A 57,671-nucleotide genomic window follows, 5' to 3' on the forward strand; every position below is an offset into this window, starting at 1 on the left:
TTGTTACATCGTGTGAATATCCGAAAGGAGCTACACATCCCGGCGTACAACCAGTTTTGTCTCGCAGTTCATCAGGAGAACAGAGAGATAAGCGTTCTCCTGTTAGCTCTTTCATCTCCCCCCGGTTGAGCCTTGTGCCCTCTAACGTAAAAAATACGTAATAATCTCCAGACTTTGATTTTAAAAATAAGCTTTTACTTGGAGTGCCTTGTAAGCCAAGTCTCTCACGTACGATCCGATCCGTCTCATAATCGAGTACTGGTTCGTGTTCGAATTTTTCATAAGAAACATTTGTTTTATGTAGTAAAGCAAGTACGTCTTCGTACATATGAAATGATACCCCTTTCTATTGTTAGAACAGTCTCTTCTCGTGGCGTCAACTGAATGTTTTGGAAAGGGATATTACTTGGACGATGCTTCCCATAAGCGTTTTATGATACATTGTTCGTCGATTGTAATTTCGTAAATATCAGGATTGGTTAAAGTTCTCCATTCATTAAAGCCAATCGTATGATCAAAATGCTTTAAAATGAGCGTAAGTAAATTGCCATGTGTAACAAGTAGTGTTGTCGTATGGTTTAATTGTAAAACGTCTTGAATAAGCGAAAGGGCACGGTCTGTTGCTTGTTTTGTTGACTCTCCGCCTGAAAAGGCAATATCTATGTTCGTAAAAGTGGATTCTAGTTTTTGCATCCAATCATCCATTGGAACGTTGCTCAATATGCGTTCAGTTAATCGTTCATCTTCTTGGATAGATAAGTTAGCTTGGAGCGCATAGGGCCGAATGGAATCGATAGCTCGGACAAATGGGCTTGAAATAATATGATCGATTTGTAGATGATTTTCTAAGAGGAATGTAGCAAGAGTATTTGCTTGGTCTTTTCCATCGGTCGTTAATTCATCATCACGTTTTTGCCCAGTTGCTGAACAATGTCGTATTACAATAATTTTCTTCATAATTCATCCCCATCTTTCAAGTTGACGCTATATACTTCGACAAATGTGGAAATAATTCCTTTTTCTTGGAAACGGCATATTGATTTAAATATGTGGAAAATTAATGTGGATAATGAACATTTGAGGTGCAATCATGAATAAAATGATATGTATTGTATTTAGTCTTTGTTTTTTTATACACTTGTCCACAACTTATGCAGAGTCGAATCAAAAAGTAAATTATCAAGCAATCGAAATAAGTCATTTGTGAGTGAGGATGTTTTTTATAAACAGTTAGACAAGAAAATCTATAAAGAATACAATAATGCAGCATATAGTGTTCGAAAAAAAATCTTATTTAAAGAAGTGGCTGATGAAGAATTTTCTTTCCTACAAAAAACAGCCATGGGTCGTCGGAGTAGTGTGATGCTTCAAGATTTTTTTGTTCATCCTGATCGCCAAGTTTATTTTTTCGCTTCCTTTTCTCAAAATGAGGTAGAAGAGTTTCATGAATATATCGTTATAGATGCAGAAACAAAGAGGGAGCTGCAAGAGGGCAAAAGTTATTATCAGTGTGGTAATTCATATAAAAAATAAACCACCAATTTTGGTGGTTTATTTTTTACTCCGGCACACTCATTAATTTCGCTTTCATCTTGCGAATAAGAACGACAGCGCCAATTGTACAGAGAAGTGTAATTCCTTCGGCAACGAAGAGATTGATTGTTTTTGTTTGGTAAAGTGCCGCGAAAAAGTCTACAAATGCGTGGAATAGTATAGCGTATACTAGGAAGATATATTTCTTCTGTTTTACTGCGTATAAAACAAGCATTGTAAAGGCGATTTGAAGCACGAGTGCCATAATTCTTTCTAAGCTACCAAGGAAGTATAAGTAGGCAGGTTGCTGAATTAACATGTCCTGTAAAATGCTGAGCTCGGGTTTTTGTTCAATCAGTCGAGCGAAGCTACCATCGTTAATAGAATTAGCAAAGATTAATGCTTGTAATGCAGAAAAACCGCCAATTAAAATAGATTCAATTCCGCCGTGACCTATTCCATAAGCGAAGCCATCTTTATATTCTAGATATTTTTTTAGTAAGAAGAAGAAGGCAACGAAGCATCCTAATTCTTCAAAAATACCAGCAGTCAATCCGCCATAAATTGCGAAGACAAACGGATTTTCTAAAAATGGAGCGATTGTTGGATTACCGCGCATAAATAGGTGGAATGGTGTTTCAAGAATTTGGGTAAATCCGATAAAGATAAGAACACCAATGCCGACCACTTTCCAATTAATATGATATTTTTTACGGAAATAAACGAGTACGATAATTGGGACCAGAATCGAGACAATGAGTTGAAAGATGATGCTGGCAATTACAGTATTTGAAACCATACTTTCACCGCTTTCTAATATATGTACATATCTATTATGCATGAAATAGGGGAGAGATGAAACTTTTAGAAAGAAAATGAATTTACTTATTGACTCTAACGTTGCGTCATACTTTATCGTATGTACTAAGGGGGGATACAAATGACAATGAGAGTAAAAGAAGTAGCTGATTTAGTTGGAATTAGTGTGCGCACACTGCATCATTACGATGAAATTGGGTTGTTAACCCCAGACGAGACGACAGAGTCTGGATATCGTCTGTATTCCAATGAAAATTTAGAGACGTTGCAGCAAATTTTGTTTTTTAAAGAACTAGGCTTCCCTTTGAAGAAAATTAAAGAAATTATCATGAGTCCATCATTTGATCGCGAAGAGGCACTACAGCTTCATAAGAAAATGCTTCTTGAGAAGCGTGCCAGATTAGATAAGGTGATTGCGACGATTGATAAAACAATTCAGCATACAAAAGGAGAGATTGAAATGACGAATAAAGAGAAATTTGAAGGATTCGATTTCAGCCATAACCCATATGAAGAAGAAGCACGTGAAAGATGGGGAGACGCAGCTGTAGATAAAGCGAATGAATATGCGAAAGGTATGTCAAAAGAGAAGCAAGAAGAGTTTAATGCTATTTACAGAAATTTAGCGGCACTTAGACACGGTGCACCTGATTCCAAAGAGGCGCAAGAAGCTATCAAAGTATGGTACGATTACTTGCAAAACTTTAGTCACTATTCATTAGATGCTTTTAAAGGACTCGGCCAAATGTACGTCGCTGATGAGCGCTTTACGAAAAATATCGATAAGTTTGGCGAAGGTTTAGCGCAGTTTATGTGTGATGCAATGGAAGTTTATGCGGATCGTAATAAAAAATAAAAAGTAAAACAGGTGGAGATTTTCTCCACCTGTTTTACTTTTTAATCATATCATTCAAGGTCTGATCTCCCGTATTGTTCAAATGAGGATTTTTACTCATTTCACGTTTTAGCATATCGAGGCTTTGCGTATATTCTGTATCATTTAATGCGCCAGATTGAAGGCCTTGAATTTGGGAAATCAACTTTTGGTCTGTTGATACATATGCTTTATAATAGCGAGGGACGATGGACAAAGCAGCTCTATATACTTGATCCGCTACAAGTTTTGGATCCGTTGTGTTTGCACGATATACAACAAATACTTCATCATCGGTAACGAGTGTAGCAGCGTTTGTAACGTCAGGAAGTTTGACGGTCATGCTTGTAATCATTTCAGCGACTTTCTCGCGATTAATGGCCCCTACTTGTTTGTTAGATACTTCATGCTTTTGTTTAGAAGAATAACCGACTCTTGTGAGTCTTGTATTTGTATTTTCCGTATGATACATGTCATTTTTATTGGAAACAAGAACACGGCTTCCTTCTTCACGTTCCATTTCGGCTTTATTTGCTGGCTGGCAGCCTGCAAATAAGGAAAGAGTGAGGAGAGAGAGCATAATTTGTTTTTTCACGATGTATCACCTCCTTCTCCATAGCATGCACTAATTTTCAATTTTTTGTATTTGAAATTGTTGGTTGGTATGCTTTGTGATACGATAAAAAGAAGAATGCTTAGAGAGGAAGTTAATGATGGAGCAAAAGCAAGAGCAAGAGCAAGAGATGCATGCTACGGTGAGCATTAATAATGTTCAGTACGAAGTAATTAAAAACTTTCGTGATGGTTTTAGTGAAGAAGCATTTAAAGAGCGTTATGCAGAAATTTTAAATAAATATGATTACATCGTTGGAGACTGGGGTTATGAGCAACTTAGATTGCGCGGTTTCTTTGATGATAGTAATCAACGTTCGACATATGATACGAAAATTAGTACGTTATCAGAGTATTTATACGAGTACTGTAACTTCGGTTGTGCACACTTCGTATTACGAAAAGTGAAGAAATAAAAAAATCCTCTTACAATTGTAAGAGGATTTTTTGCATATGCTCGCTTACAAACAAATCGAGATATAATCGCCTTCAGAAAGTATTGTATTTGGCTTCATTTGTTGTCCGTTCAATTGAATATCCCCATTTTTAATTTTATCCACAATGAGTGTACGGCTCCAGTCAGAAATATATGTGGATAAGGCTTTATCGATGCGGTGGGAACCGAAAATGAGGTCTAATACAAGCGTGATTTCGGCTATGCCGTTTTCTTTATGTTGCATAATGGAAATAGTAGTTGTTGTTTCGGCTTGATCTTGCTGGGTCATATCGATCGTTTCAACGTGATCAGTAAATGATTTATAAATACGCAGTTTTTGATTCCACGTATGATCTTTCGGACATTTATAAATAGCAAATCGGTATATGTTTTTTCCATTGGCGTTATGCCTACGAATATTCGTATCAGTAAATAGGGTAGTACGTCCGCAATTTTTACAATATTTTTCGATTGTGTGTTGCTGATTTTCATATAAACTCCAAGAAATTTGTACTTTCTGCATTTTCCTTCACCTCTTATAGTAGTGGCAAAGAAACGTAATACAGCTATTTGGATGTCTTGTAGTATGAAGACATGAGAAAAAGACAAAAATAAAAGGAGGTTCCCCAAAGAGGAACCTCCGTAAACATCATACTACAGATGCAATACGTTCCTTTGTAATGGGAATGGGCAGACTACTCCCTTGAAAAAGCGTGGTGCTTTTTTGAGAGTAATGCTATCCAATTGCTGGTCCATTACAAAGTAAATGTTGGCATACGTAGATAACGTCCTTTCTATCCAAATAGATTTATTCTTCATTATAACATATAATGCTGAAAATTCAAAATAATAAAGGCGAAAAAACACCAGCTAAAATAGCTGGTGCATACGATAAATTATATAAGTTCAAATAAAAATGAGCGTAATTCTTCTGCAATTTCTTCAGTCATAGAAAATGCGTGCTCTAAGTAGCCTGGTTCGTTTAAATCGTCAGCACCGATAATTGCAAATTTATTACTTTGCATATCAAGTACAATTGTTTTACCGTAATGACGATCGGAGTATAAAAGCGCTAAATCATGACGCTCATTTTCTCCCATAAAGCTAACGAAACGAGTTTTTGTAGCGACAGTATCGTCGTACAGAAAGAAACGTTCTTCCATACACATGGCTCCTTTATTAAATATCTAAGTTTAAGTGTGGTTTATGATCTAAATGGTGATGCGTTTTAATGAATCGTACTGTTCTTGTTTTGTAACGCATTACGATAGAGTATGTTTCAGCTAAATCTCCGCCAAGGAATTTAACACCGTCTAATAACTCACCAGCAGATACACCAGTTGCTGAGAAGATTGCATCATCCCCAGATACTAAGTCATCTAACATAAGAAGTTGACGAGGATCTTCTAATCCCATTTCACGACAACGAGCTTCTTCTTCTTCGTTCATTGGAACTAAGCGAGCTTGCATTTCACCTTCAAGACATTTTAATGCTGCTGCAGAAATAACGCCTTCTGGAGCTCCGCCAATACCTACGAATAAGTCAATACCTGTTCCAGGTAGTGCTGTTGCGATTGACGCACCAACATCACCGTCACCAAATAATTTTACACGTGCACCTTTAGCACGAACACGATCGATAATATCTTGATGACGTTCACGTTCTTGAACGATAACTGTTAGATCGCGAATCTTTTTATTGTTAGCTTCTGCTACAATTTCAATTGTTTTTTCAATTGGATCATCTAAGCTAATTTTACCAGCTGCTTTTGGACCAACCGCGATTTTTTCCATGTACATATCAGGAGCATGAAGAAGGTTTCCTTTATCTGCGATTGCGATAACTGCCATTGCATTTGCAAGACCTTTTGCAACGATGTTTGTACCTTCTAGTGGGTCAACGGCGATGTCTACTTCTGGACCGTTACCTGTTCCTAGTTCTTCACCAATATACAGCATCGGTGCTTCATCAAGTTCTCCTTCACCAATTACAACTGTACCTGCCATGTTTACTGAATCAAACATATCACGCATTGCTGTAGTTGCTGCATCATCTGCTTCGTTCTTCTTTCCGCGGCCCATCCACTGTGCGGATGCTAATGCTGCTGCTTCTGTTACACGGACAATTTCTAGTGCGAGTTCACGTTCCAAGATTTCATTCCTCCAATTTCAAAAATCATACAAATATAACTATAACAAATAACAGAGAAAAGGTGAATTCGAAAAATTGTCGATTTTTTCAGAAGAAAGCGTTACAATTAAAATGTAAATGCTTTAATTTCCAGGTAGGTGACATTCATGTATTTTGTAGACAGAAAGAAAATAGAACAAATGCTAGTATGTTTAGAACGAGCAACAAGTACATTTCAAGAGAAAAAGATATATGAAACCGAGTTTGAATTTTATGCATTAGAGCGCATAGCCCATCTTATTATTGATACTGTATTAGATGTAGGAAATGCGATGATTGATGGATTTATTATGCGCGATCCAGGAAGTTATGAAGATATTATTGATATTTTAATGGATGAGCGAGTGATAAGTGAAGAAGATGGACAAGGGATGAAAGAAATTATCCTTCTTCGAAAAATGCTTATGCAAGATTATATTCAAATGAATCATGATGAATTATATAAGACGATTCAAAAACATATTGCAGTGGTAGAAAAATACCCAGCAAATATTCGCAGTTATTTAGAAAAGGAATTAGGACCTGTATCTGCATTTGTACCAGAATAATTATGCTTATAAGATCCCCAGAGAATGCCTTTTGGGGATCTTATATTGTATGTGAGAAAGAAAAGGGAGAAGGGTGAAGTATGGGGGAAGCACGTACTACGAAAGACGAGATTGTACAATTGTTGAAAGTAAAGGGAGAGCACACGGTAGCGGAACTAGCTGACGTTTTAGAGATTACAGAAATGGCAATCCGAAGACATTTAAGTAATCTTGAGAAAGACGGACTCATTTATTCTAAGATGGTAAGGCAACATGTCGGAAGACCAACTTATTTGTATGGATTAAGTGAAAAGGGAGAAGATACATTCCCGAAAGAGTATAAGCAATTTGCGATTGATATGCTAGAAGATTTAGCTCGAATGGGCGATGGAAAAATACTTCGTTATGTTTTAAAAGAGAGAACGAAGCGAATGGAAGAACAGTTACAAAAGCGAGTGAGTGATCAAAAGAATTTAGCATATAAAGTGCAAGAGATAGCAGCGATGCAAGAGAAAAATGGTTATATGGTTCAAATTAAGAGAGACGGAGAGAACTCTTTCGTAATTGAAAAACAAAACTGTCCGTTAAAGGAAATTGCAGAGAGATTTCCGCAAGTATGTGAAGATGAAAAAGAGATGTATAAGCGTTTATTTGCAGGGGCAGATGTAAAGACGTTAGCAAACATGTGCGAGGGGGATTGTAGTTGTTCTTACCAAGTAAAAGAGAAAAAATGAACGTTATGGGGCGCTTTAAGGTAAAGCGTTTTTTTCTTTGTAAAAAGCGGGTAATATAAGAATGGTATGATAAGGTGAGAACGTTAGCATAGAAGGAGAGACATAATCGATGTATAAAGGGTACTTAATTGACTTAGACGGTACGATGTATCGCGGAGAAGAACAAATTGAAGAAGCAAGCGACTTCGTAAAAGCATTAGGAGAGCGCGGCATTCCATATTTATTCGTTACGAATAACTCAACTCGTAAACCAGAACAGGTAGCAGAAAAACTTGTTCGTTTCGATATTCCAGCGAAAGCAGAGCAAGTATTCACAACGAGTATGGCGACTGCGAACTTCATTTATGAACGTAAACAAGACGCAACTGTATATATGATTGGTGAAGAAGGCTTACACGATGCACTTGTGGAAAAAGGATTTGAACTTGTGGATGAAAATCCTGATTTCGTTGTTGTTGGTTTAGATCGTGACATCACATATGAAAAATTAGCAAAAGCTTGTCTTGCTGTGCGTAACGGCGCAACGTTTATTTCTACAAATGGAGACATTGCCATTCCGACTGAGCGCGGATTGTTACCAGGTAACGGCTCATTAACATCAGTTGTAGCAGTGTCAACAGGTGTGGATCCAATCTTTATCGGAAAACCAGAATCAATCATTATGGAACAAGCTTTAAAAGTGCTTGGCATAGAAAAAAATGAAGCATTAATGGTTGGGGATAACTATGATACAGACATTTTAGCAGGAATAAATGCTGGTATGCATACCCTTCTTGTCCACACTGGAGTCACAACTGTGGAGAAGTTAACAGAATATGAAGTACAACCAACGCAAGTTGTGCATAACTTGACGGAGTGGATTGAGAAGATGTAGTGAAGAAAGCTGTTCCAAACTTTGGAACAGCTTTTTTTATTCCTGCTATTTGCAGGCAGCCCGATTGGTGTGGGCTAACATTCAGTTGTGACTAGTGTCGATTTTTGTCGGTAAGTCGATATATTTTAAAAATCGCCGATATAATCTGAGTTGCGCCGATATATTTAGAAAATCGCTGATATAATCTGAGTTGCGCTGATTTAATTTTATTAAAAAGCACGATTCACAACGTCTTTAACCTCTTCAAGATATTGTTTACGCACACTGTTATCCACAGAAGGAACACTTGTATAGAATGTATGCTCAATTGTTTCAATGCCTGTAAATTCAAAAATACCAACATCCGCTGTTTTCTTCATTGCATCAAACATGCCGCCTGCTGTGTATGCTTCTTTCGTATTGCCCATTGTAGATAATAATAACCCTTTTTTACCGCTTAATAACTTCTCGATGCCATTTTCACCGTAAGCATAAGCGAAGCCGTGGCTAAATACACGGTCAACGTATCCTTTTAAAATAGCAGGAAGTCCCGCCCACCAAACTGGATAAATAAATGTAATGCTGTCAGCCCAAGAGATATGCTCTTGCTCTTCTTTAATATCTGCTGGTGTGTTTCCTTGAGAAAATGAGATGAAATCGGAAGCGCCTAATACTGGATTGAAGTTTAATTCATATAGATCGCGAACGCGTACTTCATGGCCTTTTTCTTCTAATTTACTTTTTACCGTTTCTAAAATCGCATGGTTGAAGCTTTCTGTATTTGGGTGTGCATAAACGATTACATGTTTCATTGTTCTTCCTCCTATTTGTGGATATGTGAATAGTTATTTGTATATCTGTAACTATTATGGTTACTGCTTTTGTAGAAGTCAAGTAATACATATGTATGTATAAAAAGACGCCCGAAAATCGCCTTTTTATACCCCGCTCATACAAAGTACAAAAAAGACAAATAAAATAATGACAATACCAATGCCGAAGTTAAATACGAGAGTACTATCCATATATGTAGCCTCCTTGCTTGAAAGTAAAAAGCACTCTAGTTAAGAGTGCTTTTTTATTTTGAATCTACTTTATAATTTTTAGAAAGTGATTCATGCGTGTAATGATTTACATTATTTTATGTATTTATACTTTGAAATGAGTAAGTCCTTGTTGGATATAGAAAAAAAGACACTCGTTGGAGTGTCTTTTAAGATGACAAAATGTGCCAATTGCTTGAGGTTGATAAGACGCTAATTTCCGTGTTAACGCCTTTTCTCTAATCAAGAAGTGTAGCAACAGCGATTCAAATAAATTGTACCACTTGTTTAATGGCTGTGCGTATGTAATTCTGCATATTGCAATTAGAGGGAAATTTAATGTGAAAAATGAATGAGTAAATATATAGAATATTTGATAAGGAGTGAGAAGATTGGATATACATGTGTTAACAAAAGAAGAAGCGATGGAGATAAATACGTGGGCGTACGAGGAACCATATAATTTATATAGTTTTTCAGGCGAGAAAGAAGTAATGGAAGAGCTATTAGATGGAATGTATTATGGCTGTTGTGACGGTCAAGGAGAGTTCATCGGTTATTTTTGTTTTGGAGCAAATGCACAAGTACCAGGTGGAAGAGATGCTAATTTATATGGTGGAGAAGATGTGATTGATATCGGACTTGGCATGAAGCCGGCGTTAACTGGGAAAGGAATGGGGAAAGAATTCTTCCAAGCTGGAATAGCGTTCGCCACGAAAGAGTTTAATGCAAAAATGTTTCGATTAAGCGTAGCGACATTTAATACAAGAGCAATTACGTTATATAAAAATATCGGATTTAGACAAGGGACTATTTTTTTGAGTCGCGGAAGAGAATTTATGCTGATGGAATACGAAAGGCCGTCAGCATGAAACTGACGGCCTAGAAAACATTATTATTCTGAGTGCTCAGCTCGGTGCGCTAAACGGCTTGACGCAGCGGCAGCGATTCCGCCGACGATATCATCAAGGAATGTATGCACCTTTCCAGTTGATTTATCATTTAAGTATTCTAAAATACCAGGTTTTAATTTATCAATATATCCAAAGTTCGTGAAACCGATAGAGCCATACACATTCACGATAGAAAGTGCGATAACTTCATCAATTCCGTATAAGCCTTCATCACGTTTTACAATATCTTGTAACGGCTCACTTAGCATTCCCTTTTCAGCAAGGACATCAAGCTCGATACCAGTAATCAGTGCGTTTTGTACTTCACGTTTTGATAGTACACGTTCTACATTGTAACGGCATTCTGACATCTCTAAATTTGGATGATATTTTTTTTGAAGAAAATGAACAAGCTCAGCAATATCGTCAATTGTTACACCGCGCTCTTGTAATAGTTGTAATGCTCTTTCTTGTAGTTGATTTGATTCTTTCATGTTTATCACCTTTTTTTCTTTTTAGTATTTGTATACGTTTCGTTGCTTTATCATGTGCATAGGAATGAAAGGCGAGCACAAGCTCATATATATAAAGAAAAACCATAGGTGGCGACTGCGATGATTCATCATATTTATGAGCATTATCACATGCATGTTAAAGAATTAATCCCCCTTGGCCCCTATAAAAGCTTTTGGATTCGCAACAAAATTTATGTACTTGTTCCAATTGGAGACATGGAGGAAGAAGTACTTGTAGAGATGAAAAAGCTCAGTGACTATATGAACCAGCAAGGGGATATAACTGTAGCGACTTTCGTTCCGACTATACACGGCTACTATGTAAGTGAGATAGAAGAACAAAATTACTGCTTATTAAAAGGTATGCGTGCATTAGAACGACATGCTACATCATTAGGAAGTGAGCTTTCTATATTCCATAAACGAGGTGCTTTTTTTCCAGAAGAGATCGAGCAATTAAGCCGCATTGGTGAATGGAAAGCGTTATGGGAAAAAAGGCTCGATCAATTAGAAAAGTTTTGGCAATCACAAGTGATGAACCACCCTACAGACGTATTCGATCAATTGTTTATTGAATCCTTCCCGTATTACTTAGGAGTTGCAGAAAATGCAATTCAATATGTTGTCGATACAGAGATGGATGATACGCCCCAACTGACTGATGCAGCAACAATTTGCCAAGAACGATTTACACCTTTATTATGGCATCAAACGAAGCGTCTCAAACTCCCTTTTGATTGGGTGTATGATCACCCAACTCGAGATATAGCAGAATGGATTCGCTATATGATGATTGAAAAAAAGAAAGACTGGGATCAAACAATCGTTCAATTTGTTACAGATTATGAACGGAATTACTCGCTGTCCTCATTTGGTTGGCGCTTATTATTTGCAAGGCTCCTGTTCCCGCTTCACTATTTTGAAACGGTCGAACGATATTACCAAACTGGAAACGAAGAACAAAAAAGCATATATAGAGATCGCTTAGAAGCCATTTTACACGATGTGAACCGCTCAGAGCAATTTATGAAGCACTTTTATGGCTCACTTCGTTTACCAGTAGATAAGCTTGGGATTAGAAAATTAGATTGGTTATCTTAAAAATATAAAAAAGAGACCGAGTGAGGTCTCTTTTTTATATACCACAATTTTATGTAATACATTATGCCCCTACCTGCTGATCTGTACATATATTTAAAACGAATTGATGCTTTTCGAGCTTTTCATTTACTTTATCCAATAATTCTTGCTGGATTTCTTTAAATAAAAATTGGTAGCTCGCATTCCATGTTGGTATAACAGATGAAAGGTCTAATAAATACTCTTTTTTCTTTTCTAGTTCTTGAATTGTTAAAAAAGTGTTCCCCATTCTTGGCATGTGTCGTCCCCCTATGTTTTTTTCTATATATGTGTGAACGATTCTATATTATTAATTATCGCATTTTTTGAGAAGGATTTCCAATTTTGTTTTATGATGTTAACGGATAAATGTAATTTGAATAAAAAAAGGAGACCAAATTTGGTCTCCTTTTAGAAGGCGATTTTGAACGAGCCGCTTCCGCTTTTAGTTATCCAGCTCCAGCGGCTAAAATGTTCGGTGGCTTCGCTTCTTCCGCCGAGGCCAAAAGCGCCTCTATGTCAGAAGCTCCATCCTCCTCACATTTTGAACGAGCCGCTTCTGCTTTTAGTTATCCAGCTCCAGCGGCTAAAATGTTCGGTGGCTTCGCTTCTTCCGCCGAGGCCAAAAGCGCCTCTATGTCAGAAGCTCCATCCTCCTCACATTTTGAACGAGCCGCTTCTGCTTTTAGTTATCCAGCTCCAGCGGCTAAAACAGTCGGCCATTTCGCACCTTCCTGCGAGGCCAAAAGCGCCTCTTCGTCAGGAGCTCCAATGACCTCCTGTTCTGAACGAGCCGCTTCTGCTTTTAATTAAAATACTTGTTCTACTTCAATAACGCCTGGTACTTCTTCAAGTAATGCGCGTTCGATACCAGCTTTTAGTGTGATTGTAGAACTTGGGCAGCTTCCGCATGCACCCATAAGGCGTAATTTTACGATACCTTCTTCAATGTCTACTAATTCAACGTCTCCGCCATCGCGAAGTAAGAATGGACGTAATTTATCTAATACTTCTAGTACTTGTTCTTGCATATGTGGGTTTTCCATTTTTATCGACTCCTTTCATCAGTTTTATTATAATCAAGATAGAGGGGAAAATCTATTTTTTCTGTTCTTGTTTTAATGTTGAAATTTTTTATCATGTTTACAACGTGTTTTTTCAGTATAGGGGTATGGAATAAGTTTGTAAAATGATGTGCTTATGTAATAAGACATCTGAATATACTGTTGAAACAAGAAGTGGGGGAGAAGAAATGGTTAATGTGCAAGTGTATGGGACGAAAGTAATTTGTGCGAGCTGCGTTGGAATGCCATCTTCAACAGAAACGTTTGAGTGGTTACAAGCGGCGATTGGTCGTAAATATGAAGGACAAGAAAATAAATTTAATTTCGAGTATATTGATTTTCAAGAAGAACAAGAAGATGAAGATAAGAGAGCATTCGCTGAGCGCGTAGTGGAGGAAGATCTATTTTATCCGGTCGTTCTTGTAAATGGAGAAATTGTTGGAGAAGGAAATCCTCGTTTGAAGGATGTTTACGAAGAAATCGAGAAATATTTATAAAGCAGGAAGCCTTTGCGAATTTGCAAAGGCTCTTTTTTATTGGAGGGATAGATGTGAAAAATGGAGTGAAGCATGCGTTACCAACGGAAGTACGACAGTTAATGGAGCAGTACACAGTAGAATTAAAAGAAATTTTTTTAGATGAAAAAATAGTCGGCGTATATATTTACGGGTCCATCGCACTAGGCGCATTTCATAAGGAAACGAGCGATGTTGATTTTGTTACAGTGATAAATGATTCCGTGAATGAAGCTGAAAAACAGCAGCTTGTGGAACTACATGAGAAACTTAGTGATAATACGCTAGGTAAAAGAATGGACGGTATGTATATTCCGCTTGCTGATTTAGGGAAATACAATGATGAAATAAACGAGTATGTGTATTGTGCAGATGGTAAAGCTAATGTTGGTCATTGGGACATTAATGCGGTCACATGGTGGACGTTGAAAAATCAAGGCATTACAGTTACCGGAAAAGAAGCAGAAGATCTTCCGCTGCAAATACAATGGAGTGATGTAGTAAATACGATGAAATATAACGTAGAACAGTACTGGAGTGAAAAGGCGAAGAAGCCATATTTATTTTTTATAGAAGAGTGGGTAGAATCAGCTGTCGTTACGATGGGACGTATTTTATATACACTAGATCATAAAACAATCGTTTCAAAAGATAGAGGATTGCAATACTTGTCAGAACGTTCATCGGAAGAATGGGAGCTTTTATTAAAAGAAGTAGAGCGAATACGACACAATCCAAAAGAAAAGCGAATGCTCTCAAGGTGGAGAAGGGCAGATATGACGAAGAGGTACTTACTGCATTTAATTGAAACATGTAAAGAGAAATGGTAGGGAAAAAACCGATGATACAGTAAATTGTATCGTCGGTTTTTGTGTTGGAAATGGTATATAGTGGTTTAAAAGGTTTAATTATACTGGAGGGGATAAGATGAATACAGAATTAGCTACATATGAAAAAAAGAATGTAGTAATGAGTATGCGCGAAGTAATTAGCATGATAATAATTATTTTTGGAGTAATGTATGGAATTGGTTTTTTAAACATTATATATGACTCTTCCTTATATCCATGGTATGTAGATCATCTTATTCCGCCTTTAACATTTCTTACTATTATTTTTATATATTCACCAGCAAGAAATCACTGTGTACAGTTAGTAAAATCAATACAGTTCAATAATTTTAAACATTATGTAACGATAGTAATGACGATGATCGTACTGCTTATATATCTTGCAATATTAAATTTAGTTTTACCACATGGGCTTCGTGTGGATGAACCTAATATAGTAATAGAGCCTACTAAAAATGAAATCATTTTATACGTAGTTGTACTCACGATTTTTGCACCGATTTGGGAAGAACTTTTATTTCGTGGGATATTTTTCACGAAATTATCTCAGCGCTTCTCTATACTTAGTAGTGCCGTTATAAGTGCTTCTATATTTACTTTAGGGCATCCCCTTACAGTAGGGAGCGTTTTATATATTTTGGGTGGCGGTATATGCTTAGCTTATACGTATAAGAAAACAAATAATTTACTCGTCCCATGGGGGATTCATTTATTAAATAACGCATTTTTTATATTAGTAAATTTTCAACTGTAAAAAGACGCCTTTTGAAAAGGGCGTCTTTCGTATTTGGTATTAGGTAGAAAAGGCTTTACAAGTATTATGTAGAGGAAAGATAATAGAAAAAATATGTGTATGGGGGAAGTTGATGAGTAAATATAAATTACATATAAGTAAAGAACAACTATGGAAAGGTTGCATCTTAAAGTCGATTGCAGATGCAATTTTTGCAGCACATGCTCCTGATTTCTCACATGAGAATTCATGGGATGGATGTAACTATAGTATGCAAGATAGTCAAGGCGGAAGAGGAACAATTACGTTTCATCCGGATTATACGATCGTATGTCTTCAAGATGTGAATAGTGAAAGAATTGATGAGTGGATTGATGCGGCAAATTATTTTGAAGGGGCACCTTCGGAAGTAATAGACATTGCGAAAGAAGAAGCTCTTCAATACGTATTAGAAGAATTAGAAGGCGAAACAGTGCCTTTCATTACAGCAGCATTTTGGATTGAGGAGAGCGGTGCATATTCAATTGATTCATTTGAAGAGATAGAAGAGCATGGCGGATCCTTATTAGAAATCCCGCTACTTAATCTGCACTCAGCAATGGAAAGATTAGAAGAAGAATATGAGCTGACAGAAGAGCAAATAGAGCTTTTACAACTCGTGTATGAGAGAAAAATCAAAAATCCAAATGAGGAAATTATGTTGTCTAAAGAAGAAGTAGCGATGATTGGAACGGATGATGACGGAGGACTGGAAGTATGTAAGGACTCATTTGAAGAAATGAATATTACTTGGGAGTTGTAGGAGAGGATATAAAAATGGGATAAATGACTAGTAGAAATGCAATGTGAAGTTATATTGCTTCTTCTATTAGTTTTTTATATAGGACTGATGTTTGCAGCAAATCGAAAATGATAGCAAAATAATACGAAATATGGATAGTTTCATGTGAAACATTTTTAGTATTAAATATATATAAAGTTTAACTTAGTGTATTAAACATATCATTCATAAGTATTTTAATATATTTAAAAGGAAAATGAAATAATTAATGAATAATTGTCGGAATATATTCGATTTCCGTTCATTTTTATAAAATATGTGTACTTTTTGTTAGATTCCTTCATTTTGTACATATACAATAAATGTATATAGAAATAAGAAAAGGATGATGTACGTGAAGGACACTGTTTTACAAGAAACAATTTCTCAGCAAGAATTACATAAAGTTGTTCAAAAAAATACAGCTTATTATGATTTTAAGTGGGGTAAAGTAGAAAATCCTGCGCAAGGGAATACATGGAATTGGGTAGCCTTTTTCTTCCCAACCTTTTGGTTAGCTTATCGTAAAATGTATAAGTTATTTATTATATTTGCGTTATTGGCTATACCTAGTATAGTTATACCCCCTTTTATAGATATTCCAGATGGGATTTATGTAACATTTAGTTTAGCTCTTCAATTAGGAATGATGATATTTACTGGATGGCAAGGAAACCGTTTATATTATAAGCATGCTGTTCGTGTTTTTCGTAAGGGAGAAGATGCGTCTGATCATGAGAAGGCGTATTTCTTACAATCAAAGGGCGGCGTTAGTGTAGCTGGTATGATTGGTTTACAGATTATAGTCGGGATTGTGTTTGGTTTAGCTGCGTTCGGGCTGTCCTTTTTACCAACTGAGCCGAATATTAAAAACGTTGTTCGTTCAAGTGATGAAGGGGTTACTTTAGAAATTATGACAGATAACCCAACTTGGAAGTTTGTGAAGAAAGAAAAAGAGTATGACGTAGTAGAGTTTACTGGTTATGATTATACAGAGAAGAAAAACGTGAAAATAAAATTTGCTGTTTATTTCGATGAAGATTATTTCGAGTGGCAAGAGGTATACGAGAATAATAAGAAGTTAAGTGAAGAAGAGTTAGAAGAGTATCAATTTTATATTGAAGAAAATAGTTGGAGTTTCTAGAGCGAAACTCGTTCATTTTGGAAAGAAGGACCTTGTGAAGGTTCTTCTTTTTTTATTGGAAACACCATACAAATTGAAATTTTGTAAAATACAATAAAAAATGAGAATTTGAGGTAGGCTTGTCAATAACGTGAGACTATGGCACTATAAAGAAATGCTATACAAATTTTATTTATCGAGATGTAAACATCAATTTTGATTTTTACGTATAAATAATGAACGGAGGAAATGAATTTATGGCTACTTTACCAAATTGTCCAAAATGTAATTCAGAATATACGTATGAGGATGGCGTTCTTTTCGTATGTCCTGAGTGTGCTCATGAGTGGGGCCAAGAAGCAGAAGCTGAAAATAATGATGGTGCAAAAGTTGTAAAAGATGCGAACGGAAACGTTCTTCAAGACGGCGATGCTGTTACTGTTATTAAAGATTTAAAAGTAAAAGGAACTTCTTCAGTTGTGAAGATCGGTACGAAAGTAAAGAGTATCCGTCTAGTTGATGGCGATCACGATATTGATTGCAAAATCGACGGTTTCGGAGCTATGAAGTTAAAATCACAATTCGTTAAGAAGGCGTAATAAAAAAGAGGAGGCGGGTAGCCTCCTCTTTTTTATTGTCATTTTTTTTTCGGTAAGTCGATATGATTTCATTTACGATGAACAGAGCATGATTTACCGAGCAAGAAGTATCATTTACCGCGCACTATAGTCAACCTCTTTCAACTGACATCGCTTATTAAAGAACGTTTTATATCCAAGCTGTAAAAAGATAATGACAGCAAAGGCAGTACTTCCAGAAATACCGAGTATGATGGCAATTTGATATTGAATAGCTGTGAACGGTGATACACCAGATAAGATTTGTCCTGTCATCATGCCTGGTAGGCTTATAATCCCCATTCCGACCATAGAATTGATTGTAGGTAAAATGGCAGAGTCAAAAGCGTCGCGTATGAGCGGAGCAGCAGCTTCTTTCGGTGTTGCGCCCAGCATAAGTGCACCTTCAATTTGACCTCTTTGCGATTTCATATTGTTTAAGAACGTATTTGCACCGAGAGAAACACCAGTCATGGCATTCCCAACTAACATTCCTGTAATAGGGACGATATATTGCGGAGCATACCAAGGGTCATGACCGATAATAACAAAGATAAATAGTAGAAGTGGCCCAATTGATCCGGCGACCATGGAAAGGGCGGCTACTCGTTTTAATTCTTTAGACATTGGGATGCTAACTCGTTTATAAATATTAAAAATTGCAAAGGTAGTAATAGAAGTAATGAGAGCAATTGTATAAAATGGATTACTATTTTCAAATACGTATGTAAGGACATATGCAACAAGTACGAGTTGGATGGTCATACGGAATGTTGCGAGCGCGATTTGTTTTTCGCGAGGTATCCCTTTTAATTTCACAATCCCGATTAAAATAAGAATGAAAATATAGGCAGCCGCAAGTTGCCAAATTTGGAGTTCAATAACGCCCTTCAACAGAGAGCACTTCCTTTCTAGTTGCACCGTTTGCCTTACTAATTTCAATAATGTCGTCTGCAATTTCTTCTGGAAGTTGTTGCGAGTGTGTGATGAAGATAACTGTTTTTTTCTTTTTTCGTGCTAGTTCAGTAAATTGTTTCATTACGCGTCGTTCTGTATCACTGTCTAATGCTGAAGTAGGTTCATCTAATAAATAGACAGGTGGATCCATAAGTACAATACGAGCAAAGGCAAGCCTTTGTTTTTCACCGCCGGATAATGAGGAAGCGCTATCTTCTAATTGCTTGTCTAAACTAATGGTTTTTAGTGCACTCCGCAGGGCATCATCATTTGGAAATGGTTTTTCAGAAAGACGAAGTCCCATTAATAGGTTGTCTTTAACGGTTCCATCAAAAATAGGTGGAGTTTGCCCAAGCATAACTACGTCACGACGTAATTGAATAGGTGGATAATTAGAAATTAACTTTCCGTTATATTCAATTGTACCGGATGTTGGAGATTGTAAATCGTTTAACATCCGAAGCAATGTACTTTTTCCGCTTTCACCGATAATGCAAGTAATCTTTTCTTTTTGAATCCGTAAATAAGGAATGTGTAGTATATCTTTATATATAACGTCTTTTAATATAAACATAAATCGCTCCTTTCTGATTCTAGTTATATCGTATCAAAAAAGAGGGGGAAATGGTTATAACGAACAACGTTTTTTCTTCATCTTGAGTTTTATTAATAAGTTAAGTAAACGATCTAATTCTTGGCTGAAAGAAATCACTTTATCATGAGTGAATCCGTATTGTTCAACGAGATAGATTAACTCTTTCTTTTTCGCTTCTATTCGATTGTTTAGTTTCGATAAGTTCATAAGTTGAATGTAATGCCTCCTACAAAAGTATTTATCACATAAAAAATAAGACCGAATGAATTCGGTCTTAAAGGAAATAATAAGACAACTTACAAATAGCATACACTTTTTATCAATAGTTTTTAATATGAAAATGAAAAATAAATCATTATACATATTGAAAAAGATGTGTCTGATAATTATATGTTAACTCATAAAAGAGGCTGCCTACTTAGTAGACAGCCTGTAAAGTATTAACCTTTATGATATTTGTACATCCAAAGAAGACCAGATTTTAATAATCTCGGTACACGTCCCATTAATGGTTGGTTTGCTAGTAAACCAAAGCCGTGCTTCTTACCGAGAGAACCGAGAACACCTTTTAATTTAATTACAGGTAGTTCGTCAGGAAGTGCTTCATTATTCCAACGTTTTAATAATATTTGGACAATTTGTTCTCCTTGACCTTCAGCAAGTTGGGCAGATGGTGCATGTGGAAGTGCTGCGCAATCTCCTACAACGTAAACATGATCGTTATTTGGAATATTATGATATTTAGTTAAGACAACCCGTCCGCTACCATCTTGTTCAACTGGAAGGTTTCGAACAACTTCATTCGCTTGAATACCAGCTGTCCAGACGATTGCATCACATTCAAGTGGTTCATCGTGGTTGTACACAATATTTGGTTCTACTTTTGTAATGTTAGAGTTTCGTATAATGTTAACTTTATGCTTTACAAACCATTCTTCTACGTATCTACTTAATTTCTCTGGATATGGGAATAAAATTCTATCTTTTCGATCAAATAAGTAGATTTTTAAATCAGAACGGCTTTCCCGAAGTTCACTTGCTACTTCAACACCACTTAAGCCAGCACCAACGACAGCTACTGTTGCATTTGGTTCTAGACTATTTAATTGTTCATATGTCTTACGTGTTTGTTCAATTGATTGTAGACTATGTGTATATTCCCTAGCCCCAGGAACGTTATGATATTTATCTTCACAGCCAAGTCCGATAATTAAATCATCATATTGGATCGCTTCGCCGCCATCGAGATGAACAGCTTTTTCTTCGAGGTCAATATTTGTTACTGTGCCGTATTGAATATTGAGGCGTGGGTGTTCAGGAAACGGTATACGAATATGCGTTTCTGAAATAGTACCCGCAACTAATGCATAATATTCAGTTTTGAAGCAATGGTATGGTACTTTGTCGATTAATGTCACTTGTACATCATCTGGAAGTTGGTTGCTTGGAAGTAGCCTTTGCAGAATTCTCATTCCACCGTAGCCGCCACCTAGTATTACGAGGTGTTTCATGATGGATTACCCCTTTTCTGTTGAAATATCCCCTAATCATAAAATTTTATATTAATAAAATATTTTGACTTTACTCAATCAAATTATATCGAATTTGTGAACAAATAACAATGCATGAATGAATACTCTGTTGTACAATAAGAAGAAAAGTAAAGTAAACTGTTTTTCCTTTGTAGTTACTATTTCATTAGAAGTAGCATGTTATATAGAAGAAGTCATCTACTTTGAAGTGAAGTAATGAAGTAACTAAATAGTTTAGACTGTGTAACGAAAACAACAAGAAACAGCTTAGTTTTCTTCTTATAGATAAAGTCAGAAGGTAATTTGTTTTGTAGTACAGGGGGGAGAATTTTGATTAAACCATTAATTGAATTTTGTGTAGGTAACCTTGCAAGTGGTTCGCAAGCAGCTCTAGAAAAATTAGAAAAAGATCCGAATTTAGATGTAATGGAGTATGGTTGTTTAGGATATTGTGGTATTTGTTTTGAGGGACCGTTTGCACTTGTAAATGGTGAAGTTGTACAAGGTGCAACAGTAGAAGAGCTTGTTAATAATGTATATGAGTATTTGGATGAAAATCCAATGTTTTAAGGTGTTGCGAATCAGCAGCACCTTTTTCATTAGATAAAACTTTATTTCGTGGGGAAGGCTAATACTGATTATTAGCCTTCCCCAATCGAAAATAGTGGGATAAATAAAAAAAGGCCCTTTTTAGAAGGGCTTTTTTCTTACACAAATTGTGTAAGAGTGGCTCATCGCCAAACGTTGTCAAATATGAGAAACGGGGGACATTCATATTGTGTTCTAAAAGCATGCATTTTATACTTAACATAACAAATTATTTTTGGAGTGAATATAAATGAGCCAATTTTCTTTTACAAAAATGCATGGTCTTGGCAATAGTTATATATATGTAAATATGTTTGAAGAGCAAATTTCTGAAGAAGATTTAGCCCTTGTGGCGGAAAAGGTTTCAAATATTAATACTGGTATTGGAGCAGATGGGATGATTTTAATTTGCCCTTCAGACGTAGCTCCGGTGAAAATGCGTATGTTTAATAATGATGGTTCTGAAGGAAAGAGCTGTGGTAACGGTTTACGCTGCGTAGCGAAATATGCGTATGAGCATAAACTAGTAGAAGAAACAGTTTTCACAATTGAAACGTTAGCTGGCATTGTAACGGCGGAAGTAACAGTAGAAGAAGGGAAAGTTACATTAGCGAAAATCGATATGGGGGCACCGCGTCTAACACGTGCAGAAATACCGATGCTTGGTGAAGATGAAACACCATTTATTCGTGAAAACTTCTTATATAATAATCATCGTTATGCATTTACAGCTGTTTCAATGGGAAATCCGCATGCGATTATTTTTGTTGATGATGTAGAAAAAGCACCTCTTACAACACTTGGACCCGTCCTTGAGACACATGAAATGTTTCCAGAGCGAGTAAATGTTGAGTTTATCGAAATTTTGAATGATGAAGAGATGAACTTCCGCGTTTGGGAACGTGGATCTGGTGTAACGCAAGCTTGCGGAACAGGGGCGTGTGCTGCAGTTGTAGCTGCTATTTTGAATGGAAAGATGGAACGTGGTAAGGAAATTACAGTTCATTTAGCTGGCGGCGATTTAATGATTGCGTGGACTGAAGAGGGAAGCGTGTTGATGAAAGGACCTGCGGAAGTAATTTGTCGCGGAGTGTATGAGTACAAGATAGAAGCGTAAAGATGTATAATGGACTAAGAACAGAAAGGAAGGTGTATTTCATGATTGAAGTAACAGAACAAGCAGCTTTTCAAATTAAAGATATGTTAAAAGATGCTGAAGATGGAGAGAAGTACGTGCGCCTTGCTGTCCACGGCGGCGGATGTAGCGGTCTTTCTTACGGCTTAGGATTTGAAGTAGAACCAAAAGAAGACGACACAGTTCTTGAGTTTTTCGGTGTTGAATTTGTTATCGATACAGAAAGTGCTCCAATTGTTAAAGGAGTAAAAATTGACTATAAACAATCTATGCTTGGCGGTGGATTCACAATCGACAATCCAAACGCAATCGCATCATGCGGATGTGGATCATCTTTCCGTACAGCATCGAATGCTGGTAAGCCAGAAGAGTGCTAAGTTTTTAGCAGAAATAGAGAAAGACCTTTTTAGCGATAGAATAAAATCGTTAGAAAGGTCTTTTCTTTTTGTGTTAAAACAGAAAATGCATGTAAAGTTACTTTAGATTTTAATTTAAATGTTATTATATATAGTATATATAATTTACACTGTGAATTCGAGATTCATATTATTCGTTTTAAGATAAGATTATGTAGACAAAATGTAAATAATTAGCAAAAATATACTATTTATTAGTTATATTTAATGTTAATATTTGTAACGAAGATGATTGGGAATTATGTTCGAAATAGTTGTAAATGCATCGGTTATTACTAATAGGTAGATTTATGCAGCACGATTGGTTCAACTAATAATCAGTGAGGATGAAGAACCCCCCCACTGATTAAAGTTTCACTTTATACAAAAAAGGTGCATAAGGGAGAAGGTTATAGCCAATTGTATAGAACTGAATAGTTCCGTATTAATTAAAATACGTTGATTACTAGATATTAAAAATACCGGGGGGATTAGAGTGAAGTCATTTAAGAAAGTACTTATAGTAGGGATGGCGTTGATTACAGTATCGATTTTGGGAGCTTGTTCTAGCGATACAGACGTATTAACAAAAGTAGGAGCAAAGCAACCAGCGAAGGCGGAAGGTGAAGTACTAAAAGATCAGAAGAAAACACCTATGACTACGAGCAAACGTGAAAGTATTAAAAATGAGGATGCACCATCATCACAAAAGCGTTATATTTCTCATGATGAATCTCAAAAGATTGAGGAAGGTATGACGTATACGGATATTCTTAATACGATTGACTATGGTGGTGAGAACATAAAACATTATAATAACCATGAAAAACGCGTATTTTATACTGAAAAAGATACGGATGGTACATATGAAATTATGGTTGAATTAAATACATATGGTTATGTTGTAAATATTGAACGTACTGCTATAAAGAATAAAGATAAAGATAAAGATACAGATACAGATAAAGAGAATCAGGTATTTACGAAACGTAGTGAAGAGCCTGTAAAGGAATATGAAGAAAAAAACGATCGTGTACCGTGGTATAAAGATGTAAATAACAATTCGGTAGCAGTAAGTTACAATCACTATTTGAAAATCAAAAAAGGTATGGCCGCGAATCAAGTAAAAGCTGCAATTGGACAGCCACATGTGATTGAGAAATATAAATCATATTCAGTATATGACTATACTGGTTATGGTGGAGAAGGATCATTACGTGTAATCTTTGAACCGAATGGAACTGTTACGGATGTAGTGGAAAACGGTTTACCAAGATAATAAATTAGTTACGGGAAGAATTGTAGTAAAGTTGTCTTTGATTTTATAAAGTTTTTGGGAGCATCTCCGAATATAGGTGAAAAAATAATTCTCTTAGCCATGTTAACTACATATTAGTATTTACCGAAGGTTCTTCCAAATTCAATAGCGTTATTGTGGATGTTGTTGTCGTATTATTTTTGTTGATATATACCGCAGTAGGGCAGCAATTGTAACTGGACGTAAAAGGACGCGGAGGAGTAGCAGCTTCCTTTTGAAAGAAGGAGGAAAATATGATGGAGGATATTCTTGAATTTATAGGGAGATACGTGATTAAACCTATTATTAGTTTAATAAGATATTTTGTAATAGAGATTATAATTGAGGGCATAATAGAAGGCGTAATAAACGGTATAAGGAAATTACGTGATAAGTGGCGAAATTGGCGTGAAAGACGTTATTGGCGGTAGTGTAGCTGATGAGCGTGCGAAACAAAAACGTTATACAGAAGCTTAATGGAATGACAATTTCTAAAGTGAAGAAATAATTATTATCTTACAAAAGTGTAATGTTCATGTCATGTTTTTGAATTTCTTCTTTAAAGTTTAGGCTTTAAGATAAGAATATAAGAAAAAACACATGAGGTGAAGGAAATGAAAAGATATATTGCACTTTTTAGTATTTTAGTTGTATTTGCAAGCCTATTAGTTGGCTGTGATTTAAATCGTATGGGTAAAGACGAGTATTACGTTCAAATTACAGTAGATGGAAAAGAATATAATGGTAAAGCTGATAACGGTGAGCCGTATAAAGATTACGAATATAAGCTGACTAGCTTTGATAAAGATGGTAAAGAGAAAGAATTAGAATTCACAGCTCAAAAAAACTTACGTAAAGATGCATTCTTACGCGTATACCACTCAGATAAAAAAGGTGTAACAGCTTGGGAAGAAGTGAAAAAAGACGAGCTTCCAGCGAAAGTGAAAGAAAAACTAAGTGTGAAATAAGACAGATAAAAAGGAATTGACGAACAGGGTCAATTCCTTTTTTTGTTTTCAAATTCTTCTTCTGAAATGACTGTAAATCCGTGTCTTTTAAATAAAGCAGTTGTCACTCCGAAACCAGTTTGCTTATTACCGTTAAATTCTCCAGTATAAATCGTAGAACTACCACAAGATGGACTGCGTTCTTTTAAAATAATATATTCTGGGTGTAAATTTTTGATTTGTTCTAATGCTTTATAAGCACCGTTTACGAAAGCTGCTGTGACATCTTCACCATCTTTTGTCATTACCTTTGCTTTTCCGTCTAAAACGTCATCGCCATTCCCGCCAATAATTTCGGCTGAGGGACGAGGTGTTGGTAATCCCCCTAATACTTCAGGACAAATGAGGACTGTATCTTCTTGTTGCAGAAGCTCCTCTATTTTTGAAAAGAGATTGTCATTTCCATCATACCGGCAAGCAATCCCACCTAAACAAGCGCTAATTACGATCATATTTTCATCTCCAATAAAAAATATTTAATGTCACGCCAATTTCTCTTCCTGCCTCTTATTTATAAGTGAGGTGATAAAAATGGGAAGTTTATATAACTTAATGAAACCATACAGTGAATTTCGAAGTAAAGAAGAGTTTAATACATATCAAAAGCAAGTTTTGAAATATTATCGATTTCAATTAAATAAAACGGATGCTACCATCATTCATTTTTTAGGAAAATATGCGGTAAATGAGAAACAAAAAACAGTAGGGGTCGCTTGTCCATTAATGGAGACGATTGCGACGAATGTTGGAAAGAGTATTCGTACAGTACGCCGGTCAATTGCAAAGTTAGAGGAACTAGGAATTATAAAGCGTGTTGCAACAAAAGAGAGACATAAGCGCGGCGGGTATAGTGCGAACCTATATGTATTTCTTATATCTGCGATTGACCGCATGGATGACCGTATGAAAATGTCCGCTTGTAAAAGTGAGGATAATGCAACTGGCTGTAGTAAAAATGAGCAAAAAAGCGCTGGGGAAACAATTCTTTCTAAAAACATTCCACAAATAAAAGAGAAAAGAAAAGGAACGTACGAGCTTGATGAGACGTATTGCCGTCATGATATACCGAAGCCTTTTATATACGCACTGGTGCCGATGACGAGTAATCCGAAGAAAATTAATATATTTTGGAGTAAGGTCGAGCTTGCATATAAAAAGAGCGGGTTACTAGAACAAGGTGTTTTACTGGAGCAAATATTAGCTGATGAAGAAGTGTACGGAAATTTCATTTGGCGAGTAAAGAGTGTTGTGAGAGCTTATAAATACGGAGAAATCCGTAAAAATGTGAAGGCTCTTTTATATAGTACAGTGCGGGATCTATTTTTAGAGGTTGGATTAGAATGGGGAGCAGCATTAAGGAGAAGTAAGGGAATAACACTATTTGATCCATTCAAAAAAGAGTCATGTGTATAATACATGACTCTAATTAGCTAATCGAACTTCCTTACAACTGGAACACGAATCGCTACAAATAGTACGAAGACAATAACAGCTATTGCACCACTTTTCATAACGGTTACGATTGGAATTCCTATTGCAAGTGCAATGGATGTGAATGCATAAGAGAGCGGGATAAAGCCCATTGATGATAGCATAAGTAAACTCATTACGCGTCCCATCATTTCTTCTTTTACTGTCGATTGAATCATCGCCATAAGCGGAACGATAGCCATTGCGATTGTAATACCGTAAAACATGCCGGCTAATAGTGCTTGCCAAAGTACGGTACTAAAGTTGATGGCTAAGAAGAAGACACCAGACAATAGCATCATGATAATACAAAATAGACCGCGTCTACGATTAATATTTCTTAAACCGACAATGACAGCACCGATTGCCATTCCGCCGCCTACAGATGCTTCTAAGTAACTAAACTGGAGCGAATCACCATGCAGCACATTTTTAACAAAAAGCGGGAAACCAACTTGCATCGGGCCGATTAAAAATAAGTTTAAAAAAGCGCTACAAATAAGGAAAGTTGAAAGGAATGGCGATTCCTTTACATATAAGATTCCTTCTTTAATGGAAGTGAACATACCTTTATCTGTATCTTTTTGTTCTGGCATCGTAAATTGTATTTTTTGAACGAGTATGGCCGCGACAATCAGTAATAAAATCGTAATGGAAAATATTGTCTCATAATTCGTAAATTTAATGAGAATTCCGCCAAGTACAGGGCCTAAGATGACCGATGCTTGGTTCGTCATTTGTGTAAGTGAATTCGCTTGTGTTAACCGGCTTTTTTCTACCAATTCCGGTAAGATAGATCCATCTGCTGACCAGAAGAAAGCATCAGCAAGTCCAAAGAATAAAGCGAATAAAGCAAATGTATATAGCGTTACATCACCGACAATGAACCATGTGAGAATGGTTGCGACAAGAATCGCTCGAATGATATTGGAGTAAAACATAATGTTTTTTTTCGGGAATTTATCAGCTACAGCGCCGCCGACAATCATAAAAATAAGCCTTGGAACACTAAGGGCTACGAAAACAACACCGAGTGAAGCTTCAAGGTTTAATGTTTTTGCTATGTACCACGTTTGTGAAAAAGTAAAAAAGGCTAAAGCAAAGCTTGAAAAAAGAGTAGCTGCCCAAAGAAAAAGGAAATTCGTATTTTTTAATAACGGTTTTCCGCTTCCTTCTAAAGCAGTTTTATTTTGTTGTAGTTCCTCCATATTGCTTCCTTTCTATGTGACAAATTTAAACTAAAAAACCAGTAAACGCCCAATTGGTAAGGGCTAATACTCAATGGGAGATACCCACAGCTGAGTATAGTTTCACTTTATACAGTTTCTAATATTTCTATACTGCACTTTCTCATTGTAGACAATAATAATGGATTTGCCCAGTAGCTATTTAACGACAAAAAAAGATGCCGAATGGGCATCTTTTTTTAGGCTAACGCAATATAAATATCCAGTTGTGCCTGATTTGGGTCTAATGCTCTTTCGTCGTAAAGCTCAAAGTCTGTTGTGAAGGCACGTTTATTTTCTTTCGACCATTGCCAAATATATTCCCAAGCTTCACAAACGACTTCAGCAACTGGTCCCTTTCTTGTTGTAAATACCGCATATGTAGCGGTAGGTATTGTTAAAGTTGTCATATTTTCAGGAACGTCTTTTAGTGAAGAAACTGGCATACCGATTGTAAATGTATATGTACCAGTTTCATCTGACTCGTAGTTGGAATAGAAAGCAAATGTTTCTTTCGTTTGTTGATTTGGGATGTGATGCATCATTTGTTCTTGAAAGTATCGGTTCCAAAGTTGTGGAATGTTTCCTTCAGTAGATGCCTCTTTTTCATTAGTCGTTGTAACCGAAACGCCGATTGCGTGGAAAGCTTCTTTTTTTACGATAATGGGTTCGTGTAGCATAAAAAATTCCTCCTTTTAAATAAGAACATTTGTTCTTGTTTAATATAACATATTTTTACATGTAACGGTTGTTATTTTTAGAAAATTTCAATCATAAAAAACAAACTGAAAATAACTAAAAAATGGTAAAATTTCTATTGTATGTATAAATAGGATAATGAGTATGTTAAAATTTTTAAGTATCCTTTAACTGTTATATAAACCTATACAGCACGGTGTTTTTACTATATTAAAAATATGGTAAAGGTTTGTATAAGTGTCCGATATATATGCTATTTTTGATAAATTAAAATAGTAATATTCTATGAGATTTATATTGTTGACATTGGGATTTCAACGATACATTTTCGTAGGTCGGATTGTTGCGAGTGGATATATATTGCTATGTATTCGGCTACTAAATGAAAGGATTACTGAAATTAAGTAGACGGATAGCAAGTATATAGAAAGGAGAAAGGTAGAAAATATGAAACAAGTATTGAAGTGTTTTAATGTCGTAACAATGATCACACTTCTTCTATCCATCATATTGCCTTCGCCCAGTGCTTTTGCTACAGAGATAAATAAAAAAAGCTGGGATGAGTTACAAGGAAATGATGTGAAAATTAAGGCAGAGCAAGTGAATGCTGAAATGTATAAGGGAGAAGTAGCGGAGAGGGAGCACGTATTTCAATATAAGATTGAAAATACGGGAGATACACCAATCCGAGAATTAGTAATTAATCAAAATAATGACAATGGAATTGAGTTTCTTTCGCAATCTGTGAAAGTAAACGGAGAGAAGTTACTTGAAAATAAGGTAGCGGATTTCTATGTAGAGGAAAAAGATAATGGAGGAAAGGTTCTTTCTTCTAATCTTAAAATTCAAGATTTAAAATCACATGAAAAAATGAATGTATTAATAAAAGCTCGTCGTGCGCAACATTTTAATAAAGAGTATAAGCAAAAAATTAGTGTGCAAAAGGATCAACTGCAAATAGGAAACATGTCTGTAGATGTTGAAGGGCTTCCTTCTGAAGAAGAGTTAGAAGCTAATACCGATGATGAGGCTGACAGTAGTAAGAAAGCTATCGGATCAACAACTGATTCAAAAACTAAAGAAGTGGATGGAAAATTAAAAGTATCTGTAGAAGATAAAAATATATCTACACAAAAAACAGAAATAGAGAAGGTAAAACAACCTGAAGCTGAAAAGCAACTAGAAAAAGAGGAAAAGCAATCACCTCTAACAATAAAGCAGAAGGATGCAGAAGTACAAGCTGCATCAGAAAATGCTTCGAAGGTTCAAATCCAAACAGGAGATAAACAAGGATTTGGAGACCCGCTGTATTCTACAATTGCTCCTGGTAATTTAGTACAGACTGGTAATGTGACCCTTGGTTTGACAACTGATCATTATGGCAGACAAAGTATGGGTTATAAAACGAATAAAATGACTGTGGACGTTGATAACGATGATAGTACTTTTAATTCGTCAACAGGTGCATTTCCTAACATTCCTGCTGGAAGTAAAGTGAAAAAGGCGTATTTGTTTTGGACAGCTGCAATGGGAACTGTAACTAGTACAAATGTTAATCAAAGAGTTAGTGATAATGATGTACGACAACCAGTCAAAATGAAAATGGGAAATAAAGAATATGCAGAGGTACGTGCTGATAGCATACGAAAAGCTGATTATCTACCCTATATTTCTAATTACTCAGGTAGTGGTGCAGGATATGTTGCGTATGCAGATGTAACAAATGTAATTGCACAGCAAGGTATTTCTCAAACGTTGACAGTTGCGAATGTGCCACAAATTAAAGATGTAACAGGTGGCGGCTATTACTGGGGTAACTGGAACCTTATATTAGTTTATGAAAACTATAAAGAAACAGTAAAAGATATGAAAATTTGGGAAGGGTTAGTTTCTCAAAAAAGTACAGCTTGGACGGATATTAGTGTTAATAAAATAAACACACCAAAAGAAGGTGCTTTTAAAGCAAAATTTAGTTATTTTTCATCGCAAGGTGATCCAGCTGATAATGATGGATATGCCTATGATTATGGAGAATATGATTTTGGGTTAGGGTATCAAAAGTTTAAAAATATTAAAGGTAAAGATAATGATGTTAATGACTCATCTATGACAGAAGTACAAGTAGATGGCACTAACGAGTTTGTTACAAAAAAATATCCAGGATATAAACCAGCTTGGACAAATTCATTCAGTACTGACATTCATACGTATCATCTTGAAGGACCGACTCAAGTAAAGAATGGTTTGAAAGAAGGGAAAATGCGTTTTAGAGCATATGGTGGTACTGGTGATATTTACGTATTAAATAACGCCACATTTGTTACAGAACATAATGCTCCAAACTTACAAGTTGATAAAAAGGCATTAGATAGTACCGGTAAAGAAGTTAAGGAAATTAAAGCCGGTGAAGAGTTTACGTATCAAATTGAAGTGAAAAATGATACGAAAAATAATCAAGCGCCGGTATCGAATGTAAAAGGTTTTGATAAATTAGATGATCGTTTAGAGTATGTTCCGGGATCTATACAATATATTTCTGGAAGTAATAAAGGAAATAAAACAGATGATGCAAGCGATGATGAAGCGGAGTTTGTAAATAATCAAATTGATTTCCGTGTTGGTGAAGGTGCTAATGCTAAAGACGGCGGTGTTTTAAAGCCGGGGGAAAGTGCCGTTATTACATTCAAAGTAAAAGTGAAACATTCTGTACAATCAGATACAACAGTAAAAAATATCGTTGTTGTAAAGGGACAAGATAGTGCCGAGATAAAGTATGAAACTGAGGACGATGCAGATATTACGGTTACGACTCCAAAAGAGATCCCTGGAGAAATAGAAGCTAAAAAAATAGCATCTAATAAAACACCGAAGTTAGGTGATGAAGTAGAGTATCGTATTACCTTTAAAAATACGGTAAAAGATGGACGTCTAGATGTATTGACGATTGAAGACGAATTACCAAGTAGTCTTGAATACGTAAAAGATAGTTTGAAAGCAGAAGGTGCAAAACCAGAGCCAGTAGAGCTGAAGTTTGAAAATGGCAAAGTAATGGCAAAGTATCCAGAAATTATGGATATGGAAGAAAGAAGTATTGTCTTTAAAACAAAAGTAAAAGAAACTGCAAAAATTGGTGAAGAAATTGTTAATAAAGCAACCGTTAGTGATAAAACAAATCCACCAAAGAATCTAGAAGAGAAGATTACACCACAGCATAAGGCTGGTAAAATTGTCGCAAAGAAAAAAGCGACAAATAAGAAGCCGAAGCTAGGAGAAGAATTTGAATATCAAATTAGCTTTAAAAATACGGTGGAAAACGGAAAACTAGATGCAGTTACAATAGAAGATGAAATTCCAGCTAACTTAGAATTTGTTCAAGGCAGTGAGAGAGCTGAAGGTACTGAACCAAATCCAGTAGAGTTAAAAGTAGAAAATGGTAAGGTAATCGCAAAATATCCAGAGATTACGGATACAAAAGAGCGAAGCATTGCCTTTAAAGTGAAAGTAAAAGAAGAGGCAAAAGCGGGAGAAACGATCGTTAATAAAGCGGTTGTGAGTGAGCCAAATGGACAGTCTGAGCATCCAGAAGAAAAGATTACGCCGGATTATAAATACGGTAAAGTGGATGTAGAAAAAAACGTAACGAATCAAACACCAAAACTAGGAGAAGAAGTGGAATACAGAATTACATTTTATAATACGGTAGAAAACGGAAAACTAGAAACGGTGCTAGTAGAAGATACACTACCTAAAGGTGTTGAATATGTGAAAGATAGTTTGAAAGCAGAAGGTATAAAACCAGAGCCAGTAGAACTAAAAGTGGAAGACGGCAAAGTAATGGCAAAGTATCCAGAAATTACGGATACAGAAAAAAGAAGTATTGTCTTTAAAGTGAAAGTAAAAGATTCGGCAAAAGTAGGGGAGGCAATTGTAAATAAAGCAATTGCAAAAGATCCGAAAAATGAGCCTGTTGAATCGAAGGTTGTTATTACACCGCAAAGTAAAAAAGGTGAAGTTGCTGCTACAAAGGTAGTTAATAATAAGAAACCGAAGCTAGGCGAAGAAATCGAGTACCGCATTAGTTTTCATAATACGGTTGAGAACGGAAAACTAGAAGAGGTGCGAGTGGAAGATACAATTCCAAAAGGTCTTGAATATGTAGAAAATAGCATCAAGGCTGAAGGAGAAGCACCTGGACCAGTAGAATTAGCTGTTGAAAATGGGATAGTCAAAGCTAAGTATATCGATATTATGGATATGAAAGAAAGAAGTATCGTCTTTAAAGTAAAGGTAAAGGAAGAAGTAAGAGTAGATAAAGAGATTGTCAATAAAGCAATTGTTGATGATACGAAAAATCCACCGATTGAGCCGGAGGAAAGAATTACTCCGCAACATAAGGATGGAATAATTGATTCGAAGAAGACAGTAGATAATCCATCACCAAAACTAGGAGAAGAAGTAGAATACCGAATTAGCTTTAAGAATACGGTAGAAAACGGAAAACTAGAAAAGGTAATAATAGAGGATACAATTCCTAACGGTTTAGAGTATGTAAAAGGCAGTGAAAAGGCTGAAGGTGATAAACCAGCTCCATTAAAGTTAAGTGTGAAAGATGGAAAAGTTATTGCTGAATACGACAATATTACGGATATGAAAGAAAGAAGTATTGTCTTTAAGGTAAAGGTGAAGGAAGAAGCGGAAGTGGGTAAGGAAATCATCAATAAGGCAATTGTTGATGATATGAAACATCCGAAAGAACCAGAAGCAAAAATTACACCATTACACAAAGATGGAAAAATTAAAGCGAAGAAAAGCGTAAATAATGAAACACCTAAGTTAGGAGAAGAAGTAGAATACCGAATTAGTATGAAAAATACGGTAAAGAACGGAAAGCTAACAGAGGTGAAAATAGAGGATACTTTACCAGAAGGTTTAGAGTATGTAGAAAATAGTTTGAAAGCAGAAGGTGCCGGAACAGATTCAGTAGAGCTGAAATTTGAAAATGGTAAGGTAATAGCAAAATATCCAGAAATTATGGATACAGAAGAAAGAAGTATCATTTTTAAAGTGAAAGTAAAAGAAGAAGTAAAAGTCGGTAAAAAAATCATTAATAAAGCAACTATTGATGATTCGCAAAACAAGCCAGTTAATCCGACAGCGGAAATTATTCCTCAGTATCAAGATGGAAAACTTGAAGCGAAAAAGACGGTAAATAATGAAACGCCGAAGTTAGGAGAAGAAGTGGAATACCGAATCAGCTTTAAAAATACGGTAGAACATGGAAAGCTAACAGAGGTAAAAATAGAAGATGATTTACCAAATGGATTAGAGTATGTGAAAGATAGTTTAAAAGCAGAAGGTTCTAAGCCAGATCCAGTGGAATTGAAATTTGAAAACGGTAAGGTAATGGCAAAGTATCCTGAGATTACAGATACAAAAGAGAGAAGTATTACCTTTAAAGTGAAAGTAAAAGGTAAAGTGAGCGATTCAATTGTTAATGAAGCGATTGTGAGCGATACGAAAAATCCGCCAGAAACACCGACAGCAGAAATTATTCCACAACATAAAGACGGAAAAATCAAAGCGAAGAAGACGGTAAATAATGAAACGCCGAAGTTAGGAGAAGAAGTAGAATACCGAATTAGCTTTAAAAATACGGTAGAAGACGGAAAACTAGCAGAGGTGAAAATAGAAGATACTTTACCAGAAGGTTTAGAGTATGTAGAAAATAGTGTAAAAGCAGAAGGTTCTAAGCCAGATCCAGTAGAATTGAAAGTGGAAAATGGTAAGGTAATGGCGAAGTATTCAGAGATTACGGATATAGAAGAAAGAAGTATCACTTTTAAAGTGAAAGTAAAAGATGAAGTGAAAGTCGGTAAAAAAATCGTCAATAAAGCAATTATTGATGATACGAAAAATCCGCCAGAAACACCGACGGCAGAAATTACTCCGCAGCATAAAGACGGAAAAGTGGAAGCGAAGAAAACGGTAAATAATGAAACGCCGAAGTTAGGAGAAGAAGTGGAATACCGAATTAGCTTTAAAAATACGGTAGAAAACGGAAAGCTAGCAGAGGTGAAAATAGAAGACGATTTACCAAATGGATTAGAGTATGTGAAAGATAGTGTAAAAGCAGAAGGTTCTAAGCCAGATCCGGTAGAACTGAAAGTGAAAGATGGAAAAGTAATCGCAAAATATCCAGAAATTACGGATACAGAAGAAAGAAGTATCGTCTTTAAAGCGAAAGTAAAAGAAGAATTTAAAGTTGGTGAAGGTATTGTCAATAAAGTAGTTGTTGATGATACAAAAGATCCAACAACTTCAGAAGTAACAATTACGCCAGAATATAAAGACGGTAAGCTTAAAGCAGAGAAATTTGTAAACAATAAAAAACCGAAATTAGGAGAAGAAATAGAATACCGAATTAGTTTTAAAAATACGGTAGAAAACGGAAAACTAGTAGAGGTTAAAGTAGAAGATGAAATTCCAGCTGGATTAGAGTATGTAGAGAACAGTTTACAAGCAGAAGGATCTAAGCCTAGTCCGGTAGAATTGAAATTTGAAAACGGTAAGGTAATGGCAAAGTATCTAGAAATTACGGATACAAAAGAAAGAAGTATTATCTTTAAAGTGAAAGTAAAAGAAGAGGCAGAAATAGGCAAGGAGATTGTTAATAAAGCAATCGTAGTAGATACAAAAAATGAGCCAGAAGAGCCTTATGTGGAAATTACTCCGCAATATAAAGATGGTAAAATTGCTGCGCAGAAAGTGGCCAATAATCATAAACCGAAACTAGGAGAAGAAGTAGAATACCGAATTAGTTTTAAAAATACGGTAGAAAACGGAAAACTAGCAGAGGTAAATATAAAGGATGCATTACCAAATGGTTTAGAGTATGTGGAAGGCAGTATCACGGCAGAAGGGTCTAAACCGAAACCAGTAGAGCTACATGTGAAAAATAATAAGGTAATGGCAAAATATCCAGCTATTACAGATACAGAGGAAAGAACCATTGTCTTTAAAGCGAAGGTAAAAGAAAGCGCAAAAGTGGGGGGAGAAATCGTAAATGAGGCAATTGTGGATGATACAAAGAATCTGCCAGAAGAGCCTTATGTACCGATTACACCACAGTATAAAGATGGGAAAATTGAGGCAAGAAAAGAAGTAAGTAACCATGAACCGAAGTTAGGTGAGGAAATCGAATATCGAATTATTTTTAATAATACGGTGAAAGATGGAAAGCTAGCAGAGGTGAAGATAGAAGATGAAATTCCAGCTGGATTAGAGTATGTAGAGAACAGTTTACAAGCAGAGGGATCTAAGCCTAGTCCGGTAGAATTGAAATTTGAAAACGGCAAGGTAATGGCAAAGTATCTAGAAATTGCGGATACAAAAGAAAGAAGTATTGTCTTTAAAGTAAAGGTGAAAGACTCGGTTACAATAGGGAAGGACATTACAAATAAAGCGATTATTCATGTGGATGATCCGAACCATCCTATAATTGAACCAACCGCAAAAATTACACCGCAACATAAAGACGGTAAAATTGCTGCTCATAAAAAGGTGAATAATCATAAACCGAAGCTAGGGGAAGAAATCGAATACCGCATTTCATTTAATAATACGGTGAAAGATGGAAAACTGGCAGAGGTTAAAATTGAGGATGAAATTCCGTCTGGTTTAGAGTATGTGAAAGATAGTCTAAAAGCAGACGGTGATAAGCCAGCCCCAGTAGAGTTGAAAGAAGAAGCTGGTAAGGTTAGTGCGAAGTATGAAAATATCACTGACATGAAAGAAAGAAGCATTATCTTTAAAGTGAAGGTGAAAGATTCCGTTGAAGTGGACAAAGCAATTGTAAATAAAGCAATTGTTGATGATACAAAAAATCCACCAGAGCGACCGGAAGTAGATATTACACCGCAGCATAAAGCTGGTAAATTTAAAGCTAATAAAAAGGTAAGTAAAAAAGATCCAAAGCTAGGAGAAGAAGTAGAGTACCGAATTAGTTTTAAAAATACGGTAGAAAATGGAAAACTAGCAGAAGTGAAAATTGAGGATCAACTACCAAATGGATTAGAGTATGTGAAGGATAGTTTAAAAGCAGAAGGTAATGAGCCAGCGCCAGTAGAGTTAAAAGAAGAAGCTGGGAAAATTATCGCGAAGTATGAGAATATCACTGATACAGCTGAGCGTAGTATTATCTTTAAAGTGAAAGTAACGGAAGTAGCAAAAGTCGGTAAGAAACTCGTGAATACGGCAGTTGTGGATGATGATAATCCGAAGAATCCTCCGCAAAAACCAGAAGCGATTATTACACCGGAGTATAAGAATGGAAAAATAAAAGCTGAGAAAACAGTAAATAACCCAGCTCCAAAATTAGGAGAAGAAGTAGAGTATCGAATTACGTTCCGTAACGTAGTTGAGCACGGAAAATTAGCGAAGGTGAAAATTAAGGATGAATTACCAAACAGTTTAGAGTTTGTAGAAGGTAGCGAAAGAGCTGAGGGGGATAATCCCAAACCGTTGCATGTAAAAGTGAAAAACGGCATAGTACTCGCAGAATATCCAGAAATTACGGATACGAAAGAAAGAAGTATCGTCTTTAAAGCGAAAGTGAAAGAAAAGGCTAAAATTGGCGAAGCGATTGTGAATACGGCGGTTGTGGAAGATACTATAAATCCACCAGAGAAACCGAATGTCGCGATACAGCCTCAACATAAAGAGGGTGCATTACAAGCTGAAAAGACAGTGAGTAACCATGAACCGAAGTTAGGAGAAGAAGTAGAATATCGAATTAGTTTTGAAAATACGGTAGAAAACGGCAAACTAACTGAGGTAAAAGTAGAGGACGAAATTCCAGCTGGTTTAGAATACGTACAGGATAGTATAAAGTCTGATGGGCCGGAACCAAATCCAGTAGAACTTAAAGTTGAGAATGGAAAAGTAACAGCAAAGTATCCAGAAATTACGGATACGAAAAAAAGAAGTATCATCTTTAAAGCGAAAGTAAAAGAAACGGTACAAGTAGGAAAAGAAATTATAAACAAGGCGGTTGTGGATGATAATAATCCAACCAATCCACCAGTTGATCCACTTATACCGATTACACCGCAATATAAAGATGGGAAACTAGGGGCAAGGAAAGAAGTAAGCAATCATGAACCAAAGCTAGGGGAAGAAATCGAATATCGAATTACTTTTAACGGCACGGTAGATGGCGGGAAGTTAGTTGATGTAAAGATTGAAGATAAAATTCCGTCTGGTTTAGAGTATGTGAAAGATAGTCTGGAGGCCGTAGGTGATAAGCCTGTACCAATAGAACTTAAAGTCGAGAATGGAAAAGTAACAGCGAAGTATCCAGAAATTATGGATACGAAAGAAAGAAGTGTCATCTTTAAAGTAAAGGTAAAAGAAACAGCAAAAGTTGGAGGAGAAATAACAAATAAAGCGATCATTCAAGTAGATGATCCAAATCATCCAGTTATAGAACCGACAGCGACAATAAAGCCAGAATATAAAGATGGTAAGTTAAAAGCAGCGAAGACAGTAAGTAATAAAGAACCGAAGCTAGGAGAAGAAATCGAATATCGAATTAGCTTTGAAAATACAGTAGAAAATGGAAAAATAGCTGAGGTAAAGGTAGAAGATGAAATTCCAGCCGGTTTAGAGTATGTGCAAGATAGCATTAGATTTGAAGGGGCTGAACCAAATCCAGTAGAATTAAAAATGGAATTTGGAAAAGTAATAGCGAAGTATCTAGAAATTACAGATACGAAAGAACGTAGTATTATTTTTAAAGTGAAGGTAAAAGCAGCACCAAGTAAAGGGATAACAAATAGAGCGGTAGTGGACGATAAAATAAATCCACCACTTGAGCCTACAGTTACAATTTTACCGAAAACAAAAGAAGATTTTAAGATACCAGAAGAACCGAAGGAACCAGAAGTGAAGCCGGAAGAGCCGAAAGAACCGAAGGAACCAGAAGTGAAGCCGAAAGAACCAAAGGAACCAGAAGTGAAGCCGGAAGAGCCGAAGGAACCAGAAGTGAAACCGGAAGATCTGGAGAAACCAGAAGTAAAACCGGAGAAACCGGAAGTAAGACTGGAAAAGTTAATTAAAGAACCGCAAGTAAAAGTAGAAAAAGAATTACCGAAAACAGGGGCAGCACATTCATGGATGATGTCAGTTAGTGCGGGAATTTCATTCTTAGTTGGCGGAGTATTATTCGTATTAGGTAGAAGAAGAAAACAATAATTTTTTAGACGAAAAGCACACTGAGTTCGATAGTTTATCGGACTCAGTGTGCTTTCATGTTATATAAAAGGAAAGCTCCTTCCACGTATGGAAGGAGCTTTATTTTTGCATATTAAAACATACTTGAGCTATGCATCGGTTGAAGTTTTGCATTTGGATCGAAGTAAGCTTTTGCATTGTTTACTGCTGTCGGTGCTTCGCCAAATCCACAAGCGATAAGTTTTACTTTTCCTTCATATGTACAAATGTCACCAGCAGCGTAAATGCCAGGAATATTTGTTTCCATTTTTGAATTCACAAGGATGCTGTTTTTTTGTATATCTAAGCCCCAGTTTTTAATTGGGCCAAGAGAAGAAACGAAGCCGTAGTTTACAATTACATCATCAACATCGATGATAACTTTTTCTTCAGTTTTTACGTGCTGAAGAACGACTTGTTCAATTTTGTCATCACCAATAAGTTCTACTGGAACGTACGGTGTACTTACTTCTGCACGAGAATTTATTAAGCTTTCTACGCTATGTTCATGCGCACGGAATTTATCACGACGATGAACGATTGTAACTTTTTCAGCGATCGGTTCTAACATCATTGTCCAGTCTACTGCTGAGTCGCCACCGCCAAATACTACGACGCGCTTACCAGCAAATTTATTCATATCATCAACGAAATAATGTAAGTTTTTCTTTTCGTATTTCGCTGTACCTTCTAATTCTAAGCGGCGTGGTTGGAAAGCACCATTGCCAGCAGTAATAATAACTGATTTAGAATAGTGAGTTTGCTTATTCGTAACAAGTTTAAATATACCGTCAGCTTGTTTCTCAAGCGTATCGACAGCTTCTTCTAAACAAACAGTTGGGTCAAATTTCTTCATTTGCTCTTTTAAGTTATCAACTAATTCTTGTGCGCGCACTTTTGGAAATCCAGCCACATCATAAATGTATTTTTCAGGGTAGAGTGCGGATAATTGTCCGCCAAGTTGAGGTAAGCTTTCAATAATTTTTACACTTGCTTGTCTCATACCGCCATAAAATGCTGTGAACAGTCCCGTTGGACCACCACCAATAATTGTTATGTCGTAAACTTTTTGATTTTCTGCCACTTTCATTCCCCCTATAGATGGAATTTTGATATTGATTTCATATATTGTTCATATGTACACGAAAATCCTGCAAATGATGACACTTTCAAATAAATGATAGCATATTTGAGTTCATAATACTTCTGAAAACGACTGAATTGTGTGTAAGTTTTCGTATAGGTTCTTTTTTGTTGTATAAAATATACAGAAAGGAAAATACATGAAAAAAAGGCTAAAAAACCCTTGAAAACGCTATGTTATTTTAAAATATTGATAATTCTCCAGACGCTTGAATTCTGGAATAAAACCGACTAATATAGGGAAGTATTATGTTAAATTTCTATGACAAAATTCGTACGATTTTTTGACTGCGTTTTGTTATGATATAGAATGTGATAAATTCCACATTCTTGACAAATAGAGTTTTTAGTACTTGGTATTATTTTTTATTACTATTATATAAAGAAAAGGGTTGTGATTTGGTGAAGACTCCAAAAATCGTAGTTTTAGGTGCAGGTTATGGCGGGATGATTACGACTGTTCGTCTGCAAAAAGCATTATCTGTAAATGAAGCTGAAATTACGCTAGTAAACAACAACAGCTATCACTACCAAGCGACTTGGTTACATGAGAGCGCAGCTGGTACATTAGAAGATGAAAAAATCTGTCTAGATATTCAAGACGTTATTGATACAAATAAAGTGAACTTTGTGCAAGATACAGTAGTAGAAATTAAAGCTGCTGAAAAACGCATTATCTTAAAAGACGGCGAGTTAGAGTATGACTACTTAGTAATCGGTCTTGGTTTCGAATCAGAAACGTTCGGAATTACAGGATTAAAAGAGTACGCATTCTCAATTGCTAACATTAATGCAACTCGTCAAATTCGTGAGCATATGGAAGCTAGTTTCGCTAAATATGCAGCTGAAAAGCGCGATGAGTTAGTAACAATCGTTGTTGGTGGTGCTGGATTTACTGGTATCGAGTACGTAGGTGAGCTTGCAAACCGTGTTCCTGAACTTTGCAAACAGTACAATGTACCACGCGAAAAAGCACGTATCATCTGTGTAGAAGCTGCTCCAACAGCACTTCCAGGTTTCGATCCTGCATTGGTAGAATACGCTGTAAAACAACTTGAGAAAAAAGGCGTAGAATTCCGCATCGGTACAGCAATTAAAGAAGCAACTGAAGAAGGTATTATCGTTGCAAATGGCGATGATACGGAATTAATTAAGTCTGAAACAGTAGTTTGGGCTGCAGGTGTTCGTGGTAACGGCATTGTGGAAGAGTCTGGCTTTGAAGCAATGCGCGGACGTGTAAAAGTTGATGAGTACATGCACGCTCCAGGATACGAAGATGTATTCATGGTTGGTGACGCAGCGCTAATCATTAACGAAGAAATTAACCGTCCATACCCACCAACAGCACAAATCGCAATTCAACAAGGTTACAATATTGCACACAACTTAACTATATTAGTTCGTGGCAAGGGTGAAATGAAGAAATTCGTATTCGATAATAAAGGATCTGTATGTTCTTTAGGCCATGACGATGCAATGGGCGTTGTTATGGGCAAAAAGTTAACAGGTTGGAAAGCTTCCTTCATGAAGAAAGTAATCGATAACCGTTACCTATTCTTATTAGGTGGACCTTTATTAGTTCTTAAAAAAGGTAAATTAAAGTTCTTTTAATATATAGTAGAAAAAGCAGAAACGGCTAAGAGCTGTTTCTGCTTTTTTCATATTAAAAATATAGTATAATATATAAAAAAGAAAGAATATTCTGTCCGTTCTAATAGAGGAGGTTATTACATCATGGAGAAACGAGGGAAGGTATGGCTAGCTGTTAGTGGCCTAGTAGCTACAAAAGATGGTAGGTGGCTATTTGTTAAGAAGAAATACAGTGGATTAAAAGGGAAATGGTCTTTACCGGCTGGTTTTGTAAATGAAGGTGAGACGGTTGATGAAGCTGTGAAACGCGAAGTGTTAGAAGAGACAGGCATTGTCGCTCATGTGAAGGGGATCATTGGTGTTCGATCGGGTGTTATTCGTAATGAGATTAGTGATAATATGATTATTTTCCTTTTGGAGCCTGAAGGAGAAAATATTATTATACAGGAGAAAGAATTGTCTGAAGTGGCGTTCTTACATCCGGATAAGATTGCGGGTGATCCGAATACGTCTGTGCTTATTAAATATTTGTTAGAAGGAAGATCAGAACTACATCTTGAAGTGGACAAAACATTAAATCCAGGAGAACCATTTGGTTATACAGCCTATCACGTATTTACGGCGCATGCGAAGGAGAGGGAGAAAGAGTGAGTATACCGGTATTACTTATTTCAATGATGTTATTTTTTATTTTGTTCTTTGGAATTGGATTTTTACTCAACATGATTTTGCGAGCTACTTGGGTAATGGTTATTGTGTATCCGATTGTTTGTATGCTTATTATTAATAAAGCGAGTATGTGGGATTATTTTTCAAAACCGAAAGAAACATTTTCTTCATTTGGGACAAGTGTATCGCATTTAGGACAAGCAGATGTGTTTATTCTATCTACTGGATTAGTAGGGGCTGCTTTAGCAGGAGTCGTAATCAAGAAACTTCGGAAAAGCGGATATCAAATGTTTTAATCTCCAATTAAGTTGGAGATTATTTTTTTGCATATTCCTTCATCTTATAGGGAATGATTAACGATGAAGGAGTGTGGAATATAAAAATGTTAAAACGATATTGTATTCGCATTATGATGACTTGTTTACTTGCAATTGCATTATGCGTAACATGGAAGGCTTTCACAGGAGTTTCTTTATTAGAGATTGTAAAGACATATGAAGGAATGAGTGCAAAAGAAGTACATGCAGCAGAAGTTAAGAGAAATGTTGCTCCGAGTAAAGAAGTGATAAATGCTTTAGAGCAGGCAAACGACTGGTCTAAATATCGTTCAATTGAAATGACTGCAACAGGTTATACATCGGGGATTGAGTCAACCGGTAAGAGGCCAGGGCATCCAGAGTATGGTATTACATATTCAGGTGTCAAAGTGAAAAGGGATTTATATTCCACAATTGCTGCGGACTTACGCGTATTTCCGATTGGAACGATTCTATTCGTACCAGGTTATGGATATGGTGTAGTAGCTGATAAGGGCGGTGCAATAAAAGGAAACCGTCTTGATCTATATTATGATACGGTGAAAGATGTGTATAGCCAATGGGGTAAGAAAAAAGTCAATGTGTACGTAGTAAAAGTAGGAAATGGTAAGTTTACAGAAGAAGAGTTAACGATGTTAAATCAAGACGAAACGATGCAAGTGTTTCGTGGTCAATATTTAAAACAAAGATAGTCTAGTCGTAATTACGCTAGACTTTTTTTCTTGGCTTATTTCATAATAGAGGAGATTTTACACGTCATATAACTGTAGTTAGAATTGTCGCATTTTATCGAAAATAAAGTTATAATGGTGATAGAGAAATTTAGGGGGTCTGAACATGTTTCAAGTACAAAAAGAATTAGCAAGCCATGAAGCGGTAATTGTTGCCTTATTTGAAGAAGAGAAAACAAGTAGTTTTGTACAAGAACTGGACAAAGCGTTTGAAGGACAATTACAAGTTTTATTAGAAGAGAAAGAACTTTCTACTAAGAAGAAAGCTATTTCAAAAGTACATAGTTTAGGAAAAACAAATGTGAAACGTTATTATTTCGTTGGTTTAGGTAAGAAAGAATCTTATACGACGGAAACGTTACGTGTAGCTCTTGGTAAGGCATTTAAAACACTGCAAGCAGCAAAAGTACAAGATGCAGCAATCTTACTGGATTCTTTCGTAACAGAGAAATTAGACGCGATTGATGTCGCTCATATTGCAGCAGAAGTACAAGGTCTTGGTACATATGAATTAGAAACGTATAAATCAGATAAAAAGGATCGTGTGGAATTAGAGAAGTTTACGGCTATTACAGCGGAAGATGTACAAGAAATTGAAGCAGCATTAACAGTTGGCTACGTACATGGACGTGCAACAAATTCAGCTCGTACACTTGTAAATATGCCGCCAAACGTATTAACAGCGACAAAGCTTGCTGAGTATGCTGTTGAGTTAGCGGAGAAGTATGATATGGACTATAAAGTTCTTGAGAAAGAAGAGATGGAAGATCTTGGTATGGGTGCGTTGCTTGCAGTAAACCAAGGTAGTGTAGAGCCACCAAAAATGATCGCTCTTATTTATAAGGGAAAAGAAGAGTGGAAAGATGTCATTGGGTTCGTTGGAAAAGGTATTACATACGATACAGGTGGTTATTCTTTAAAACCACGTGAAGGCATGGTCGGTATGAAAGGTGATATGGGCGGTGCAGCTGCTGTATTAGGTGCGATGGAAATTATCGGTGAACTTCGCCCAGAACAAAATGTGATCGCTGTTATTCCTTCAACTGATAACGTTGTAAGTGGTACGGCATTTAAGCCAGACGATGTAATTACATCAATGAGCGGAAAAACAATTGAAGTATTAAATACGGATGCAGAAGGTCGTCTAGCTTTAGCTGATGGTATTACGTATGCCAAAAAACTTGGTGCAAACTACCTTGTTGATGTTGCAACATTAACAGGCGGTGTAATTGTTGCACTTGGAAACCATACGACAGGCGCAATGACAAATAATGAAGAGTTGTTTGAGCAAGTACTAGAGGCTTCTATGGAAACAGATGAGCCAATTTGGCAACTACCGATTTTTGATCGTGATAAAGAACGCGTTCGAAACAGTAAGTTTGCTGATTTAAATAACTCACCAGGTCGTGAAGGACATGCGGTTATGGCAGGTACATTCTTAGGCGAATTCGCTGAAGATACACCGTGGGTACACTTAGATATTGCTGGAACATCAGAAACAAAAGGCGCGCACGACTTAGGACCAGCTGGAGCAACTGGTGCAATGGTACGTACACTTGCAACACTCGTGGAGCGTTTCGGAGAAGAATAATTTTTTGAAGAAAAAGCTGTCTCAAATTTTGGAGACAGCCTTTTTTATTGATATGGTAGGTGTATTTGTTGGTAATTCGATATAAATTCATTTACTACCGCGCTGTTCAAAAAAATGCTAAAAAATGTTTATAAAGAAATCGTATACAAAATCCCATTTAAAGCAAAAGAAGTACGGCCCGTTTCTTCAGAGACAACTAATATAAGTGCATCACTCTTTTCTGATAAGCCAATTGCAGCTCTGTGACGTGTTCCTAGTTCAGGATCAACTTCTGTACTTTTCGTTAAAGGAAGAATATTAGCAGCTGAGACAATATGATTATTTTTTACGAGAACGGCACCGTCATGAAGAGGGTTACCTGGATAAAATATTGATTCGAGTAATGGTGCAGTTAAATGAGCGTTTAATGTCGTTCCAGTTTGAATGAAAGCTTCAAGCGTCTCGTTTCGTTCTACAACGATAAGAGCACCATGTTTTCTAGCGCTTAAATGTTGGATAGCTGTCGTAATAAAAGATGAACTTTCCGTATAAGGTGATAAATATGCCTGAATATAGTATGTAGCTGCCAATGTTTGTACATTTGCCAACATATGATGAATATCTTCCATTTTGCATAAAATACATTCGTCTTCTTTATCGATTGCGTTCCTCATAATCGATAGTTCTCTTTCAGCAATTTCAATCATTTGCTTTGTTTGTATTTTGAGTTCTTCTGACAAGCCCCATTCGTGCATAATCCTCATTCCCTTTAGTGGAGTATTTAACAATAGTGTATACAAATATTCCTAGTAAAATCCTGCTAGATTTTATAAAATATTGAGATACAGCATGTTTTTTTCATATAATAAAGGTATGACGAGCGAGAGGAGAGAGAAGAATGAATTGGAAACAAGAATTTAGTCGCTGGCTTTCTTACGCACAATTAGATGCAGAATTAAAAGAACAGCTAGAAAATATGAAGCAAGATGAGAAGAAAATCGAGGATAGCTTTTATAAAAATCTAGAGTTCGGCACAGGTGGTATGCGTGGTGAACTTGGTGCTGGTACGAACCGTTTAAACGTATATACAGTTCGTAAAGCAACAAAAGGATTAGCAAGCTTTATCGAAAAGTTAGGTGAGGAAGCGAAAAAACGCGGTGTTGTTGTAGCCTATGATTCTCGTCATAAATCACCTGAGTTCGCAATGGAAGTTGCTGCTACACTTGGTGCACACGGCATTACAACATATGTGTTTGAAAGCTTACGTCCAACGCCAGTACTTTCTTTCGCAGTTCGTCATTTACATACAGTAAGTGGAATCGTTCTTACGGCAAGCCATAATCCGCCTGAATATAACGGATACAAAGTATACGGTGAAGATGGTGGACAGTTACCTCCAAAAGAGGCAGATGAGTTAATTAGCTACGTAAATGCAGTAGAAGATGAATTAACAGTTGAAGTTGCTGATGTAGAGCAATTAAAAGCTGACGGTTTATTACATATTATTGGACAAGAAGTAGATGATGCATATGCTGCAGAATTGAACAATGTCATCATTAATAAAGAAATGGTGCAAAAGGTTGGTAAAGACTTGAAAATCGTCTTTACACCATTACACGGAACATCAAATATTTCTGTACGCCGTGGTTTAAAAGAAGTTGGATTTACAGATGTAACAGTTGTAAAAGAGCAAGAGTTACCAGATCCAAACTTCTCTACAGTAAAATCACCGAACCCAGAAGAGCACGCAGCGTTTGAGTATGCAATTCGTGACGGTGAAAAGGTAGGCGCAGATGTATTAATCGCAACTGATCCTGACGCAGATCGCCTTGGTGTAGCAGTGCGTAATCATAATGGTGAGTTCCAAGTATTAACAGGAAACCAAACAGGTGCATTAATGCTTGATTACTTACTATCTCAAAAGAAAGAAAACGGAACGCTTCCAGAGAACGGTGTCGTATTAAAAACAATCGTAACGTCTGAAATTGGTCGTACAATTGCAAAAGCATACGGTTTAGATACAATTGATACGTTAACTGGATTTAAATTTATCGGTGAGAAAATTAGACAGTATGAAGAAAGCGGACAATATGAATTCCAATTCGGTTATGAGGAAAGCTATGGTTATTTAATCCGCCCATTCTGCCGTGATAAAGATGCAGTACAATCTGTCCTATTTGCATGTGAAGTAGCTGCATACTACAAATCACAAGGGAAAACGTTATATGACGGTCTATTAGAAGTATTTGAGAAGTACGGCTTCTTCCGTGAAGACCTTGTATCGTTAACGTTAAAAGGAAAAGATGGAGCGGAAAAAATCCAAGAGATGATGGCAACGTTCCGTGAGAATCCTCCGAAAGAAGTAGCGGGCTTAACAGTCGTAGCAGTGGAAGACTATAAAGCAAGCATCGTTACATCTTTACAAGATGGACATAAAGAAGAGATTCACTTACCGAAATCAAATGTGTTAAAATATCAATTAGAGGATGGTTCATGGTTCTGCCTACGTCCATCTGGAACTGAGCCGAAGATTAAGTTTTACTTTGGTGTGAAAGATAGTTCTTTACAAAATAGTGAACAAAAGTTACTTACTATTAAAGAAGACATTATGAATCGTTTATAATACAAAGTAATTTTAAGTAGTAAGGAACAAAAGGGAGCGAAATCTCCCTTTTGTTTTATGTAGGAAATGATTGCTATTGATTCCGACAGGAGAGAGGGTATTTTGTGATGAAAAAAGTAAGAAAAGCGATAATCCCAGCAGCTGGATTAGGAACACGTTTTTTACCAGCAACGAAAGCAATGCCAAAAGAAATGTTACCGATAGTAGATAAACCGACGATCCAGTACATTGTAGAAGAAGCAGTGAAATCGGGTATCGAAGATATTATTATTGTTACTGGTAAAACAAAGCGTTCTATCGAAGATCATTTTGATAACGCATTTGAACTAGAACAAAACTTATTAGAGAAGAAAAAATATGAGTTGCTTGAAAAAGTACAAGCTTCTTCAAAAATGGTAGATATTCATTATATCCGTCAAAAAGAGCCGAAGGGACTAGGACATGCTGTTTGGTGTGCGCGTAAATTCATTGGTGATGAGCCGTTTGCAGTGTTACTAGGTGATGATATTGTCCAAGCTGAGAAACCGTGTTTACGTCAATTAATGGATGAGTATGAAAAAACACTTTCTTCTGTTATTGGTGTACAAACTGTTCCAGAGTCGGAAACACATCGCTATGGAATTATCGATCCATTAGAACAAGAAGGTCGTCGTTACCAAGTCCGCAATTTCGTTGAGAAACCAGCACAAGGTACAGCTCCTTCAAACTTAGCAATTATGGGTCGTTACATTTTAACGCCTGAAATCTTTATGTTCTTAGAACAGCAACATGTCGGTGCTGGTGGTGAAATTCAGTTAACAGATGCAATCCAAAGCTTAAATGAAATCCAACGTGTATTTGCTTACGATTTCGAAGGAAAGCGCTACGATGTAGGTGAAAAGCTAGGATTCGTTCAAACGACAATCGAAATGGCCCTGCAACACCCAGAATTACGTGATGACATGGTTGCAATGATGAAGAAAATTTTAGAAGAACAAGCGAATCAAGATTCATAATAAAAAAATGAGTTATTTCAGTATACTGAAATAACTCGTTTTTTTTATTATGAAATCGTTGAATGAGAATGCTGATAAGCAGAACGACGCACAGCATAGTATATGCGAGGTGCGATAATAGCACCGATAATTGTAAATGCAATATCTTTTACTGCAAACCACATCATAATCATCCAAGCAGCTTTATAGCTCATATTACCGTCCATAAAGAGATTGACTGCCCCGTACATGTAAGTAGTACCGATTATATAAGTTAAAATAATTCCTGTGAAAGAGGCAATTGCAAATGTAATGAATGTTGGTCTTTCTTTTTGTTCTACTAGTTTTCCCGACACATAAGCAACGATAATAAATGCGATAATAAAACCACCAGTAGGATCTAAAAGTGCTCCAAATCCAGCCTTGAAGTTAGCGAAGATTGGTGCGCCGGCTACGCCAACGAGCATATATACAGTCATGGATAAGGCACCAAGTCTACTTCCAAGAAGAAGACCTGCTAAAATTGCGAAAAATGGTTGCATAGATAATGGGATGCCTGCTACTTGAAGGAATGGTGCCCAAGATACAATATTTGCACCGATGGCCATAAGAGCAACGAACATGGCAGCTAATGCTAAATCTAAAACATGAAATCTCCTCATAATGTTAACCTCCTGTTGTTTTTAGGTTAACATTATCGTAGCGAAAATATTTACTTGTTGTCAATCAAAATATTTTGATAAGAAGGCTTTAAATAGTCTCTTAGCAACGTATATGGAATACGAAATTGCGGAATTCCACTTGAATAGGGAGCAATCTCATATAAAGGGAAATAAATGACGAGATTGTCTGGCTCTAAAAAGAAGTGAAACTTTTTCATACTCATTACCTTTTCAGTTGCATCAGGAAAATAAATGCTTTCATTTTGTTTAATTTGTCGTACAATCTCTGCAAGGATTACATCTTTATAATTATCCTTTTGTTGAAACAAATCGTCTAAGTGCAGTACCTTTTTTTCGTTTAAATCAAATGTATTTGCCTTCCACGTATAAAGACCGTGTGCTCCGCCAGTATATTGATAGTAATTCACATATAGGCTAAGGAAAGGTGGTTTGTTTAAAGAGACTTTATAATCAACATTTGCTACGTACGGATGAAATGGTGTACTAGATCCTTCTGTCTCTTTATAATATTTTTTTGCTTCTTTTTCTAATTTGTTTTTAAATTTGTCGGTGGATTTTTTGTAGTATAAATTGAGTTTGTTTTGAAATTTAGAGTCAGAAAAGTTGTGAAAAGAAGGTCTATTTATTTGATATTCTATATAAGGTTTCTTACCTTTTTGCGTTACAGTCTTAACATCGATTGTCAGGTTAGATGCTTTGGCTGTTATTGCACAATTTGGTACAATAGTCAGCAAGGAGAACATAAGCAGTAATATACAAAATTTCTGTTTCATTTAGGTGAAGCCTCCTTATATAAGTTTTATAAGTAGTTTGAAAATAAATAGGTAAAATTATACATTTAATTAAAGTAAGAGAAGGGGGAAGCGATATGGCAAAAACTTTAATGGATTCACTTGGAATTGAGTTGTTAGAGATGACAGAAGATAAGGTGGTTGCTACGATGCCTGTTGATGAGCGTACGCATCAGCCGTTTGGATTTTTACATGGCGGTGCATCGGTTGCATTAGCGGAAACAGTGGCAAGTGTTGGTTCATACAATTTAATTGATCAAGAAAAATGTATTTGTTTCGGATTAGAAATTAATGCAAACCACATTCGTTCAAAGAAAGATGGAATTGTAACAGCGATCGGAACACCGATACATAGAGGACAATCGACAATGGTTTGGGATGTTCGCATTATTGATGAAAATGATGATTTATTATGTATATCAAGATGTACAGTAGCAATTAAAGAAAAACGTGAAAATTAAAAAAGAGGCGCTCTTATGAGCAGCCTCTTTTTCTTATAATTAGAACTGGATTTTCTTCTCTAAGAAACCTTTTAGTTCACTAATTGGCATACGAACTTGTTCCATTGTGTCACGGTCACGTACTGTAACAGCTTTGTCTTCAACTGAGTCGAAGTCGTATGTGATACAGAATGGTGTACCGATTTCGTCTTGACGACGGTAACGTTTACCGATAGAACCAGTTTCATCAAAGTCTACCATGAAGTCTCTAGCTAATTCTGCGAATACTTCAGTAGCACCTTCAGATAGCTTTTTAGATAATGGTAAGATAGCTGCTTTGTATGGTGCTAAAGCAGGGTGGAAACGAAGAACTGTACGAGAATCGTTTTCTAATTGCTCTTCTTCATATGCATCACATAAGAATGCTAATGTTACGCGGTCTGCACCTAAAGATGGCTCGATGCAGTATGGTACGTAACGCTCATTCGTTTGTGGATCGATATAATTAAAGTCTTCGTTTGAGTGTTCCATGTGACGTTTTAAGTCGAAGTCTGTACGAGATGCAACGCCCCAAAGTTCGCCCCAACCGAATGGGAATTTGAATTCAATGTCAGTTGTTGCATTACTGTAGTGAGATAACTCTTCTTCACCGTGGTCACGAAGACGCATGCTCTCTTCAGTCATACCAAGTGAAAGTAACCAATTTTTACAAGTTTCACGCCAGAATGCGAACCACTCTAAATCTTCACCAGGTTTACAGAAGAATTCAAGTTCCATTTGTTCGAATTCACGTGTACGGAATGTGAAGTTACCAGGTGTGATTTCGTTACGGAAACTCTTACCGATTTGGCCGATACCAAATGGAAGCTTTTTACGCATAGAGCGTTGAACGTTTTTGAAGTTTACGAAAATACCTTGTGCTGTTTCAGGACGAAGGAAGATTTCGTTTGTGCTAGACTCTGTAACACCTTGGAATGTTTTGAACATTAAGTTGAACTGACGGATTTCAGTGAATTCTTCACTACCGCAATCAGGGCATTTTACTTCATGTTCTTTCATTAAGTCAGCCATTTGGTCGAAAGTAAGACCGTCAACAACCATTTCGATGCCTTTTGCATCTAAAGCATCTTCAATTAATTTGTCAGCACGGTGACGAGCTTTACATTTTTTACAGTCGATCATTGGATCGTTGAAGTTACCAACGTGACCAGAAGCGATCCAAGTTTTAGGGTTCATTAAAATAGCTGCGTCTAAACCAACGTTGTGTGGAGATTCTTGAATGAATTTTTTCCACCAAGCTTTTTTAACGTTATTTTTTAATTCGATTCCAAGTGGACCGTAATCCCAAGTGTTTGCAAGACCACCGTAAATTTCAGAACCAGGGAAAACAAAACCGCGATGTTTCGCTAAGTTTACAACTTGTTCCATTGAATACATAAGAAAATCCTCCTTTTGAAAGTTAACGTATTGGCGATGACATACTCTGATACTTTGGAAACGAGCAGTATATGCTAAAAAGAACATAAAAAAAACGCTCATCCCAAGGCTTATTTGCCTAGGGACGAGCGTTTGCCCGCGGTTCCACCCTAGTTGATACACAAAAGGTGCATCCACTTTATCATGTATTGCTCAGGACTGCCGTTTCCTTGCGGCTTCAGGCTTTCACTATCCCTGAATCGCTTTTTATGCAAGTACTTATAAGTCCGTCATCGCTACTTATATTAATAATAATGAACATATTCTAACACGTTCTTTTTTAAATCTCAATAGAGGAACACGTCTATCTATGATAGAGTCTCGCCTATTTTTTCATTATTTATTCCGTAATTTTGCTTAATATGCTTAATTGCTTCACGCTTACTTAATGGAGCGAGCTCATTGTTTTGCACGTATTCCCAAACTACATCCGGATTTGTTTTTGCATATTCACGAAGGACCCAGCCAATCGCTTTTTGAATGAAAAATTCTTTTGAAGAATGTAGTTGTCCAATAATCCAGAAAAGAAGTTCTTCATCCATCTTTTGTTTATATTTTAGTTGGAATAAAATAGTGGCACGTTGTAACCATATGTTATCTGATGCAATCCATTTTGGAATATAGGCAGAAATTAATTCTGGATGTTTTAAAAAGATATCGCCTAAAAATGTAGGGACGATGCTATCGACAGAGTCCCACCAAGATTTTGTGACAATCAGTTCTTCTAAGAAGGGGATATGAGTTTCGTTTATATGCTTTTTATATTTTTGCATAATATCAAGTGCGGCCGCTTGGAATTCACGTTCTGTTAAGTCCCAAAGCTCACGTATGATAATTTGGAAGTCTTTTGGATCTGGGAGAGTATGTATTTGAATGATGTCTTTTAATAATTGACGTCTTTCCGGTGTTTGAATACCTAGAAAGGGGAAGTGATTTTTCATATAACGAGCCATAGGTTCTGCTTTTTCAGGATTTTGATGAGCTGTAAAATGCTCTTGTAATGCTTTTACAAATGGATGCATAGGTGTTGCTCCTCTCTTATTCTCTTTCTTTTCTTATTATACAAAGAGTTTGGATAAATTTTAAAACATAACTTGCAATGTAATGAAATATGTTGAAAGTAGAGAGGAGAGGATAAGATGGAGGATCAAGGCGTATTAGCAGGTTTCTTTGCTCTTAGTTTTGCGTTTATTCTTGTTATATTGATTTGGGCAATTATTTCATATTTGTTAACGGCTTTTGCACTTTATTCGATGGCGAAAAATGATGGTGCAACGGACGGGGTGCTTGCGTTTATTCCGTTTTTGAATAGTAAGACGTGGGGTGACTTAGCGAAAGATAAATTACCAGATTTTTTGAAAGAAGAAGCAGGGTGGAAAGTATTCGGCATATACGTTGCATGTTTTATTTTTAATTTCGTACCAATTATAAGTTTACTAGCAACAGCTGTATCGATTGTATTGTCCATTTACCTTATCTACGCTATTTTAGACAGATACGGAACGAACTCTATATTATTTACGATTATTCATGTAATCACATTTTCGGTATTCTTACCGATTCATTTATTTATTATTCGAAATGAACCGGTGAGATATAAAGAATAGATTTTTCGTTTTTGTTGATAAGTCGATATATTTTATATATAAGTAAAAAAGCGCCCTGATTATCAGAGCGCTTTTTCTACTACATAAGGTAGCGTAAATAAATATAAATGTGAGAAATGATTAATGAAACGATCATAATTGGGAAACCGACTTTTAGGAAGTCCATGTAACTAAATTTATGTCCTTCGCGGCTCGCGATACCTGCAACGATTACGTTAGCAGAAGCTCCGATTAACGTTCCGTTTCCGCCCAGACAAGCACCTAGTGCTAATGCCCACCATAATACATCGATTTGTGCGTCAGATGGTGATAAGCCTAGCCCAACTGCCATATCGTTAATAAGTGGAATCATTGTTGCAACGAATGGGATGTTATCAATTGTTGCAGAGGCGATACCAGATACCCATAAAATAAGGATGGATGCGTAAGAAATATCTCCGCCTGTTATACCGATTACTTTTTGAGCTAACATTTTGATAAGACCGATATCGATAAGTCCTCCAACAAGTACGAATAGCCCTGCGAAGAAGAAGATTGTTACCCACTCTACGCTTGCAAATACTTCCTCAATTTCGTGCTCTTTCACACCAATTAACATAAGTACAGTAGCACCAGTTAAAGCGATGATAGCTGCATCAACGTGGAAAATCGAATGAGTCATGAAACCTACAATTGTAAGTCCAAGTACTGTTAAAGATTTTTTCATTAATACTGGATCTTTAATGTATTGTTTTTCATCTAGGCTCATTAATTTTTTAACTTGTACAGGATCGGCAATTAATTGTTTGCGATACATAAAGTAAAGTATTATCGCTGTAACTGCAATAATAATAATTACGATTGGTGCTAGATTCAATAGGAAAGCATTGAAGTCTAAATGCTTATTGGCAGAACCAATCATAATGTTAGGTGGATCACCAATTAATGTTGCTGTTCCTCCAATGTTTGAAAAAATAATTTCAGAAAGTAAATAAGGAACAGGATTTACTTGCAGTATGCGCGTAATAGATAAAGTAACTGGAACAACAAGAAGTACAGTTGTAACGTTATCTAAAAATGCGGAGCCAAGCGCGGTAAGTAAGGAAAGTGAAATTAAAATTTTAATTGGATTTCCTTGAGCTCCTTTTGCTGCTTTAATAGCAACGTATTGGAAAACACCTGATTTACTCGTAATGTTCACCAAAATCATCATACCGATAAGTAACGTAATCGTTCCCCATTCAATATGTTTCGTAAAGGCGTTGTGTAAATCGACGACTCCCACAATTACCATGAGTGCTGCACCAAGAAGTGCGATGACAGCACGATTAATTTTTTCAGAAATAATAATGGCATATGTAATTAAAAAGACTGCGATAGCAAAATAATACTGCCAGTTAGCGAGTTCTTGCGTTGTTTCGTGCAAAAATCTCATCTCCTTTCATTCACTTTTTCTTAGTGTGTCAAAAATGTTCTAGAAGAAACACACATAACGTCATTATAAAGTAGGAAAATGGCGGATGTAAATGAAAGGGGGGATTTTGTCATATTTTCTGCATAGGTCATTTTTTCTTATTTTTTAAAATATTTGTGGGCATTTGACATATATATAAGATACATCCAATCTGAATATTTAAAATGGAATTAGCATTCGAGCTTGTTCGTGTAGGAGTGTCAAATAGAAAGGAATGACAAAAATGATAAGGAAGGGATCGTATGGATGAACAACGATTTTTATTTTTAGACTTTGAGTTTACGATGCCCCAGCATAGAAAGAAACCGAAAGGATTTTTTCCGGAGATTATTGAGGTAGGACTCGTTTCAGTTGCTGGCTGTAAGGTAGAAGATACGTATTCATCACATGTCAGACCGAAAACATTTCCCTCTTTAACGGATCGATGCAAGAAGTTTTTAGGAATAAAACAAGAAGTCGTGGATAAAGGGATTTCATTTCCTGAACTCGTTAAGAAGCTTGCAGAATACGAAACGAAATGTAAACCGACAATTGTAACGTGGGGAAATATGGATATGAAAGTGCTGAAGCATAATTGTGAAATGGCAGGGATAGCTTTTCCATTCTTCGGGCAGTGTCGTGATTTATCGCTTGAGTATAAGAAGTTTTTTGGAGAAAGAAATCAAACAGGATTATGGAAAGCAATTGAGGCGTATGGAAAAGTAGGGACAGGGAAGCATCATTGTGCGCTTGACGATGCGATGACGACGTACAATATTTTTAAACTAGTAGAAAAAGATAAAGAGTATTTAGTAAAACCAGCACCTCCAACGTTAGGGGAACTCGTTGATTTTTCAAAAGTGTTAAAGAAAGTGAGCACACAGTAACGACCAAATTGCACAGTATGTAATTTGGTCGTTTTGTTTTTTTTAAAGTTTGTAGTCCTTTTTTAACTGTTCTAATGTTTCTAGACTACGAACCGCAAAAGGTGAATCATCTTCAGAAAATGAATTCATTTGAGTTTCCAATGCTAATTTTAGTGACTCGGTATAATCCGGAATTTCTCCTTCATATTTCTTTACCATTTGCTCTGGAATGTTCGTTTGCTCACGATAAGCTAAAGCGCGTCTTTCGTGGAAAAATGGCACGTCAGCTTGTTTTACGTTATGTAAGTCACCTTGCACCGGATGTTTTAAAACAGCTAATACTTTTACGACATAACTACCAGGACGGCTATTTGTAATTTCGCCTATGTATTTTCCTGTTTTATAAATACCAGTAACGATTTCGCCAATTTCAAATGTTTCTCTCATATTTTTCACCTCAAGTTTATAGTAAGGAAAGTACGGGAAGGAGTCAAAGAAATCATTCGTTTTCAGAACGCCTCTTGAGAATATGGATAGGTTCCACTATAATTTAAAATGATATAACAGAAAATTCTGATGTTTTATAAATCCTATAATAAGGAGTGTTCTATATGATGCCTTTATATTTTCCGGAAGATAAAACAGAATATATTATTCCAGGGATTGTTTGCGTTCTATTTATTATCGGTGCTATTGCCACATGGCGCATGTTTATTCGTGTATCAAAAAGAGAAGCAGAGCGATTACAGAAAGTTGAAGAAAAACTATTAGCTGAAAAGAAACAGTAACGCATTTTTGTATGTTTCCCTCTATGCTCGGACAATCTAAGGGCAGAATATATTTTGGAGGGAATAGAATGAAGAAACGGCTTTTTTTCAGTTGTTGTTTATTATTTCTGATGGCAGGTTGTGACCAAGGAAAGCCGAAAGAAATTGAAGTGAAATTACATAATGCTTCAGGAGATGAAGTAGGGACTGCGAAAGTAGTTCAACAAACAAGTGGAGTGAAAATTACGATTAAAGGGGAAGGTTTCACGCCAGGACCACACGGACTACATGTACATGAAATCGGAGAGTGTAAGGCACCTCGTTTTGAATCATCTGGGAATCATTTTAATCCCGATGATAAAAAACATGGTCTTCTTAATCCGAAGGGTGCAGAAAACGGTGATTTACCGAACGTAGTTGCAGACGGTTCTGGAAAGATTAAAGCGGAAATCGATGCACCCCACATTACAATTGAAGAAGGAAAAACGACGATTCATAGAAAAGATGGAGCGTCTATTATTATTACAGAAAATCCTGATGATGGTATGACACAGCCGACAGGTAAATCAGGGGATCGAATTGCTTGTGGCGTAATTGTAAAAAAAGCATCGGATATGAAGAAAAAATAAAAGCTACCGTGAATGGTAGCTTTCTTTGTGAAATGTAATTGAAAAGATATTGATAAAGGAGGTTGTCCAAAATAATTGGAGATAGCCTCCTTTCTTATTATGAAAACGTATGACGCAGTCTGTTCAAAATTTCTTCTAAAACAGATCGTGGACAGCCGATGTTAATTCGAATATGTTCTTCGCCACCTAACCCGTATTTCTCACCAGGTTCAACAATGATTTTTCCTTTTTCCTCAAGTAGTGCGGTACGCTCGTTTTGAGAAAGCTTTAGACGAGAACAATCAATCCATAATAAAAAGCTACCTTCAGGCTTCGTTACGG

General features: G+C 36.3%; 59 protein-coding genes and 3 pseudogenes (2 of these 62 running past the window's edge). 35 read left to right on the forward strand and 27 right to left on the reverse strand.

Going from position 1 to position 57,671, the window contains the following annotated elements; translation table 11 throughout:
* Positions 1-328, reverse strand: partial view of a YbaK/EbsC family protein gene (locus AC0OM3_RS20930; protein WP_000272748.1) — the 5' portion only. Its footprint begins 152 nt before the window's first position; the window shows 328 of its 480 coding nt (coding positions 1-328); its start codon is at positions 326-328; its stop codon lies beyond the left edge, outside the window.
* Positions 329-402: 74 nt separating this feature from the next.
* A complete protein-coding gene (locus AC0OM3_RS20935) occupies positions 403-957 on the reverse strand; it encodes a histidine phosphatase family protein (RefSeq protein ID WP_474212917.1) in 555 nt (184 codons plus the stop codon).
* A gap of 133 nt (positions 958-1,090) precedes the next feature.
* Between AC0OM3_RS20935 and AC0OM3_RS20940 the strand changes: the two are divergent.
* Positions 1,091-1,533 (forward strand): annotated as a pseudogene (locus AC0OM3_RS20940) (hypothetical protein).
* A 25-nt stretch (positions 1,534-1,558) separates the two neighbouring features.
* Here the strand turns inward: AC0OM3_RS20940 and AC0OM3_RS20945 are convergent.
* Entirely contained in the window at positions 1,559-2,374 is an 816-nt protein-coding gene (locus AC0OM3_RS20945) for a YhfC family intramembrane metalloprotease (RefSeq protein ID WP_474212919.1), read from the reverse strand.
* Between the two features lie 99 nt (positions 2,375-2,473).
* Between AC0OM3_RS20945 and AC0OM3_RS20950 the strand changes: the two genes are divergently transcribed.
* Positions 2,474-3,208 (forward strand): MerR family transcriptional regulator, encoded by a 735-nt coding sequence (locus AC0OM3_RS20950; RefSeq protein ID WP_000178780.1) that lies wholly within the window; start codon positions 2,474-2,476, stop codon positions 3,206-3,208.
* A gap of 34 nt (positions 3,209-3,242) precedes the next feature.
* On the opposite strand, the gene AC0OM3_RS20955 is transcribed toward AC0OM3_RS20950, so the two are convergent.
* Complete coding sequence (locus tag AC0OM3_RS20955) at positions 3,243-3,821, reverse strand: YhcN/YlaJ family sporulation lipoprotein (protein ID WP_000744207.1); 579 nt, start codon at positions 3,819-3,821, stop codon at positions 3,243-3,245.
* 115 nt (positions 3,822-3,936) lie between these two features.
* On the opposite strand from AC0OM3_RS20955, the gene AC0OM3_RS20960 reads away from it, so the two are divergent.
* Complete coding sequence (locus tag AC0OM3_RS20960; protein ID WP_078418185.1) at positions 3,937-4,254, forward strand: YutD family protein; 318 nt, start codon at positions 3,937-3,939, stop codon at positions 4,252-4,254.
* A gap of 45 nt (positions 4,255-4,299) precedes the next feature.
* Here the strand turns inward: AC0OM3_RS20960 and AC0OM3_RS20965 are convergent, their stop codons facing one another.
* The 3 genes from AC0OM3_RS20965 to glpX form a co-directional block, all read right to left on the reverse strand.
* A complete protein-coding gene (locus tag AC0OM3_RS20965; protein ID WP_001174558.1) occupies positions 4,300-4,797 on the reverse strand; it encodes a hypothetical protein in 498 nt (165 codons plus the stop codon).
* Between the two features lie 373 nt (positions 4,798-5,170).
* Positions 5,171-5,437, reverse strand: coding sequence for a DUF3055 domain-containing protein (locus tag AC0OM3_RS20970; RefSeq protein ID WP_000392611.1), 267 nt, complete (start codon positions 5,435-5,437; stop codon positions 5,171-5,173).
* 16 nt (positions 5,438-5,453) lie between these two features.
* Positions 5,454-6,425, reverse strand: a complete 972-nt coding sequence (glpX, locus tag AC0OM3_RS20975; protein WP_000439090.1) for a class II fructose-bisphosphatase — start codon at positions 6,423-6,425, stop codon at positions 5,454-5,456.
* Between the two features lie 147 nt (positions 6,426-6,572).
* Between glpX and AC0OM3_RS20980 the strand changes: the two genes are divergently transcribed.
* From AC0OM3_RS20980 to AC0OM3_RS20990, 3 genes are all read left to right on the forward strand, one after another.
* Positions 6,573-7,013: a DUF86 domain-containing protein gene (locus AC0OM3_RS20980; RefSeq protein WP_000274009.1), complete on the forward strand. Its 441-nt coding sequence runs from the start codon at positions 6,573-6,575 to the stop codon at positions 7,011-7,013.
* A gap of 80 nt (positions 7,014-7,093) precedes the next feature.
* Positions 7,094-7,726, forward strand: a complete 633-nt coding sequence (locus tag AC0OM3_RS20985) for a helix-turn-helix transcriptional regulator (RefSeq protein WP_474212928.1) — start codon at positions 7,094-7,096, stop codon at positions 7,724-7,726.
* A 109-nt stretch (positions 7,727-7,835) separates the two neighbouring features.
* The gene (locus tag AC0OM3_RS20990) at positions 7,836-8,600 is read left to right on the forward strand and encodes a TIGR01457 family HAD-type hydrolase (RefSeq protein ID WP_000276467.1); all 765 of its coding nucleotides are present in this window, start codon (positions 7,836-7,838) and stop codon (positions 8,598-8,600) included.
* Between the two features lie 209 nt (positions 8,601-8,809).
* On the opposite strand, the gene AC0OM3_RS20995 is transcribed toward AC0OM3_RS20990, so the two are convergent.
* Complete coding sequence (locus AC0OM3_RS20995; RefSeq protein ID WP_000683454.1) at positions 8,810-9,391, reverse strand: NAD(P)H-dependent oxidoreductase; 582 nt, start codon at positions 9,389-9,391, stop codon at positions 8,810-8,812.
* A 623-nt stretch (positions 9,392-10,014) separates the two neighbouring features.
* On the opposite strand from AC0OM3_RS20995, the gene AC0OM3_RS21000 reads away from it, so the two are divergent.
* Positions 10,015-10,494, forward strand: a complete 480-nt coding sequence (locus tag AC0OM3_RS21000) for a GNAT family N-acetyltransferase (RefSeq protein WP_000351219.1) — start codon at positions 10,015-10,017, stop codon at positions 10,492-10,494.
* A gap of 23 nt (positions 10,495-10,517) precedes the next feature.
* On the opposite strand, the gene AC0OM3_RS21005 is transcribed toward AC0OM3_RS21000, so the two are convergent.
* On the reverse strand, positions 10,518-11,009 hold the full coding sequence (locus tag AC0OM3_RS21005; RefSeq protein ID WP_000665103.1) for a phosphatidylglycerophosphatase A family protein: 492 nt from the start codon (positions 11,007-11,009) through the stop codon (positions 10,518-10,520).
* Positions 11,010-11,129: 120 nt separating this feature from the next.
* Here AC0OM3_RS21005 and yutH point away from each other — a divergent pair, with 120 nt between their 5' ends.
* Entirely contained in the window at positions 11,130-12,131 is a 1,002-nt protein-coding gene (yutH, locus tag AC0OM3_RS21010; RefSeq protein ID WP_000581259.1) for a spore coat putative kinase YutH, read from the forward strand.
* 61 nt (positions 12,132-12,192) lie between these two features.
* Here yutH and AC0OM3_RS21015 read toward each other — a convergent pair whose 3' ends face one another.
* Both AC0OM3_RS21015 and AC0OM3_RS21020 read right to left on the reverse strand, forming a co-directional pair.
* Positions 12,193-12,408 (reverse strand): hypothetical protein, encoded by a 216-nt coding sequence (locus AC0OM3_RS21015; protein ID WP_001137786.1) that lies wholly within the window; start codon positions 12,406-12,408, stop codon positions 12,193-12,195.
* Between the two features lie 550 nt (positions 12,409-12,958).
* The gene (locus tag AC0OM3_RS21020) at positions 12,959-13,195 is read right to left on the reverse strand and encodes a NifU family protein (RefSeq protein ID WP_000431159.1); all 237 of its coding nucleotides are present in this window, start codon (positions 13,193-13,195) and stop codon (positions 12,959-12,961) included.
* A 206-nt stretch (positions 13,196-13,401) separates the two neighbouring features.
* Between AC0OM3_RS21020 and AC0OM3_RS21025 the strand changes: the two genes are divergently transcribed.
* The 6 genes from AC0OM3_RS21025 to phnA all read left to right on the forward strand — a co-directional run bounded on the left by AC0OM3_RS21025 (position 13,402) and on the right by phnA (position 17,854).
* Entirely contained in the window at positions 13,402-13,710 is a 309-nt protein-coding gene (locus AC0OM3_RS21025) for a YuzD family protein (protein WP_000248593.1), read from the forward strand.
* A 53-nt stretch (positions 13,711-13,763) separates the two neighbouring features.
* The gene (locus AC0OM3_RS21030) at positions 13,764-14,558 is read left to right on the forward strand and encodes a nucleotidyltransferase domain-containing protein (RefSeq protein ID WP_000788490.1); all 795 of its coding nucleotides are present in this window, start codon (positions 13,764-13,766) and stop codon (positions 14,556-14,558) included.
* Between the two features lie 97 nt (positions 14,559-14,655).
* On the forward strand, positions 14,656-15,333 hold the full coding sequence (locus AC0OM3_RS21035) for a CPBP family intramembrane glutamic endopeptidase (protein WP_046945270.1): 678 nt from the start codon (positions 14,656-14,658) through the stop codon (positions 15,331-15,333).
* Between the two features lie 112 nt (positions 15,334-15,445).
* Complete coding sequence (locus AC0OM3_RS21040; protein WP_000049715.1) at positions 15,446-16,114, forward strand: hypothetical protein; 669 nt, start codon at positions 15,446-15,448, stop codon at positions 16,112-16,114.
* Between the two features lie 364 nt (positions 16,115-16,478).
* Positions 16,479-17,276 (forward strand): DUF2628 domain-containing protein, encoded by a 798-nt coding sequence (locus AC0OM3_RS21045; RefSeq protein ID WP_003303348.1) that lies wholly within the window; start codon positions 16,479-16,481, stop codon positions 17,274-17,276.
* Positions 17,277-17,512: 236 nt separating this feature from the next.
* Complete coding sequence (phnA, locus tag AC0OM3_RS21050; RefSeq protein ID WP_000212737.1) at positions 17,513-17,854, forward strand: alkylphosphonate utilization operon protein PhnA; 342 nt, start codon at positions 17,513-17,515, stop codon at positions 17,852-17,854.
* Positions 17,855-17,968: 114 nt separating this feature from the next.
* On the opposite strand, the gene AC0OM3_RS21055 is transcribed toward phnA, so the two are convergent.
* The 4 genes from AC0OM3_RS21055 to AC0OM3_RS21070 all read right to left on the reverse strand — a co-directional run bounded on the left by AC0OM3_RS21055 (position 17,969) and on the right by AC0OM3_RS21070 (position 20,935).
* Positions 17,969-18,766: an ABC transporter permease gene (locus AC0OM3_RS21055; RefSeq protein WP_000679238.1), complete on the reverse strand. Its 798-nt coding sequence runs from the start codon at positions 18,764-18,766 to the stop codon at positions 17,969-17,971.
* Complete coding sequence (locus tag AC0OM3_RS21060) at positions 18,750-19,403, reverse strand: ABC transporter ATP-binding protein (RefSeq protein ID WP_474212936.1); 654 nt, start codon at positions 19,401-19,403, stop codon at positions 18,750-18,752. The genes AC0OM3_RS21055 and AC0OM3_RS21060 overlap by 17 nt, the downstream gene beginning before the upstream one ends.
* A gap of 54 nt (positions 19,404-19,457) precedes the next feature.
* Complete coding sequence (locus AC0OM3_RS21065) at positions 19,458-19,631, reverse strand: aspartyl-phosphate phosphatase Spo0E family protein (protein ID WP_001054086.1); 174 nt, start codon at positions 19,629-19,631, stop codon at positions 19,458-19,460.
* Between the two features lie 233 nt (positions 19,632-19,864).
* Positions 19,865-20,935 carry an NAD(P)/FAD-dependent oxidoreductase gene (locus AC0OM3_RS21070; protein ID WP_000682076.1) on the reverse strand — a complete coding sequence of 357 codons (1,071 nt, stop codon included), beginning with the start codon at positions 20,933-20,935 and terminating at the stop codon, positions 19,865-19,867.
* A gap of 351 nt (positions 20,936-21,286) precedes the next feature.
* On the opposite strand from AC0OM3_RS21070, the gene AC0OM3_RS21075 reads away from it, so the two are divergent.
* The 7 genes and pseudogenes from AC0OM3_RS21075 (at position 21,287) to AC0OM3_RS21105 (ending at position 25,339) form a co-directional block, all read left to right on the forward strand.
* Entirely contained in the window at positions 21,287-21,526 is a 240-nt protein-coding gene (locus tag AC0OM3_RS21075) for a YuzB family protein (protein WP_000595026.1), read from the forward strand.
* A gap of 268 nt (positions 21,527-21,794) precedes the next feature.
* Positions 21,795-22,661, forward strand: coding sequence for a diaminopimelate epimerase (dapF, locus tag AC0OM3_RS21080; RefSeq protein WP_000077413.1), 867 nt, complete (start codon positions 21,795-21,797; stop codon positions 22,659-22,661).
* Between the two features lie 41 nt (positions 22,662-22,702).
* A complete protein-coding gene (locus tag AC0OM3_RS21085) occupies positions 22,703-23,056 on the forward strand; it encodes a HesB/IscA family protein (protein WP_000573825.1) in 354 nt (117 codons plus the stop codon).
* Between the two features lie 514 nt (positions 23,057-23,570).
* The gene (locus tag AC0OM3_RS21090) at positions 23,571-24,353 is read left to right on the forward strand and encodes a hypothetical protein (protein WP_474212941.1); all 783 of its coding nucleotides are present in this window, start codon (positions 23,571-23,573) and stop codon (positions 24,351-24,353) included.
* A 99-nt stretch (positions 24,354-24,452) separates the two neighbouring features.
* A pseudogene (locus AC0OM3_RS21095) lies at positions 24,453-24,645 on the forward strand (hypothetical protein).
* A 128-nt stretch (positions 24,646-24,773) separates the two neighbouring features.
* Positions 24,774-24,842 (forward strand): annotated as a pseudogene (locus AC0OM3_RS21100) (methyltransferase); the annotation flags it as partial.
* A 143-nt stretch (positions 24,843-24,985) separates the two neighbouring features.
* Positions 24,986-25,339 carry a YxeA family protein gene (locus AC0OM3_RS21105; protein WP_474212944.1) on the forward strand — a complete coding sequence of 118 codons (354 nt, stop codon included), beginning with the start codon at positions 24,986-24,988 and terminating at the stop codon, positions 25,337-25,339.
* Between the two features lie 29 nt (positions 25,340-25,368).
* Here the strand turns inward: AC0OM3_RS21105 and AC0OM3_RS21110 are convergent, their stop codons facing one another.
* Entirely contained in the window at positions 25,369-25,830 is a 462-nt protein-coding gene (locus tag AC0OM3_RS21110) for a 2-thiouracil desulfurase family protein (protein ID WP_000635464.1), read from the reverse strand.
* Positions 25,831-25,909: 79 nt separating this feature from the next.
* Between AC0OM3_RS21110 and AC0OM3_RS21115 the strand changes: the two genes are divergently transcribed.
* A complete protein-coding gene (locus AC0OM3_RS21115; RefSeq protein ID WP_000535278.1) occupies positions 25,910-26,791 on the forward strand; it encodes a helix-turn-helix domain-containing protein in 882 nt (293 codons plus the stop codon).
* Between the two features lie 17 nt (positions 26,792-26,808).
* On the opposite strand, the gene AC0OM3_RS21120 is transcribed toward AC0OM3_RS21115, so the two are convergent.
* Together AC0OM3_RS21120 and AC0OM3_RS21125 are read right to left on the reverse strand one after the other, a co-directional pair.
* The gene (locus AC0OM3_RS21120; RefSeq protein WP_000391945.1) at positions 26,809-28,056 is read right to left on the reverse strand and encodes an MFS transporter; all 1,248 of its coding nucleotides are present in this window, start codon (positions 28,054-28,056) and stop codon (positions 26,809-26,811) included.
* Between the two features lie 218 nt (positions 28,057-28,274).
* The gene (locus AC0OM3_RS21125) at positions 28,275-28,754 is read right to left on the reverse strand and encodes a GyrI-like domain-containing protein (RefSeq protein ID WP_000902161.1); all 480 of its coding nucleotides are present in this window, start codon (positions 28,752-28,754) and stop codon (positions 28,275-28,277) included.
* A gap of 466 nt (positions 28,755-29,220) precedes the next feature.
* Here AC0OM3_RS21125 and AC0OM3_RS21130 point away from each other — a divergent pair, with 466 nt between their 5' ends.
* Positions 29,221-39,024, forward strand: a complete 9,804-nt coding sequence (locus tag AC0OM3_RS21130; RefSeq protein WP_474212950.1) for an isopeptide-forming domain-containing fimbrial protein — start codon at positions 29,221-29,223, stop codon at positions 39,022-39,024.
* 112 nt (positions 39,025-39,136) lie between these two features.
* Here the strand turns inward: AC0OM3_RS21130 and AC0OM3_RS21135 are convergent, their stop codons facing one another.
* Complete coding sequence (locus tag AC0OM3_RS21135; protein ID WP_000829786.1) at positions 39,137-40,126, reverse strand: NAD(P)/FAD-dependent oxidoreductase; 990 nt, start codon at positions 40,124-40,126, stop codon at positions 39,137-39,139.
* A 461-nt stretch (positions 40,127-40,587) separates the two neighbouring features.
* On the opposite strand from AC0OM3_RS21135, the gene AC0OM3_RS21140 reads away from it, so the two are divergent.
* The 5 genes from AC0OM3_RS21140 (at position 40,588) to pepA (ending at position 45,083) form a co-directional block, all read left to right on the forward strand.
* Positions 40,588-41,796 (forward strand): NAD(P)/FAD-dependent oxidoreductase, encoded by a 1,209-nt coding sequence (locus AC0OM3_RS21140; RefSeq protein ID WP_474212953.1) that lies wholly within the window; start codon positions 40,588-40,590, stop codon positions 41,794-41,796.
* Positions 41,797-41,919: 123 nt separating this feature from the next.
* Positions 41,920-42,426 carry an NUDIX hydrolase gene (locus AC0OM3_RS21145; RefSeq protein WP_000415314.1) on the forward strand — a complete coding sequence of 169 codons (507 nt, stop codon included), beginning with the start codon at positions 41,920-41,922 and terminating at the stop codon, positions 42,424-42,426.
* On the forward strand, positions 42,423-42,740 hold the full coding sequence (locus tag AC0OM3_RS21150; RefSeq protein WP_000027016.1) for a YuiB family protein: 318 nt from the start codon (positions 42,423-42,425) through the stop codon (positions 42,738-42,740). Before AC0OM3_RS21145 ends, AC0OM3_RS21150 begins: the two co-directional genes overlap by 4 nt.
* Before the next feature lie 86 nt (positions 42,741-42,826).
* Positions 42,827-43,453: a 3D domain-containing protein gene (locus AC0OM3_RS21155; protein WP_000920095.1), complete on the forward strand. Its 627-nt coding sequence runs from the start codon at positions 42,827-42,829 to the stop codon at positions 43,451-43,453.
* Between the two features lie 145 nt (positions 43,454-43,598).
* The gene (gene pepA / locus AC0OM3_RS21160; protein ID WP_000487979.1) at positions 43,599-45,083 is read left to right on the forward strand and encodes a cytosol aminopeptidase; all 1,485 of its coding nucleotides are present in this window, start codon (positions 43,599-43,601) and stop codon (positions 45,081-45,083) included.
* 128 nt (positions 45,084-45,211) lie between these two features.
* Here pepA and cdaS read toward each other — a convergent pair whose 3' ends face one another.
* Positions 45,212-45,817 (reverse strand): sporulation-specific diadenylate cyclase CdaS, encoded by a 606-nt coding sequence (gene cdaS, locus AC0OM3_RS21165; RefSeq protein ID WP_000545255.1) that lies wholly within the window; start codon positions 45,815-45,817, stop codon positions 45,212-45,214.
* 143 nt (positions 45,818-45,960) lie between these two features.
* Between cdaS and AC0OM3_RS21170 the strand changes: the two genes are divergently transcribed.
* Both AC0OM3_RS21170 and galU read left to right on the forward strand, forming a co-directional pair.
* Complete coding sequence (locus AC0OM3_RS21170) at positions 45,961-47,685, forward strand: phospho-sugar mutase (RefSeq protein ID WP_001104205.1); 1,725 nt, start codon at positions 45,961-45,963, stop codon at positions 47,683-47,685.
* 107 nt (positions 47,686-47,792) lie between these two features.
* Complete coding sequence (gene galU, locus AC0OM3_RS21175; protein ID WP_002181028.1) at positions 47,793-48,680, forward strand: UTP--glucose-1-phosphate uridylyltransferase GalU; 888 nt, start codon at positions 47,793-47,795, stop codon at positions 48,678-48,680.
* Between the two features lie 47 nt (positions 48,681-48,727).
* On the opposite strand, the gene AC0OM3_RS21180 is transcribed toward galU, so the two are convergent.
* Both AC0OM3_RS21180 and AC0OM3_RS21185 read right to left on the reverse strand, forming a co-directional pair.
* Complete coding sequence (locus AC0OM3_RS21180; protein ID WP_001252162.1) at positions 48,728-49,321, reverse strand: biotin transporter BioY; 594 nt, start codon at positions 49,319-49,321, stop codon at positions 48,728-48,730.
* 50 nt (positions 49,322-49,371) lie between these two features.
* Positions 49,372-50,115 (reverse strand): DUF3298 and DUF4163 domain-containing protein, encoded by a 744-nt coding sequence (locus AC0OM3_RS21185; RefSeq protein ID WP_474212959.1) that lies wholly within the window; start codon positions 50,113-50,115, stop codon positions 49,372-49,374.
* 95 nt (positions 50,116-50,210) lie between these two features.
* On the opposite strand from AC0OM3_RS21185, the gene AC0OM3_RS21190 reads away from it, so the two are divergent.
* Positions 50,211-50,594 (forward strand): hotdog fold thioesterase, encoded by a 384-nt coding sequence (locus AC0OM3_RS21190; protein WP_001140613.1) that lies wholly within the window; start codon positions 50,211-50,213, stop codon positions 50,592-50,594.
* Positions 50,595-50,633: 39 nt separating this feature from the next.
* Here AC0OM3_RS21190 and AC0OM3_RS21195 read toward each other — a convergent pair whose 3' ends face one another.
* Both AC0OM3_RS21195 and AC0OM3_RS21200 read right to left on the reverse strand, forming a co-directional pair.
* Positions 50,634-52,010, reverse strand: coding sequence for a glycine--tRNA ligase (locus AC0OM3_RS21195; protein WP_474212961.1), 1,377 nt, complete (start codon positions 52,008-52,010; stop codon positions 50,634-50,636).
* 347 nt (positions 52,011-52,357) lie between these two features.
* Complete coding sequence (locus AC0OM3_RS21200) at positions 52,358-53,071, reverse strand: DNA alkylation repair protein (RefSeq protein ID WP_000553307.1); 714 nt, start codon at positions 53,069-53,071, stop codon at positions 52,358-52,360.
* Positions 53,072-53,188: 117 nt separating this feature from the next.
* Between AC0OM3_RS21200 and AC0OM3_RS21205 the strand changes: the two genes are divergently transcribed.
* On the forward strand, positions 53,189-53,656 hold the full coding sequence (locus AC0OM3_RS21205) for a hypothetical protein (RefSeq protein WP_000390061.1): 468 nt from the start codon (positions 53,189-53,191) through the stop codon (positions 53,654-53,656).
* A gap of 79 nt (positions 53,657-53,735) precedes the next feature.
* Here the strand turns inward: AC0OM3_RS21205 and AC0OM3_RS21210 are convergent, their stop codons facing one another.
* A complete protein-coding gene (locus AC0OM3_RS21210; protein ID WP_000545232.1) occupies positions 53,736-55,061 on the reverse strand; it encodes an ArsB/NhaD family transporter in 1,326 nt (441 codons plus the stop codon).
* A gap of 290 nt (positions 55,062-55,351) precedes the next feature.
* Between AC0OM3_RS21210 and kapD the strand changes: the two genes are divergently transcribed.
* Positions 55,352-55,975: a 3'-5' exonuclease KapD gene (gene kapD, locus AC0OM3_RS21215; protein WP_000344356.1), complete on the forward strand. Its 624-nt coding sequence runs from the start codon at positions 55,352-55,354 to the stop codon at positions 55,973-55,975.
* 42 nt (positions 55,976-56,017) lie between these two features.
* Here the strand turns inward: kapD and kapB are convergent, their stop codons facing one another.
* Positions 56,018-56,401 (reverse strand): kinase-associated lipoprotein KapB, encoded by a 384-nt coding sequence (gene kapB / locus AC0OM3_RS21220; RefSeq protein WP_001209329.1) that lies wholly within the window; start codon positions 56,399-56,401, stop codon positions 56,018-56,020.
* 164 nt (positions 56,402-56,565) lie between these two features.
* On the opposite strand from kapB, the gene AC0OM3_RS21225 reads away from it, so the two are divergent.
* Both AC0OM3_RS21225 and sodC read left to right on the forward strand, forming a co-directional pair.
* Positions 56,566-56,742 (forward strand): hypothetical protein, encoded by a 177-nt coding sequence (locus tag AC0OM3_RS21225; RefSeq protein ID WP_000982757.1) that lies wholly within the window; start codon positions 56,566-56,568, stop codon positions 56,740-56,742.
* Positions 56,743-56,810: 68 nt separating this feature from the next.
* Positions 56,811-57,350 carry a superoxide dismutase [Cu-Zn] gene (gene sodC, locus AC0OM3_RS21230; RefSeq protein ID WP_061884705.1) on the forward strand — a complete coding sequence of 180 codons (540 nt, stop codon included), beginning with the start codon at positions 56,811-56,813 and terminating at the stop codon, positions 57,348-57,350.
* Positions 57,351-57,447: 97 nt separating this feature from the next.
* Here sodC and AC0OM3_RS21235 read toward each other — a convergent pair whose 3' ends face one another.
* On the reverse strand, positions 57,448-57,671 hold the end of the coding sequence (locus AC0OM3_RS21235; protein ID WP_001175810.1) for a MalY/PatB family protein. The gene runs 928 nt beyond the window's last position; the window shows 224 of its 1,152 coding nt (coding positions 929-1,152); its start codon lies beyond the right edge, outside the window; its stop codon occupies positions 57,448-57,450.

Source organism: Bacillus sp. FAU20, assembly GCF_056033865.1.

Coding starts and splice junctions, on each gene's coding strand:
- AC0OM3_RS21190 (WP_001140613.1), top strand. CDS start 50,211: ATGGCAAAAACTTTAATGGATTCACTTGGAATTGAGTTGTTAGAGATG.
- AC0OM3_RS21180 (WP_001252162.1), bottom strand. CDS start 49,321: ATGAGGAGATTTCATGTTTTAGATTTAGCATTAGCTGCCATGTTCGTT.
- AC0OM3_RS20990 (WP_000276467.1), top strand. CDS start 7,836: ATGTATAAAGGGTACTTAATTGACTTAGACGGTACGATGTATCGCGGA.
- AC0OM3_RS20950 (WP_000178780.1), top strand. CDS start 2,474: ATGACAATGAGAGTAAAAGAAGTAGCTGATTTAGTTGGAATTAGTGTG.
- kapD (WP_000344356.1), top strand. CDS start 55,352: ATGGATGAACAACGATTTTTATTTTTAGACTTTGAGTTTACGATGCCC.
- AC0OM3_RS21170 (WP_001104205.1), top strand. CDS start 45,961: ATGAATTGGAAACAAGAATTTAGTCGCTGGCTTTCTTACGCACAATTA.
- AC0OM3_RS20965 (WP_001174558.1), bottom strand. CDS start 4,797: ATGCAGAAAGTACAAATTTCTTGGAGTTTATATGAAAATCAGCAACAC.
- AC0OM3_RS21185 (WP_474212959.1), bottom strand. CDS start 50,115: ATGAAACAGAAATTTTGTATATTACTGCTTATGTTCTCCTTGCTGACT.
- AC0OM3_RS21145 (WP_000415314.1), top strand. CDS start 41,920: ATGGAGAAACGAGGGAAGGTATGGCTAGCTGTTAGTGGCCTAGTAGCT.
- kapB (WP_001209329.1), bottom strand. CDS start 56,401: ATGAGAGAAACATTTGAAATTGGCGAAATCGTTACTGGTATTTATAAA.
- AC0OM3_RS21035 (WP_046945270.1), top strand. CDS start 14,656: ATGAATACAGAATTAGCTACATATGAAAAAAAGAATGTAGTAATGAGT.
- AC0OM3_RS21105 (WP_474212944.1), top strand. CDS start 24,986: ATGAAAAGATATATTGCACTTTTTAGTATTTTAGTTGTATTTGCAAGC.
- AC0OM3_RS21205 (WP_000390061.1), top strand. CDS start 53,189: ATGGAGGATCAAGGCGTATTAGCAGGTTTCTTTGCTCTTAGTTTTGCG.
- AC0OM3_RS20935 (WP_474212917.1), bottom strand. CDS start 957: ATGAAGAAAATTATTGTAATACGACATTGTTCAGCAACTGGGCAAAAA.
- phnA (WP_000212737.1), top strand. CDS start 17,513: ATGGCTACTTTACCAAATTGTCCAAAATGTAATTCAGAATATACGTAT.
- AC0OM3_RS20970 (WP_000392611.1), bottom strand. CDS start 5,437: ATGGAAGAACGTTTCTTTCTGTACGACGATACTGTCGCTACAAAAACT.
- pepA (WP_000487979.1), top strand. CDS start 43,599: ATGTTTCAAGTACAAAAAGAATTAGCAAGCCATGAAGCGGTAATTGTT.
- AC0OM3_RS21110 (WP_000635464.1), bottom strand. CDS start 25,830: ATGATCGTAATTAGCGCTTGTTTAGGTGGGATTGCTTGCCGGTATGAT.
- AC0OM3_RS21225 (WP_000982757.1), top strand. CDS start 56,566: ATGATGCCTTTATATTTTCCGGAAGATAAAACAGAATATATTATTCCA.
- dapF (WP_000077413.1), top strand. CDS start 21,795: ATGAGCCAATTTTCTTTTACAAAAATGCATGGTCTTGGCAATAGTTAT.
- AC0OM3_RS21015 (WP_001137786.1), bottom strand. CDS start 12,408: ATGCCAAGAATGGGGAACACTTTTTTAACAATTCAAGAACTAGAAAAG.
- AC0OM3_RS21065 (WP_001054086.1), bottom strand. CDS start 19,631: ATGAACTTATCGAAACTAAACAATCGAATAGAAGCGAAAAAGAAAGAG.
- AC0OM3_RS21125 (WP_000902161.1), bottom strand. CDS start 28,754: ATGCTACACGAACCCATTATCGTAAAAAAAGAAGCTTTCCACGCAATC.
- AC0OM3_RS21120 (WP_000391945.1), bottom strand. CDS start 28,056: ATGGAGGAACTACAACAAAATAAAACTGCTTTAGAAGGAAGCGGAAAA.
- AC0OM3_RS21060 (WP_474212936.1), bottom strand. CDS start 19,403: ATGTTTATATTAAAAGACGTTATATATAAAGATATACTACACATTCCT.
- yutH (WP_000581259.1), top strand. CDS start 11,130: ATGATTCATCATATTTATGAGCATTATCACATGCATGTTAAAGAATTA.
- cdaS (WP_000545255.1), bottom strand. CDS start 45,817: ATGCACGAATGGGGCTTGTCAGAAGAACTCAAAATACAAACAAAGCAA.
- AC0OM3_RS20980 (WP_000274009.1), top strand. CDS start 6,573: ATGTATTTTGTAGACAGAAAGAAAATAGAACAAATGCTAGTATGTTTA.
- AC0OM3_RS21020 (WP_000431159.1), bottom strand. CDS start 13,195: ATGGAAAACCCACATATGCAAGAACAAGTACTAGAAGTATTAGATAAA.
- AC0OM3_RS21200 (WP_000553307.1), bottom strand. CDS start 53,071: ATGCATCCATTTGTAAAAGCATTACAAGAGCATTTTACAGCTCATCAA.
- AC0OM3_RS21155 (WP_000920095.1), top strand. CDS start 42,827: ATGTTAAAACGATATTGTATTCGCATTATGATGACTTGTTTACTTGCA.
- AC0OM3_RS20995 (WP_000683454.1), bottom strand. CDS start 9,391: ATGAAACATGTAATCGTTTATGCACACCCAAATACAGAAAGCTTCAAC.
- AC0OM3_RS21005 (WP_000665103.1), bottom strand. CDS start 11,009: ATGAAAGAATCAAATCAACTACAAGAAAGAGCATTACAACTATTACAA.
- sodC (WP_061884705.1), top strand. CDS start 56,811: ATGAAGAAACGGCTTTTTTTCAGTTGTTGTTTATTATTTCTGATGGCA.
- AC0OM3_RS20945 (WP_474212919.1), bottom strand. CDS start 2,374: ATGCATAATAGATATGTACATATATTAGAAAGCGGTGAAAGTATGGTT.
- AC0OM3_RS21085 (WP_000573825.1), top strand. CDS start 22,703: ATGATTGAAGTAACAGAACAAGCAGCTTTTCAAATTAAAGATATGTTA.
- galU (WP_002181028.1), top strand. CDS start 47,793: ATGAAAAAAGTAAGAAAAGCGATAATCCCAGCAGCTGGATTAGGAACA.
- AC0OM3_RS21130 (WP_474212950.1), top strand. CDS start 29,221: ATGAAACAAGTATTGAAGTGTTTTAATGTCGTAACAATGATCACACTT.
- AC0OM3_RS21025 (WP_000248593.1), top strand. CDS start 13,402: ATGGTTAATGTGCAAGTGTATGGGACGAAAGTAATTTGTGCGAGCTGC.
- AC0OM3_RS21045 (WP_003303348.1), top strand. CDS start 16,479: ATGATGTACGTGAAGGACACTGTTTTACAAGAAACAATTTCTCAGCAA.
- AC0OM3_RS21040 (WP_000049715.1), top strand. CDS start 15,446: ATGAGTAAATATAAATTACATATAAGTAAAGAACAACTATGGAAAGGT.
- AC0OM3_RS21115 (WP_000535278.1), top strand. CDS start 25,910: ATGGGAAGTTTATATAACTTAATGAAACCATACAGTGAATTTCGAAGT.
- AC0OM3_RS20985 (WP_474212928.1), top strand. CDS start 7,094: ATGGGGGAAGCACGTACTACGAAAGACGAGATTGTACAATTGTTGAAA.
- AC0OM3_RS21195 (WP_474212961.1), bottom strand. CDS start 52,010: ATGTATTCAATGGAACAAGTTGTAAACTTAGCGAAACATCGCGGTTTT.
- AC0OM3_RS20960 (WP_078418185.1), top strand. CDS start 3,937: ATGATGGAGCAAAAGCAAGAGCAAGAGCAAGAGATGCATGCTACGGTG.
- AC0OM3_RS21070 (WP_000682076.1), bottom strand. CDS start 20,935: ATGAAACACCTCGTAATACTAGGTGGCGGCTACGGTGGAATGAGAATT.